The organism is Kitasatospora sp. NPDC091335, from assembly GCF_044757205.1.
Classification (GTDB): Bacteria; Actinomycetota; Actinomycetes; order Streptomycetales; family Streptomycetaceae; genus Kitasatospora.
Window position 1 is genome coordinate 1 of the sequence record NZ_JBIVUM010000006.1, and the last position, 55,640, is coordinate 55,640.

Annotated in this window: 51 protein-coding genes and 1 pseudogene (1 of these 52 running past the window's edge); 22 read left to right on the forward strand and 30 right to left on the reverse strand. The window is 73.3% G+C overall.

What is annotated here, in order from left to right; translation table 11 throughout:
- Window positions 1–334: 334 nt before the first annotated feature.
- Window positions 335–1,132, forward strand: a complete 798-nt coding sequence (locus ACIQOW_RS15660; protein WP_401085270.1) for an inositol monophosphatase family protein — start codon at window positions 335–337, stop codon at window positions 1,130–1,132.
- Window positions 1,133–1,186: 54 nt separating this feature from the next.
- Here ACIQOW_RS15660 and ACIQOW_RS15665 read toward each other — a convergent pair whose 3' ends face one another.
- The 4 genes from ACIQOW_RS15665 to ACIQOW_RS15680 all read right to left on the reverse strand — a co-directional run bounded on the left by ACIQOW_RS15665 (window position 1,187) and on the right by ACIQOW_RS15680 (window position 6,836).
- Complete coding sequence (locus ACIQOW_RS15665) at window positions 1,187–2,701, reverse strand: pyridoxal phosphate-dependent decarboxylase family protein (protein ID WP_401084543.1); 1,515 nt, start codon at window positions 2,699–2,701, stop codon at window positions 1,187–1,189.
- A complete protein-coding gene (locus ACIQOW_RS15670; RefSeq protein WP_401084546.1) occupies window positions 2,698–4,122 on the reverse strand; it encodes a diaminobutyrate--2-oxoglutarate transaminase in 1,425 nt (474 codons plus the stop codon). Before ACIQOW_RS15670 ends, ACIQOW_RS15665 begins: the two co-directional genes overlap by 4 nt.
- 186 nt (window positions 4,123–4,308) lie before the next feature.
- Complete coding sequence (locus ACIQOW_RS15675; protein ID WP_401084548.1) at window positions 4,309–5,052, reverse strand: response regulator; 744 nt, start codon at window positions 5,050–5,052, stop codon at window positions 4,309–4,311.
- On the reverse strand, window positions 5,049–6,836 hold the full coding sequence (locus ACIQOW_RS15680; protein WP_401084551.1) for an ATP-binding protein: 1,788 nt from the start codon (window positions 6,834–6,836) through the stop codon (window positions 5,049–5,051). Before ACIQOW_RS15680 ends, ACIQOW_RS15675 begins: the two co-directional genes overlap by 4 nt.
- Window positions 6,837–7,033: 197 nt before the next feature.
- Between ACIQOW_RS15680 and ACIQOW_RS15685 the strand changes: the two genes are divergently transcribed.
- On the forward strand, window positions 7,034–8,446 hold the full coding sequence (locus tag ACIQOW_RS15685; protein WP_401084553.1) for a cation:dicarboxylate symporter family transporter: 1,413 nt from the start codon (window positions 7,034–7,036) through the stop codon (window positions 8,444–8,446).
- 180 nt (window positions 8,447–8,626) lie between these two features.
- Here ACIQOW_RS15685 and ACIQOW_RS15690 read toward each other — a convergent pair whose 3' ends face one another.
- The gene (locus tag ACIQOW_RS15690; RefSeq protein WP_401084556.1) at window positions 8,627–9,667 is read right to left on the reverse strand and encodes a hypothetical protein; all 1,041 of its coding nucleotides are present in this window, start codon (window positions 9,665–9,667) and stop codon (window positions 8,627–8,629) included.
- Between the two features lie 45 nt (window positions 9,668–9,712).
- Window positions 9,713–10,432, reverse strand: coding sequence for an RNA polymerase sigma factor (locus ACIQOW_RS15695; RefSeq protein WP_401084559.1), 720 nt, complete (start codon window positions 10,430–10,432; stop codon window positions 9,713–9,715).
- 236 nt (window positions 10,433–10,668) lie between these two features.
- Here ACIQOW_RS15695 and ACIQOW_RS15700 point away from each other — a divergent pair, with 236 nt between their 5' ends.
- On the forward strand, window positions 10,669–11,040 hold the full coding sequence (locus tag ACIQOW_RS15700) for a hypothetical protein (protein ID WP_401084562.1): 372 nt from the start codon (window positions 10,669–10,671) through the stop codon (window positions 11,038–11,040).
- Between the two features lie 262 nt (window positions 11,041–11,302).
- Here the strand turns inward: ACIQOW_RS15700 and ACIQOW_RS15705 are convergent, their stop codons facing one another.
- The 7 genes and pseudogenes from ACIQOW_RS15705 to ACIQOW_RS15735 form a co-directional block, all read right to left on the reverse strand.
- A complete protein-coding gene (locus ACIQOW_RS15705; protein ID WP_401085273.1) occupies window positions 11,303–11,875 on the reverse strand; it encodes a GTP-binding protein in 573 nt (190 codons plus the stop codon).
- A 133-nt stretch (window positions 11,876–12,008) separates the two neighbouring features.
- On the reverse strand, window positions 12,009–12,350 hold the full coding sequence (locus tag ACIQOW_RS15710) for a DUF742 domain-containing protein (RefSeq protein ID WP_401085276.1): 342 nt from the start codon (window positions 12,348–12,350) through the stop codon (window positions 12,009–12,011).
- Window positions 12,351–12,493: 143 nt separating this feature from the next.
- A complete protein-coding gene (locus ACIQOW_RS15715) occupies window positions 12,494–12,904 on the reverse strand; it encodes a roadblock/LC7 domain-containing protein (protein WP_188300661.1) in 411 nt (136 codons plus the stop codon).
- Window positions 12,901–15,846, reverse strand: a complete 2,946-nt coding sequence (locus ACIQOW_RS15720; protein WP_401084565.1) for a nitrate- and nitrite sensing domain-containing protein — start codon at window positions 15,844–15,846, stop codon at window positions 12,901–12,903. Before ACIQOW_RS15720 ends, ACIQOW_RS15715 begins: the two co-directional genes overlap by 4 nt.
- A 126-nt stretch (window positions 15,847–15,972) precedes the next feature.
- On the reverse strand, window positions 15,973–16,872 hold the full coding sequence (locus tag ACIQOW_RS15725) for an MHYT domain-containing protein (RefSeq protein WP_401084568.1): 900 nt from the start codon (window positions 16,870–16,872) through the stop codon (window positions 15,973–15,975).
- Window positions 16,873–17,243: 371 nt separating this feature from the next.
- Complete coding sequence (locus tag ACIQOW_RS15730) at window positions 17,244–18,656, reverse strand: cytochrome P450 (RefSeq protein WP_401084570.1); 1,413 nt, start codon at window positions 18,654–18,656, stop codon at window positions 17,244–17,246.
- A gap of 119 nt (window positions 18,657–18,775) precedes the next feature.
- Window positions 18,776–18,928: pseudogene (locus ACIQOW_RS15735) on the reverse strand (RNA ligase (ATP)); the annotation flags it as partial.
- Between the two features lie 311 nt (window positions 18,929–19,239).
- On the opposite strand from ACIQOW_RS15735, the gene modA reads away from it, so the two are divergent.
- The 3 genes from modA (at window position 19,240) to ACIQOW_RS15750 (ending at window position 22,173) form a co-directional block, all read left to right on the forward strand.
- Window positions 19,240–20,091, forward strand: a complete 852-nt coding sequence (gene modA, locus ACIQOW_RS15740) for a molybdate ABC transporter substrate-binding protein (protein WP_401084573.1) — start codon at window positions 19,240–19,242, stop codon at window positions 20,089–20,091.
- Window positions 20,092–20,183: 92 nt separating this feature from the next.
- Window positions 20,184–21,005 (forward strand): ABC transporter permease, encoded by an 822-nt coding sequence (locus ACIQOW_RS15745; RefSeq protein ID WP_401085278.1) that lies wholly within the window; start codon window positions 20,184–20,186, stop codon window positions 21,003–21,005.
- 91 nt (window positions 21,006–21,096) lie between these two features.
- Window positions 21,097–22,173: an ABC transporter ATP-binding protein gene (locus ACIQOW_RS15750; RefSeq protein ID WP_401084575.1), complete on the forward strand. Its 1,077-nt coding sequence runs from the start codon at window positions 21,097–21,099 to the stop codon at window positions 22,171–22,173.
- 163 nt (window positions 22,174–22,336) lie between these two features.
- Here the strand turns inward: ACIQOW_RS15750 and ACIQOW_RS15755 are convergent, their stop codons facing one another.
- Both ACIQOW_RS15755 and ACIQOW_RS15760 read right to left on the reverse strand, forming a co-directional pair.
- A complete protein-coding gene (locus ACIQOW_RS15755; RefSeq protein WP_188300735.1) occupies window positions 22,337–22,996 on the reverse strand; it encodes a response regulator transcription factor in 660 nt (219 codons plus the stop codon).
- Between the two features lie 44 nt (window positions 22,997–23,040).
- Entirely contained in the window at window positions 23,041–24,324 is a 1,284-nt protein-coding gene (locus ACIQOW_RS15760) for a sensor histidine kinase (RefSeq protein ID WP_401084578.1), read from the reverse strand.
- A gap of 200 nt (window positions 24,325–24,524) precedes the next feature.
- On the opposite strand from ACIQOW_RS15760, the gene ACIQOW_RS15765 reads away from it, so the two are divergent.
- The 3 genes from ACIQOW_RS15765 to ACIQOW_RS15775 are packed head-to-tail and all read left to right on the forward strand — an operon-like array spanning window position 24,525 to window position 26,982.
- Window positions 24,525–25,442, forward strand: a complete 918-nt coding sequence (locus ACIQOW_RS15765; protein WP_401084580.1) for an ATP-binding cassette domain-containing protein — start codon at window positions 24,525–24,527, stop codon at window positions 25,440–25,442.
- Complete coding sequence (locus tag ACIQOW_RS15770) at window positions 25,439–26,209, forward strand: hypothetical protein (protein WP_401084583.1); 771 nt, start codon at window positions 25,439–25,441, stop codon at window positions 26,207–26,209. Before ACIQOW_RS15765 ends, ACIQOW_RS15770 begins: the two co-directional genes overlap by 4 nt.
- Window positions 26,210–26,238: 29 nt before the next feature.
- The gene (locus ACIQOW_RS15775; protein ID WP_401084586.1) at window positions 26,239–26,982 is read left to right on the forward strand and encodes a hypothetical protein; all 744 of its coding nucleotides are present in this window, start codon (window positions 26,239–26,241) and stop codon (window positions 26,980–26,982) included.
- Between the two features lie 178 nt (window positions 26,983–27,160).
- Here ACIQOW_RS15775 and ACIQOW_RS15780 read toward each other — a convergent pair whose 3' ends face one another.
- Both ACIQOW_RS15780 and ACIQOW_RS15785 read right to left on the reverse strand, forming a co-directional pair.
- The gene (locus ACIQOW_RS15780) at window positions 27,161–27,874 is read right to left on the reverse strand and encodes a peptidyl-tRNA hydrolase (protein ID WP_401084588.1); all 714 of its coding nucleotides are present in this window, start codon (window positions 27,872–27,874) and stop codon (window positions 27,161–27,163) included.
- Window positions 27,875–28,137: 263 nt separating this feature from the next.
- Window positions 28,138–29,067 carry a hypothetical protein gene (locus ACIQOW_RS15785; protein WP_401084590.1) on the reverse strand — a complete coding sequence of 310 codons (930 nt, stop codon included), beginning with the start codon at window positions 29,065–29,067 and terminating at the stop codon, window positions 28,138–28,140.
- Between the two features lie 125 nt (window positions 29,068–29,192).
- Between ACIQOW_RS15785 and ACIQOW_RS15790 the strand changes: the two genes are divergently transcribed.
- Window positions 29,193–29,564 (forward strand): YbjQ family protein, encoded by a 372-nt coding sequence (locus ACIQOW_RS15790; protein WP_188300673.1) that lies wholly within the window; start codon window positions 29,193–29,195, stop codon window positions 29,562–29,564.
- Between the two features lie 175 nt (window positions 29,565–29,739).
- Window positions 29,740–30,909, forward strand: a complete 1,170-nt coding sequence (locus ACIQOW_RS15795) for an NAD(P)-binding domain-containing protein (protein ID WP_401084593.1) — start codon at window positions 29,740–29,742, stop codon at window positions 30,907–30,909.
- Window positions 30,910–30,912: 3 nt separating this feature from the next.
- Here the strand turns inward: ACIQOW_RS15795 and paaE are convergent, their stop codons facing one another.
- From paaE to ACIQOW_RS15835, 8 genes are all read right to left on the reverse strand, one after another.
- Entirely contained in the window at window positions 30,913–32,046 is a 1,134-nt protein-coding gene (gene paaE / locus ACIQOW_RS15800) for a 1,2-phenylacetyl-CoA epoxidase subunit PaaE (RefSeq protein WP_401084596.1), read from the reverse strand.
- Window positions 32,047–32,643 carry a 1,2-phenylacetyl-CoA epoxidase subunit PaaD gene (gene paaD, locus ACIQOW_RS15805; protein WP_401084599.1) on the reverse strand — a complete coding sequence of 199 codons (597 nt, stop codon included), beginning with the start codon at window positions 32,641–32,643 and terminating at the stop codon, window positions 32,047–32,049.
- Between the two features lie 50 nt (window positions 32,644–32,693).
- Window positions 32,694–33,650, reverse strand: coding sequence for a 1,2-phenylacetyl-CoA epoxidase subunit PaaC (gene paaC, locus ACIQOW_RS15810; protein ID WP_401084602.1), 957 nt, complete (start codon window positions 33,648–33,650; stop codon window positions 32,694–32,696).
- A gap of 13 nt (window positions 33,651–33,663) precedes the next feature.
- Entirely contained in the window at window positions 33,664–33,957 is a 294-nt protein-coding gene (paaB, locus tag ACIQOW_RS15815; RefSeq protein WP_030056311.1) for a 1,2-phenylacetyl-CoA epoxidase subunit PaaB, read from the reverse strand.
- Entirely contained in the window at window positions 33,954–35,018 is a 1,065-nt protein-coding gene (gene paaA / locus ACIQOW_RS15820; RefSeq protein WP_401084605.1) for a 1,2-phenylacetyl-CoA epoxidase subunit PaaA, read from the reverse strand. Before paaA ends, paaB begins: the two co-directional genes overlap by 4 nt.
- A 268-nt stretch (window positions 35,019–35,286) precedes the next feature.
- Window positions 35,287–36,555, reverse strand: coding sequence for a M20 family metallopeptidase (locus tag ACIQOW_RS15825; protein ID WP_401084608.1), 1,269 nt, complete (start codon window positions 36,553–36,555; stop codon window positions 35,287–35,289).
- Between the two features lie 1,131 nt (window positions 36,556–37,686).
- Window positions 37,687–38,346, reverse strand: a complete 660-nt coding sequence (locus ACIQOW_RS15830) for a response regulator (RefSeq protein ID WP_401084610.1) — start codon at window positions 38,344–38,346, stop codon at window positions 37,687–37,689.
- Window positions 38,318–39,802 (reverse strand): histidine kinase, encoded by a 1,485-nt coding sequence (locus ACIQOW_RS15835; RefSeq protein ID WP_401084613.1) that lies wholly within the window; start codon window positions 39,800–39,802, stop codon window positions 38,318–38,320. Before ACIQOW_RS15835 ends, ACIQOW_RS15830 begins: the two co-directional genes overlap by 29 nt.
- A gap of 235 nt (window positions 39,803–40,037) precedes the next feature.
- Between ACIQOW_RS15835 and ACIQOW_RS15840 the strand changes: the two genes are divergently transcribed.
- The 4 genes from ACIQOW_RS15840 (at window position 40,038) to ACIQOW_RS15855 (ending at window position 43,258) form a co-directional block, all read left to right on the forward strand.
- Window positions 40,038–40,991 carry a class I SAM-dependent methyltransferase gene (locus tag ACIQOW_RS15840; RefSeq protein ID WP_401084616.1) on the forward strand — a complete coding sequence of 318 codons (954 nt, stop codon included), beginning with the start codon at window positions 40,038–40,040 and terminating at the stop codon, window positions 40,989–40,991.
- A 50-nt stretch (window positions 40,992–41,041) separates the two neighbouring features.
- Complete coding sequence (locus ACIQOW_RS15845; RefSeq protein WP_401084619.1) at window positions 41,042–41,344, forward strand: GNAT family N-acetyltransferase; 303 nt, start codon at window positions 41,042–41,044, stop codon at window positions 41,342–41,344.
- 313 nt (window positions 41,345–41,657) lie between these two features.
- Window positions 41,658–42,245, forward strand: coding sequence for a TetR family transcriptional regulator (locus ACIQOW_RS15850; protein ID WP_401084622.1), 588 nt, complete (start codon window positions 41,658–41,660; stop codon window positions 42,243–42,245).
- A 104-nt stretch (window positions 42,246–42,349) separates the two neighbouring features.
- On the forward strand, window positions 42,350–43,258 hold the full coding sequence (locus tag ACIQOW_RS15855; RefSeq protein ID WP_401084624.1) for an ADP-ribosylglycohydrolase family protein: 909 nt from the start codon (window positions 42,350–42,352) through the stop codon (window positions 43,256–43,258).
- Window positions 43,259–43,325: 67 nt separating this feature from the next.
- On the opposite strand, the gene ACIQOW_RS15860 is transcribed toward ACIQOW_RS15855, so the two are convergent.
- Window positions 43,326–43,589, reverse strand: coding sequence for a GlsB/YeaQ/YmgE family stress response membrane protein (locus ACIQOW_RS15860; RefSeq protein ID WP_188300684.1), 264 nt, complete (start codon window positions 43,587–43,589; stop codon window positions 43,326–43,328).
- Window positions 43,590–43,795: 206 nt separating this feature from the next.
- Window positions 43,796–44,062, reverse strand: coding sequence for a GlsB/YeaQ/YmgE family stress response membrane protein (locus ACIQOW_RS15865; RefSeq protein ID WP_188300685.1), 267 nt, complete (start codon window positions 44,060–44,062; stop codon window positions 43,796–43,798).
- Window positions 44,063–44,244: 182 nt separating this feature from the next.
- On the opposite strand from ACIQOW_RS15865, the gene ACIQOW_RS15870 reads away from it, so the two are divergent.
- From ACIQOW_RS15870 to ACIQOW_RS15880, 3 genes are all read left to right on the forward strand, one after another.
- Window positions 44,245–45,489 carry a glycosyltransferase gene (locus ACIQOW_RS15870; RefSeq protein WP_401084628.1) on the forward strand — a complete coding sequence of 415 codons (1,245 nt, stop codon included), beginning with the start codon at window positions 44,245–44,247 and terminating at the stop codon, window positions 45,487–45,489.
- Between the two features lie 184 nt (window positions 45,490–45,673).
- Window positions 45,674–47,683, forward strand: coding sequence for an AAA family ATPase (locus ACIQOW_RS15875; RefSeq protein ID WP_401084631.1), 2,010 nt, complete (start codon window positions 45,674–45,676; stop codon window positions 47,681–47,683).
- Complete coding sequence (locus ACIQOW_RS15880) at window positions 47,671–49,320, forward strand: UvrD-helicase domain-containing protein (protein WP_401084633.1); 1,650 nt, start codon at window positions 47,671–47,673, stop codon at window positions 49,318–49,320. Before ACIQOW_RS15875 ends, ACIQOW_RS15880 begins: the two co-directional genes overlap by 13 nt.
- A gap of 281 nt (window positions 49,321–49,601) precedes the next feature.
- On the opposite strand, the gene ACIQOW_RS15885 is transcribed toward ACIQOW_RS15880, so the two are convergent.
- The 3 genes from ACIQOW_RS15885 to ACIQOW_RS15895 all read right to left on the reverse strand — a co-directional run bounded on the left by ACIQOW_RS15885 (window position 49,602) and on the right by ACIQOW_RS15895 (window position 53,014).
- On the reverse strand, window positions 49,602–50,615 hold the full coding sequence (locus ACIQOW_RS15885; protein WP_401084635.1) for a TIGR03842 family LLM class F420-dependent oxidoreductase: 1,014 nt from the start codon (window positions 50,613–50,615) through the stop codon (window positions 49,602–49,604).
- Window positions 50,616–50,729: 114 nt separating this feature from the next.
- Complete coding sequence (gene hydA, locus ACIQOW_RS15890; protein WP_401084638.1) at window positions 50,730–52,160, reverse strand: dihydropyrimidinase; 1,431 nt, start codon at window positions 52,158–52,160, stop codon at window positions 50,730–50,732.
- Window positions 52,161–52,171: 11 nt separating this feature from the next.
- Window positions 52,172–53,014, reverse strand: coding sequence for a nitrilase-related carbon-nitrogen hydrolase (locus ACIQOW_RS15895; protein ID WP_188300692.1), 843 nt, complete (start codon window positions 53,012–53,014; stop codon window positions 52,172–52,174).
- A 398-nt stretch (window positions 53,015–53,412) separates the two neighbouring features.
- Between ACIQOW_RS15895 and ACIQOW_RS15900 the strand changes: the two genes are divergently transcribed.
- From ACIQOW_RS15900 to ACIQOW_RS15915, 4 genes are all read left to right on the forward strand, one after another.
- Entirely contained in the window at window positions 53,413–53,490 is a 78-nt protein-coding gene (locus ACIQOW_RS15900; RefSeq protein WP_107086570.1) for a putative leader peptide, read from the forward strand.
- Window positions 53,491–53,688: 198 nt separating this feature from the next.
- A complete protein-coding gene (locus ACIQOW_RS15905; RefSeq protein WP_401084641.1) occupies window positions 53,689–54,321 on the forward strand; it encodes a cysteine dioxygenase in 633 nt (210 codons plus the stop codon).
- Entirely contained in the window at window positions 54,315–54,701 is a 387-nt protein-coding gene (locus ACIQOW_RS15910) for a rhodanese-like domain-containing protein (RefSeq protein WP_401084644.1), read from the forward strand. Before ACIQOW_RS15905 ends, ACIQOW_RS15910 begins: the two co-directional genes overlap by 7 nt.
- Before the next feature lie 209 nt (window positions 54,702–54,910).
- Window positions 54,911–55,640, forward strand: partial view of an ABC transporter ATP-binding protein gene (locus ACIQOW_RS15915; protein ID WP_401084647.1) — the 5' portion only. Its footprint extends 485 nt past the window's final position; the window shows 730 of its 1,215 coding nt (coding positions 1–730); it begins with the start codon at window positions 54,911–54,913; the stop codon falls past the right edge of the window.

The following is a 55,640-nucleotide window of genomic DNA, read 5'->3' on the forward strand; positions in this document are numbered from 1 at the left end:
TCTCCACCCTCGAACGCGGAATCCGCCGAGACGACGACCTCGCCAACGCCTACCGCGACTGGCTCACCGCCGCTTGACAGCCCATAGGAGCATCACTCCCGTGATCGATTCTGCATGATCGATTAAGGTGAGGCTCACCTTACAACGCCTCGTATCACCCGGCGACCACACACGACCACACACCGCCCCGCCGGTCCGCCGGTTGCCGGTCGCCACCCACCGTCGACCACCCGCCGCCGCCCGTACACCCACCGTCCACCACCCCCGGCCGCCGCCGCCCCCTTCCCCCGCTCGTGGGAGAGTGGTAGGCAGCGAAGGGAGCGCGAACGTGCTGATGGACAAGGTGGCGGAGATACTCGCCGAGGCGTCGGCCCAGGCGGTGGAGCCGCGCTTCCGGGCGCTGGCCGCGGGCGAGGTGATGGAGAAGGCGCCCGGCGAGGTCGTGACAGTCGCCGACCGCGAGGCCGAGGCGATCATCGCCCGCCGGCTGCACGAGCTGCTGCCCGTACCGGTGGTCGGCGAGGAGGCGGTCTCCGCCGACCCGTCGCTCGCCCTGGCCCTCCACAACGAGCCCGCCGCCTGGCTGGTCGACCCGGTCGACGGCACCGCCAACTTCGTGGCCGGCCGTCCCGAGTACGCCGTGATGTGCTCCCTGGTCCGCTCCGGCCGGACCGTCGCCGCCTGGATCTGGCAGCCCGCCACCGCCACCACCTACTGCGCCGAACTGGGCTCGGGCGCCTGGCGCGACGGCGTGCGCCTGACCCGCCCGCCCGCGCCCAGGGACCTCGCGAAGCTGCGCGGCTCGGTGAAGAGCCGCTACCTCGACGCCGAGCACCGCCGCCGGCTCCAGGACAACATCGCGGCCTTCGGCGAGATCTCCCCCGGCCGGCACGCCGCCGGGATCGAGTACCCGGACGTCGTCGAGGGCCGCTCCGACTTCATCCTCTACTGGCGCACCCTGCCCTGGGACCATGCCCCCGGCTCCCTCCTGGTCACCGAGTCCGGCGGCGTCTCCGCCCGCCCGGACGGCACCCCCTACCGCCCGGAGGCCCCCGGCTGCGAGGACGGTCTGCTGGTCGCCGCCGACCCCGACACCTGGGAGCTCACCCGGTCGCTCCTCCTGAGCGACTGACCCGGCCCCGGCGCCGCCGCGCCGCCCGTCACCCCTTCGCCGCTCCGCCCACTGCTACCCCGCCCGCTCACCCGCCACCTTGCGACCGGCGCCCACCACCTCCCGCAGCAGCGCGCCGACCTCCCCCGCGGTCGTGTGCGGGTTCAGCAGCGTGAGCTTCAGCCGGACCCGGCCGGGGCCGTCACCCGGGAGTTCGGTGCGGCCGACCACCACCCGCCCGGTGCGCAGCAGCAGCCGGCGCAGCCGGCCGTTCAGCTCGTCCAGCGCCGCCTCGTCCGTCACACCCGCCGGCCGGTAGCGGAAGAGGACGGCGGTGAGCACGGGCTCGGTGTGGAGTTCGAGTGCCGGATCGGCGCGGACGGCGTCGGCGGCCGCCCGGGCGAGGTCGTGGCAGCTGTCGACCAGCCGGCCGAGCCCGTCCCGGCCGAGGGTGCGCAGGGTGACGGCGAGCTTGAAGGCGTCGGCACGCCGGGTGGTGCGCAGCGAGCGGCCCAGGAGGCTGGGGTAGCCGGCCTGCTCGTCGTCGACCGGGTTGAGGTACTCGGCGCGGCGGGCGAGCGAGACGTACGTCTCGGCGCGGCGCACCAGGAAGATCCCTGCGGCGGCCGGCTGCCAGCCGAGCTTGTGCCAGTCCAGGGAGACCGAGTCGGCGCGGGCGATGCCGTCGAGCAACGGGGCGAGCCGGTCGGAGAGCAGCGCCCCGCCGCCGTACGCGGCGTCCACGTGCAGCCAGGCGCCGTAGCGTCCGGCCAGGTCGGCGGCGGCGGTCAGCGGGTCGATGGCTCCGGTGTCGGTGGTGCCGGCGGTGGCGACCACCGCGATCGGGGTCCTTCCGGCCCAGCAGGCCTCGGCCATCGCCCGCTCCAGCTCGTCCTCCCGCATCCGCAGCCCGCGGTCGACCGGGACGGGGATGACGGCCCGCTCGCCGAGGCCGAGCAGGGCCGCGGAGCGCTGGACGGAGAAGTGCGCGGCCTCGGAGGCGATGATGCACGGCCGGACACCGGCCGGGATGCCGTCCAACTCCACGATGCCGTCGAGCTTCTGGTCGCGCGCCAGCATGAGCCCCATCAGGTTGGACTCGGTGCCGCCGGAGGTGAGGACGCCCGCTGAGCGCTCCGGGTCGTAGCCGACCAGTCCGGCGATCTCGGCGAGCAGCGCGCTCTCCAGGGCGGTGGCGGCGGGGGCCTGGTCCCAGGAGTCCTGGGAGGGGTTGAGGGCGCTGACCGCGAGGTCGGCCGCGGCGGCGACGGCGAGTGGCGGGCAGTGCAGGTGTGCGGCGCAGGCCGGGTCGGCGGGGTCGGCGGCACCGTAGGCGAGGAGTTCGGTGAGTCTGCCGAGTGCGCCGGGGCCCTCGCTGGTGGCGAGCGCTTCGTCGACCAGGGCGGCGATCTCGGCCGGGCTGCCCGCGGGCAGCGGTCCCGACCGCATGGCGGTGCCCGTCTCCAGGGCGTCGAGGACGGTGGCCAGCAGCGGTGCGAGCGCACCGGGCCCGGCGGCGCCGCCCGCCAGGGCGTCCGTCGCGACGCCGTCCCCGGGGAGCCCGACGGGGCCGGAGCCGGGCCCGCTCACCGGTGCCTCCGCCCCGCCGGCGCACCCACCGAAGCCGCACCCCCAGGGGGGATCGCCGAGGCCGCCGCGATCGCCTCCGCCAGGCGCTCCAGCACCGCGGCCACCTGCTCGTCCGTGATGGTGAGCGGCGGGAGCAGCCGGAGCACCGCGTCGTGGCGGCCGCCGAGTTCGACGATCAGCCCCCGCGCCAGGCACGCCTCCCGGACCCGTACCGCGAACGCCGGGTCCGCAGGCCGGGCGCCGCACGCGTCGGGTTCGGCCGCCGGGTCGACCAGTTCGACCCCGAGCATCAGCCCGCGCCCGCGCACGTCGCCGATCGCGGGCAGCTCGGCCGCGAGGTCGCGCAGCCTGGCCGCCATCCGCTCGCCGACCACGGCGGCGCGCTCGACCAGTCCGTTCGCCGCGACGTGGCGCAGCGTCGCGGCTCCGGCGGCCATCGCGAGGGTGTTGCCGCGGAAGGTGCCGGTGTGGGCGCCGGGCCGCCAGCCGTCGTAGTCCTCGCGGTAGACGACGACCGCCAGCGGCAGGCTGCCGCCGATGGCCTTGGAGAGGACCATCGCGTCCGGGACGATGCCGCTGTGCTCGACGGCCCACATCGCGCCGGTGCGGCCGACTCCGGTCTGCACCTCGTCCACGATCAGCGGGATGCCGCGCTCGGCGGTGATCCGGCGCATCGCGCGCAGCCAGTCGTCGGGGGCGGGGACGACGCCGCCCTCGCCCTGGACGGCCTCCAGGATCATCGCGGCGGGCGCCACCACGCCGCCCGAGGGGTCGTCCAGCAGCCGCTCCACGTAGGTCGCGGCGAGGTCGGCGCCCGCCGCGCCGCCGACTCCGAACGGGCAGCGGTAGCCGTACGGGTAGGGCAGCCGGACGACTTCGCCGCCGCTCGGCAGCGGCTCCTTGACGGCGACGTTGCCGGTGAGGGCGAGGGCGCCGGCGGTCATGCCGTGGTAGGCGCCGGTGAAGGCGAGCGCGCCGGAGCGGCCGGTGGCGGTCTGCATCAGCTTGAGCGCGGCCTCGACGGCGTCCGTCCCGGCCGGTCCGCAGAAGTGCACCCGGGCGCGGGCGGCGAACTCCGCGGGCAGGCTCTCGAACAGCGCGCTGGTGAAGTCGTCCTTCTCCGCGGTGGCGAGGTCGAGCAGGTGCAGCGGGGCGCCGCTGTCGAGGGTGCGGCGGATCGCCTCCAGCACCACCGGGTGGTTGTGGCCGAGGGCGAGCGTGCCGGCTCCGGAGAGGCAGTCCAGGTAGCGCCGCCCGTCGGCGCCCTCGACGGTCATGCCGTGGGCGCGGACCGGGACGATCGGGAAGGAACGGGCGTACGTCCTGGCGGCGGACTCGCGGACGCGCTGACGGCGCAGGATGGCCTCGCCGGCGGCCGGGGCTCCGGAGGCGGCCTGGACGGGTACGGCAGCGGGTGACACGAGAAACCCCCAGGGGAAGTTAGGTTAGCCTAACTTTACTGCTCATGACCTGCCGGAATGCCTGCGGGGCACTCAGAACCACCCGAGCGAGTGAACCTCCCCCCGTTCCTCCAACGAGCGCCGCGGGGAAAGGTCACGGCTCGGGACCCGGAACGGTCGGGCCCCGACGGCCGCCGCCCTCCGCCCTCAGGCCCTGCCCCTCCACCGGTAGCAGAGCTCCGGCCGCCCGACGTTCCCGTACTGCGGCTCCCGCACCGCGCACCCGGTCTCCACCAGGTGCTCCAGGTAGCGCCGCGCGGTGATCCGCGAGACCCCGGCGGCGGTGCCCGCGGCCGCCGCCGACAGCCCGCCGGCCGCCTCCCGCAGCACCGAGGCGACGGTGTCCAGGGTGGGCGCGCACAGCCCCTTGGGCAGCGTGGTGCGCTCCGGCGTGCGGAGCAGGGCGAACGCCTGGTCGACCTCGTCCTGCCCGGTCGCCTCGCCGGTGCGCCCGAGGCTGTCGCGGTAGCGGGCGTAGCGCTCCAGGCGGTCGTGCAGGGCGGCCGCGCTGAACGGTTTCAGCAGGTACTGCACGACGCCGGCCGAGACCGCCTGCCGGACCATGGCGAGGTCGCGGGCCGAGGTCACCGCGATGACGTCGGTGCTGTGGCCGGCCGCGCGCAGCGTCCGGCAGAGCTGGAGCCCGTGGCCGTCCGGCAGGTAGAGGTCGAGCAGGGTGAGGTCGACGGGCGTCCCGGCGGCGCGGGCCCGGTCCAGGAAGCGCAGCGCGTCGGCGCAGCTGTGGACCGTCCCCGCGGCGCGGAAGCCGGGCTCGCGCCGGACGTAGAGGGTGTGCGCGGCGGCGGCCACCGGGTCGTCCTCGACCACCAGGACGGAGATCTCCGCGCCGGCCCCGGCGGCCCTGTCGGCAGTGGCGGCGGCGTCGTTCACGCGAGGGCCCCTTCCCGATCCCGGCCGGTGGACCCGTCCGGCCGCCCGGCGGGATCCCCCGGGCTGCCGGCGGGCCCGGACGGACGGACGGCCAGCGGCAGCCGCACCGTGAGCACCGCCCCGCGCTCCCGCCCGACCGTGACGGTGCCACCGTTGCGCCGGGCGGTCTGGGCGACCAGCGCCAGCCCGAGCCCGTGCCCCCGGCCGTCCTGCTTGGTGCTCCAGCCGCGCCGGAACACGTCCTCGACCGCGCCGGGGGCGATCCCCGCACCGGTGTCGGCGACCCGCAGCAGCAGGCAGTCCCCCGCCGTGCCCGCCGCGTCGCCACCGCACTCCCGGCCACGGGCGATCCGCGCCGTGACGGTGACCTCCGGCGGATCGGGGCTCTCCGCCGCCCCCGCGATGGCGGCGTCCACGGCGTTGTCGATCAGGTTGCCCAGCACGGTGATCAGGTCCCGTGCGGAGAGCCCCGGCGGCAGCACCCCGTCATCGATCCGGCTGTCCTCGGTGAGGGCCAACTCCACGCCCCGTTCGGCGGCTTGGGCCGCCTTGCCGAGCAGCAGCGCGGCGAGCACCGGCTCGGACACCGCCGCGACCACCCGGTCGGTGAGCTGCTGGGCGAGCTCCAGCTCCGCGGTGGCGAACTCCACCGCCTCTTCGTGGCGGCCGAGTTCGATCAGCGAGACCACCGCGTGCAACCGGTTCGCGGCCTCGTGCGCCTGCGCGCCGAGCGCCTCGGTGAAGCCGCGCACCGAATCCAACTCTCCGCTCAGGGCCTGGAGTTCGGTGTGGTCCCGGAGGGTGACCACCCGGCCGAGACCGGCGCCGGTGCCGGTGCCGATCGGGGAGGTGTTGAGCACCACGACCCGTTCGACGGTGAGGTGCACCTCGTCCCGGACCGGCTCCTCCCTCAGGACGGCCGCCACCAGCGCCTCCGGCAGACCCAGCTCCGCCACCGACCGGCCGTCCAGGTCGCCTGCCAGGCCGAGCAGTTCACGGGCGGCGTCGTTGCACAGCACCACCCGGTGCGCGCGGTCCAGCAGGACCAGCCCCTCGCGCACCGCGTGCAGGGTGGCCTGGTGATACTCGTAGAGGTGGCTCAGCTCGTCCGGCCCCATCCCGTGGGTGTGCCGCCGCAGCCGGGAGTTGGCGAGGTAGGTGCCGACGCCGCCGACCGCGAGCGCGGCCACCGCCACCCCGACCAGAGCCAGCAGCGGACCGCTCAGCTGCGCGGATATCGACTCCACCGTGAGGCCCGCGCTGACCAGCGCGACCACCCGGTGCCGGTCGTCCCACACCGGGGTGACCACCCGCACGGACGGGCCCAGCGTGCCCGTGTACGTCTCCGCGTGGGTCTGCCCGGCGAGCGCCCGGTCGATGTGCCCGAGGTAGGCCCTGCCGATCTGGTCGGGCAGCGGGTGGGTCCAGCGCACGCCGCCGGTGTCCATGACCGTGATGAAGGAGACCCCGGTGTCGGCCCGCACCTGCTCGACGTACGGCTGGAGCAGCGCGGTCGGATCCGGACCGGTGACGGCGGTCCGCACGGACGGCGAGTCCGCGACGGCGTGGGCGACCGCGGTGACCTGGCGGCGGGCCGCGTCCTCGGTACGGTCGGCGGCGAACAGGTACGCGAGCACCGCGCCGCCCGCGACGACCGCGGCGACGATCACCACCTGGACGACGAACAACTGCCCGGCCAGGCTGCGGACCGGCCGCCGGGGCCCACGGCCCTTCGGCCGGTACGAGCCGCGGCGCGGGTCGGTGGGGGCGGTGCGCTCGGACATGCCTGCCAGTCTGCACCACGGCCCCGGTTGTCCCCGGGGCCAGTCCGACCCACACCGTTCGCGGGCCCGCCGCCCGGGCCACCCGTGCCGTTCATGAACTCTATGAACGCAAACGTGACCTCCGTCACCCGGGGAGCCCATAGTCGGAGCGGCCCATCCCCCGGGGCCGCCAGGACTGCACGGCAAGGGAGCCGCAGATGTCGATCGACGGAGCCGCCACGGCGGCGGGACCCAGACGCAAGGACCGCACCCACTACCTCTACCTCGCCGTGATCGCAGCGGTGGTCGCGGGTGTGGTGGTCGGTCTGGCCGCCCCCGGTTTCGCCGTGGAGCTGAAGCCGGTCGGCACGGGCTTCGTCAACCTGATCAAGATGATGATCAGCCCGGTGATCTTCTGCACCATCGTCCTGGGCATCGGTTCGGTGACCAAGGCCGCGAAGGTCGGCAAGGTCGGCGGCCTCGCCATCGGCTACTTCCTCGTCATGTCGACCGTCGCACTGGCCATCGGCATGGTGGTCGGCAACCTGCTGGAGCCCGGCGGCGGCCTGCACCTGACCGCCGCGCTCGCCAAGTCCGGTCACGCCCAGGCGGCGGCCGGCGGCGCCCAGTCGACCACCGACTTCCTGCTCGGGATGATCCCCGAGACCCTGTTCTCCGCCCTCACCCAGGGCAAGGTGCTCCAGACCCTGCTGGTCGCCCTGTTCACCGGTTTCGCGCTCCAGGCGATGGGCCGGGCCGGCGCGCCCGTGCTGCGCGGGATCGAGCACGTGCAGCGGCTGGTCTTCCGGATCATGTCGATGATCATGTGGGTCGCACCGGTCGGCGCCTTCGGGGCGATGGCCGCCGTGGTCGGGGCCACCGGCACCGCCGCGCTGAAGAGCCTGGCCGTCATCATGGTCGGCTTCTACGTGACCTGCGCGCTGTTCGTGGTCCTGGTGCTGGGCACGCTGCTGCGCCTGGTCGCCGGGGTCAACGTGTTCGCGCTGCTGAAGTACCTCGGCCGCGAGTTCCTGCTGATCCTCTCCACCTCCTCCTCCGAGAGCGCGCTGCCCCGCCTGATCGCCAAGATGGAGCACCTGGGCGTCAGCCGCCCGGTCGTCGGCATCACCGTGCCGACCGGCTACAGCTTCAACCTGGACGGCACCGCGATCTACCTGACCATGTCCTCGATCTTCATCTCCGAGGCGATGGACAAGCCGATGTCGGTCGGCGAGCAGCTCTCCCTGCTGGTCTTCATGGTGATCGCGAGCAAGGGCGCGGCCGGGGTCACCGGCGCCGGGCTGGCCACCCTCGCGGGCGGTCTCCAGTCGCACAAGCCCGCGCTGGTGGACGGGGTCGGCCTGATCGTCGGCATCGACCGCTTCATGTCGGAGGCCCGCGCGCTCACCAACTTCGCGGGCAACGCCGTCGCGACCGTACTGATCGGGCACTGGACCGGCGAGCTCGACGCCGAACGTGCCCGGCAGGTGCTGGCCGGCGGACTGCCCTTCGACGAGCGGACGCTGGTCGGCACCCACGGCACGCCCACCGGCCCCGCCGCGCCGGACGCCCCCTCTGCCGACTCCCCTGGGACCGTTCCCGCCCAGGGCGCCGCCCCCGCCGGAGTCTGAGCCCGGCAGCGACCCCCGAACTCCCCCGATCCGGCGCCTCCCAACCAACCCCCGGTAACGGCGCCGGATCGGGGGTCCTTGCTTTTCCCGCTCGGCTTCCTTCGGCCCCCGGCCGGTCAACCCCCGGTCGGCCCTCGTTTGGCCGGCCCTCGGTCGGCCGGCCCGCGCGGCCGAGGCCCGTCACAGCTCCTGCGAGCCGCTGACCGCCCAGGCCACCCCGCCGACCGGGTCCTCCAGTGCGACGTGCAGATGGTGCAGCCCGGCCGACGGCTCCTGCCAGGTGAAACAGCGCATCCGGGCGACGAGGGCGTTCACCTCGCCCCGGTCGGCCGTGTCCACCGCGTCCGCCTCGCCCTGACCGCCCGGTGCGCCCCGGCCGTCCACTCCGTGCGACCCGGCCGCGCCGGCCATCGCGGCCAGTGCCCGCCACAGGCCCAGCCTCCCGTGCGCACAGCCCTGCGCCCGTCCCACCGCGGCGGCGCGCACCAGCGCCGGATAGGCGAGCGCGAACGGCAGGTACCCGCCGACCACCCTGCGGTCGCGGGCCAGCAGGGCCGCGGCCGCCGGAGCCCGGCCCCGGACACACACCGTCTGCGCCCACGGCGCCAGCGCGCCCAGTCCGGCCAGCGCCCGGGCGACCCGCGGCCCGTCCGGCCTGTCTCCCGGCTGCCCCGCCAAGGGCGGCAGCTCCACCTCGCCCAGACCCTCCCGGCTGGCCGGCAGGGTCAGCAGCGCGCTCCGCGCACCCCCGCCGGGCAGGTACTCACGCACCCTGGCCGCCTCGTCCCAGCCGGCCGCCTCCCACGGCTCCAGCCGCAGCGGCACTCCCTCCGGGTCGGGCTCGGCCCCGTACCCGAGGTCCTCGCCGAGCAGCGCCCTGGTGTGCGCGACCAGCCGTCGCACCGGAGCCGGGCCGAGCAGCGGGGCCAGCCGCAGCCAGGAGTGCCGGGTCGCCAGCACCTCCCAGAGCGGACCGGCGTCGTGGTCGGCCACCCCGGCGGCCGTCCCCGCGCCGCCGTCCCGGTCGAACAGCCGGACGGCAAGCTCGGGCGGCGCCGCGTAGGCGATCAGATGCCCGAGCGGCGCGGTCAGGGCGGCGGCGGCCTCCTCCCCCGCCTCCGCCACGGCTGCCGCCCGGCCCTGCCGGTAGGCGGCGAGCAGTTCGGGCCAGCGGCCGTCCTCGGCCAGGGCACGCAGGCGGCCGTCCTCGTACGTGATCACGATTCGCAGCGTACGGGCCCGGGCGGCGCATCAGCTGACTTGCCGTCAGCTCGGTGCGTCGGAGCGGCGGTCGCACCCGATGCCGCGCCCGGGGCTCCGCCGCCGAGCCCGGTCGCCCCGCTCGCACCCCCGTTCGTGGCCGTGCTCCCCCTCGCGTCCGCGCTCGCGTTCGCAGTCGCGCTCGCGTTCCCGCTGGAGGACGGCGCGCAGCCGGCCGTGGGCGCGGCGCCGGGTGACGGCCAGCGTGCTGCGGTGCAGCCCGAGCAGTTCGGCCGCCTCGTCGACGCTGTAGCCGTCGAGGTCGACCAGCACCACCACGCGGGCCTGCTTGTCGGTCAGGAAACCCAGCAGCCGCAGCACCTCCCAGCGCGCCTGCAACTCGACCATCCCGCCGGTCGGGGGGTCGAACGCCCCCCGGTCCCGCGCGGCGGCGTCGGCCACTTCCGGAATCTCCGGCATCGGCACCCGGCGCCGCTCCCTGCGCCACTGGTCGCGCAGGATGTTCACCATCGTGGTGAACGCGTAGGCGTACGGCTGCGGATGGCCGAGGAAGCGCTCCGGCCGACGGGCGATCCGGAGGTACGCGTCATGGACGACGTCCCCGGCGGCGAGCGGACTGCCGGCCAGTGAGGCCGCCGCCTGCTGAAGCCTGGGCAGCAGATCCGTGAACACCCGGTTGAATTCGGCCTCCTGGTCGCCGTTCCCGCTCGGACCGAAGTCCTTTCCCCGTCCGCCGCCCGCACTCCGACCACTGCAATCCGCCATGCCGCTCTCCCCGGAAATCGGCACCCCGAACGCCCGGTCTGGCCTGGCCGCAAGGGATGTGACCTGACCGGACGAGTTGTGACACAGGTCACATCATAGTTCGTCGTCTCACCGTGCGCAGTCAATCGTACGCAACACGTCACCAGCGGTACGGGAGGCCGGACTTCACCTCCGCGCGGACGCCCCGGCGGCCCGGACGCGCCGCTCGACGAGAACCCTCGGCAAGGAGAACCACCATGCGAGGTTGCATCGCCAGGAAGATCACCACGTTCGGACTGGCCGCCGCGGCCGCCCTCGGCGTGCTCGGGGCCACCGCCCTGCCGGCCGCCGCGGCGACGGTCCGGCACCGGACCGTCACGCCCGGGTCCATCGAACCCTCGAACACCATCACGGCCGACGCCTACCGCTGCGTCATCACCGGCAACTACGGCTGGCGCTGGGAGGGATACTGCAACGTCTACTCCGGCCGCCTGCGCACCGTCACCTACTGTGCCGACGGCTCGCACACCACCGGCCTGTGGATCGGCGCACGACCGGAGGCCTGGGCGGTCTGGGGCAAGTGCCCCGGGTCCAGCTGGACGAAGATCGTCTTCCAGTGGCACAGCTGAGCCATCGATCCCTCGGCCGAAGCCCGACCGGACCCAGCCGGACCGGACCGGCCCCCGACCGAAGCCCGACCGAAGCCCGACCGAAGCCTCGGGCAGGCCGGACCGGCGGGTGACGGGCGGCTGGTGACGGGCGAACGGCCGACAGATAACAGATGACAGATTTCGAAATCTGTCATCTGTTATCTGTCATCTGAAACCTGTCGGCTGAACTCCGTCCGCCACCTCCGCCTGCCGCCTCCGCCTGCCGCCTCCGCCCGCCGACTCAGCCCACCGACGAGACCTCCGCAAGCAGCCGGGCGGCGTGCACCCGGCCCGCGTGCTCGACCAGCTTGATCAGCACCTCCTTGCCCGAGGCCCGCCGACGCGCGTCGCACAGGAGCACGGGAGTGCCGGCGTCCAGGTCCAGCGCGCGGGCGACCTCCTCCGGGCCGAAGTCCCTCGTTCCGGCGAACCGGTTCACCGCGACCACGAACGGAATGCCCCGGTGCTCGAAGAAGTCGACGGCCGGAAAGCAGTCGGTCAGCCGGCGGGTGTCCGCGAGCACCACCGCACCGAGCGCCCCCTGGGCCAGCTCGTCCCAGAGGAACCAGAACCGGTCCTGCCCCGGGGTGCCGAACAGGTAGACCGCCAGGCCGTCTCGGATGGTGATCCGGCCGAAGTCCATCGCCACCGTGGTGGTGGACTTGCGCTCCACTTCGTCCAGGTCGTCCACCCCGCGCCCGGCCTCGGTCAGCCGCTCCTCGGTGCGCAGCGGGCGGATCTCGCTGACCGCGCCCACCAGCGTCGTCTTGCCGACTCCGAAGCCGCCCGCCACCAGGATCTTGAGCGCGAGCACGGTGCCGTCGGGGTCCTCGGGCCCCGCGAGGTCGAACGGATCCGGCCGGCGGCGCGGATCGGACGGACCGGACGGGCCGAACCGGTCGGTCGGATCGAACCGCTCGGACGAGTCGGACGAGTCGGACGGGTGGTCAGAGTGCACGGAGTCCACGGATGACCTCCTGGAGGATGCGCTCGTCGGGGAGCAGGGCGGGCGGAACGGGACGGCGGACCCGGATGAGCCCGGCCGTCAGCAGGTCACCGAGCAGCACCCGCACGACGCCCACCGGAAGGTCGAGGTCGGCGGCCAGCTCGGCCACGGACAACGGAGTGGCCCGGCACAGCGCGAGGATCCGCGCCTGCTCCGGGCCGACCGGCGGCTCGGGCGCTGCCGGACCGAACGCCGGACCGAACGCCGGGTCGGGCGGCTCGGTGATCACCAGAGCGATCAGGTCGAACTGCTGCTCCCCGGTGCCGGTACGCCCCCGGGTCATCGCGTACGGACGGACCAGCGGCCCGGCCTCCTCGTCGTACCAGCGGGCCCGGTGGGCCGCGGCCAGCGGGTTGCGGGGGTGACCGTCGGGTTCGGCCCTCGGATGCTCCGGATGTCGCCCCCGGTGCGGGTGGGGCACCGGACTCACCGGCCGCCCACCGCCCGCGGCGGGGCGCTCAGGTGCTCCCCGACCCGGCGGACCAGTCTGGCCATCTCGTAGGCGACCAGACCGAGGTCGGCCCGGGCGGTGGCGAACACGGCGAGGCAGGTGCCCTCCCCGGCCGCCGCGACCAGCAGGTAGCCGCCCTCCAACTCGACCATGGTCTGGCGGACTTCGCCCGCACCGAAGTGCCGACCGGCGCCCTTGGCGAGGCTGTGGAAGCCGGAGGCGATGGCGGCCAGGTGCTCGCCGTCCTCGCGCGCCAGGCCCGCCGAGGTGCCCATGGCCAGGCCGTCGGCGGAGAGCATGACGGCGAAGCGGAGTTCGGGGGCGCGCTGGACCAGCTCGTCGAGGAGCCAGTTCAGCTCCCCCGCGCGGTGGGTGGTGGCGATCACGGACGGTCTCCTTCGGGTCGGGACGAGGGTCGGGGGTGGCGCGACCGCGGCGACTGCGGAGGGTCGGCGGGCTGCCCGTCCCGCCGACCCTCCGGGGACAGGCCGCGCGCCCACCCGTTCTGGAAGGCCGCCATCGCCGCCCGGGCCGCCTCGGGACTGCGGCCCGCGGGCCCGCAGCCGTCGCGGTAGCCGTCACCGGAGCCGGACTCGGCGGCGACATCGGAGGCGGAGGGCGCGGCGGAGGCGGCGGCCGTGCGACGGCCGTACGGGGCCGGGCGGGTCGGAGCCTCGCGCAGCTGCGGCGCGAGGCTCGCCTGGCGGGTCCGGCGCGGCAACTCCTCGGGGCCCTGGTCGACCCGGTGACCGCCCGAGGGCGGTCCGGATTCCGGCTCAGGGCACGGTCCCGTACGGCTCGGCTCCGCACCGTACGGATGCGGCGGCCCGGCCTGCGGACGGGTTTCCGCACCCGCACCCTCGTCCGCACCCTCGTCCGCAGCCGGACCGGCCACCCGGGGCCCTGAGGCCCGGAAGGGGGTGCGGCGCAACGGTCCGGGGTCGGCGCCCCGGACGCCGAACGCCAGCAGCGCCCCGCCCTCCGACGGCGGCCCACCCGCTGCCGGAAGCCCGTCGTTCCCCCCGCCCCGCGGGGGCTCCCGGTGCCACGGGCCGCCGACCGGGACACCCGTCGGATCGCCGGTCGGATCGCCGCTCCGGTCGTCCCTCGCACCGCCCGTCGGGTCGTCCACCCGGCCGGGCTCCGGCGCGAACTCCCGTTCCGGAGCGCCCTGCTGAGCCCACCCGCCGACCACCGGATCCACCGGCCCCGCCCCGACCGCCGATCCCGACCCGAGCGCCCTGCCGCCCGAAGTCGCCACTGGCCCCACCGGTTCGAAGCCGTACCGCTCGTCCTCCGTCCCCACCTCCGCCATCTCCTCGGCCAGCAGCGTGGTGGGCAGCAGGACGACGGCGGTGGTGCCTCCGTACGCGGAGGTCACCAGGGAGACCTTGACGTCCTGCCGCCGGGCGAGCCGGCTGACCACGAACAGGCCGAGCCGGTCGCTGTCGAAGAGGTCGCTCTGCTCGGCGGCGGCGATCCGGCGGTTGGCCGAGGCCAGGACCTCAGGGCCCATGCCGAGGCCACGGTCCTCGATCTCCAACGCGAAGCCGTTGCCGACCCGCTCACCCCGGATGTGCACCCGGGTGTGCGGCGGGGAGAAGCCGGTGGCGTTCTCGACCAGTTCGGCCACCAGGTGGGTGAGGTCCGCGACGGCGTGGCCGGCCACGGCGGCGCGCGGCAGCGGATGCACCTCGACCCGGGCGTACTCCTCGACCTCCGAGACGGCCGCGCGCACCACGTCCACCAGCGGGACGGGCCGGCGCCAGCCCCGGCCGGGGGCGGCCCCGGAGAGGATGATCAGGCCCTCGGCGTGGCGGCGCATCCGGGTGGTGAGGTGGTCGAGGCGGAACAGGTCCGCCAGCTCGGACGGGTCCTCGGTGCGGCGTTCCATCGCGTCCAGCAGGGTGAGCTGGCGGTGCACCAGGACCTGGCTGCGGCGCGCGAGGTTGACGAACACCCCGGAGACCCCGGAGAGCACCTCGGCCCGTTCGACCGCCGCCGTGACGGCCGCCCGCTGGACAGTGCCGAGCGCCCGGTGCACCTGGCCGATCTCGTCGCCCCGCTCCACCGGCCGGGGCACCTCGACCTCGATGTCCACCTCCTCCCCCGCGCGCAACTTCCGCATGGTCGCCGGGAGTTTGCGCCCGGCCAGCTCAAGTGCCGAGTTCCGCAGGCCGATCAGCTCGGTGACCAGACCGCGCCCGATCTGCACCGAGATCACCAGCGAGGCGATCACCCCGGCCAGCCCCAGCAGCACGGCCATCCCGGACGGGGTGAACAGGCCCAGGGGGTAAGGGTCCTGGCGCTCGGCGGCGATTCGTCCAGCCTGGTCCTCGACGGCCCTCAGGGCACCGGCCACGTTGCCCGCGACCATCGCCCAGCGGTCCGCCGGCACCGCCGCGACGGCGGCCCGGCCGTCGGCGGCCGCCCGGACCCTGTCCTCGTACCCGGCCAGCTCGCGGTGGTCCTGGCCACCGGTGACGGCGAGCAGCGCCTCCCGCTCGGCGGGGCGCAGGTCGGCGGCGGAGCCCAGCTCGAACGCGCGCCGGGCGAAGGCCGCGCCGGAGAACTCCCGCAGCTGGTCGTCACCGAGCGCACCGGACAGCTGGGCGGAGCGCAGCAGCGCGTCCTCACGGGCGAGCAGTTCCCTGGACCGGGCCGGCTCCAGCAGCACCCGCGCGTCGGCGGCCATCTGCCGCTCCTGGAACGGTGCCACGGCGCCGGCGGCGGCGAGCGCCCGGTCCACCGCCTCGCCGTACGCGGCGTACGCCTCGGGCCAGCCGACGCTCCTGGCCAGGACCCGGCTCCGCAGCACGGGCAGGGCGGCGAGCGAGCTGCCGAGGGCGTCCAGCCGGGTGGCCGCGTCACCGCCCAGGCCCTGGGCGTCCGCACGGTTGTAACCCTGGCCGGGGTGGCGGGCGTCCGGGAACAGCGGGGTGAACGCCCGGTCGGTGGCCGTCGCCGCCTCGCGCAGGGTGCTCTCCCGGGCGGCGGTGGGGGCGGCCGCCGGGGCGGCCAGCAGCTGACCGGCGGCGGTGCGTTCGGCTTGCAGCCCGGCGACCGTCTCCGCGACCGGCGTGAGCACCGTGCGCTGGGCGTCGCGCTGGCGCAGCAGGTCCCAGACGCCCTGGGCGGTGGTGACGGTGGCGAACCCCCACAGGGCGATGACGGAGACGACCGGGACCATCAGCAGGGCGATGATCCGGGCGCGGACGGTCCGGGGGCGCAGCCCGCGCAGCCACGGTCCTGGGCGCGGCGGACGGGCAGGCGGCCCGGCATGGGCACCCCGGCGGGCACCGGGGGCGGTGCCGCGGTCTTCTCGCATGAGCTGAGGAGCCTTTCGAGCGGGAGGGCGTCGACGGAAACGCGGGGGTGAGGACGCGGGGCGGGGGAGGAACGCGGGGACGGGAACGCGGTTGCGGGCGCGGGAGCGTGCGCCGGGAGGCGGTGCTCAAGCCGCGCGGTCGCGCCGCCCGGTGTCCTGGCGCCCGACCCCGCGGTGCCCGGCCTCGCGGTGCCCGGCCTCGGCCTCGGTCGGGGTGCGCTCGGGGCGGGCCGGATCGGCGCCCGGGGCCTCGGCGGAGAACTCCTCGACGACCGGCTCGCCCGCCTCCCGGTAGCCGGCCCGCTCCTGGGCGGTCGGCGAGAGCGCCACGAAGGCCGAGGCGAGGAAGAGGAACGAGCCGAGGCCGACGGCGAGCGGGAAGACGAACTCCATCGGGCTGGCCCCGTCGAGCCCCGCCCTGGTCGGGTCCAGCCGGACGTGCACGGCGGCCATGCCGGTGTAGTGCATGCAGCTGACGGCGAGGCCCATGGCCATCGCGGCGGCCGCGGCCGCGTACACGTTGCGGATGGTGACGGCGGCCCAGAGCGCGGCGGTGGCGGCACCGACCGCGACCAGCACGGACAGCGCGACCGTCCCTGCGTCGTAGTGCAGGCCCCCGTGCATCCGTACGGCGGCCATCCCCAGGTAGTGCATCGCGGCCACGCCGAGGCCGGTGGTGACTCCGCCGGACAGCAGGGAGAGGCCGCGGTGCCGGCCGTGGCAGACCACGGTCAGGCCGAGTCCGGTGACCAGGACGGCGACCGCGAGGCTGAGGACGGTCAGCGGGACGGTGTAGCGCAGCTCGGTGCCGTCGACGGTGAAGCCGAACATGGCCACGAAGTGCATGGTCCAGATGCCGGAGCCGATCGCGGCGGCGGCCGTGATCAGCCAGTTCCGCCGGGCCGGGCCGCTCGCGGCCATGGCGCGCAGCGTGCAGCGCAGCCCGAGGGCGGCTCCGGCGCAGGCCATCAGGTACGAGAGGACGGGGGTCAGCCAGCCCAGGCTGAGATGGTTGAGGGTGCCCATGGGACCTCCGGTCGACCGGTCGGGCCCGGGGCGGTACGCGATGCGCCCGGGCTCCCCTCACCGGGCGGACTGCATACGAAGGGCATATGCCAACCGCATGTGCGCTTCCGGCCTGGGGTGCGTGGGACGCTACCGAGGGGCCGGAATCGGCCAAAGAAAGATCTGAAAAGCTGCCCGCAGAGCGAGGGCGTTGTGTTCGAATGTCCCGGTCCTGTGCCCAGTGGGCGATGGACGGCGGCGCACCGGCGAACAAATGACAGCCGACAGATAACAGCGGACAGATAACAGAATCTGAAATCTGTCATCCGTCCGCTGAACTCTGTCCGCTCTCAGCAGTCAGCAGTCCGCCGTCAGCCGTCAGCCGCCGACTGTCAGCCGCCCGCCGTCACCCGGATCCGCATCGGGCTCGCCGCCCGCAGCGTGATCCCCTGGGCGAGCGCCACCCGCTGGTCGACCGCCTCGATCTCGAAGTCCCGCAGCAGCACCCCCAGCGCCAGCACCGCCTCCAGCATCGAGAAGTGCTGCCCGATGCAGGCCCGCGGCCCGCCGCCGAACGGGAACCAGGCGTAGCGGTGCCTGGCCTTCTCCGCCTCCGGCAGGAAGCGGTCGGGGTCGAAGCGCTCCGGGTCCGCCCAGTGGTCCGGGTGCCGGTGGGTGACCAGCGGCGCGACCACGACCTGCGCCCCCGCCGGGATCACGTACCCGCCGATGACGGTCTCCGCGACCGCCCGCCGCCCGCCCAGCGCCGCCGCCGGGTAGAGCCGCATCGCCTCCTTCAGCACCCGGGTGATGTACGGCAGCGCGTCCAGGTCCGCCGCCGTGGGCACCCGCCCGGCCAGGACGGTCCGCGCCTCCTCCCTGGCGAGCCTCCGCTGCTCGGGGTGCTTGGCCAGCAGGTGCAGCGCGAAGGCCAGCGCGGTGGCCGTGGTCTCGTGTCCCGCGAGCAGGAACACCAGGACCTGGTCGCGGAGTTCGTCCGGGTCCAGCCGGTCGCCGTGCTCGTCGCGGGCCCGCCCGAGCAGGGTCAGCAGGTCGTCCGCGGCCTCGTCGCCACCGTCACGTGCGGCCCGTTCGGCGATGATCCGGTCGCAGACCTCGTACAGCGCCCGCCGGGCCTCCGCACCGCGCCGGTTGGACGGGGTCGGCCAGGTGCGCGGGAGCCGTATCGGCGCGTAGCCACGCTCCTTCACGTACTCGCCGAGCACCGGGAAGCTTCGGTGCACCACCGCCACCGCCTCCTCCACGTCGGTGCCGAAGAGGACGCGCGCGACCGTCCGCAGCGCGAACCTGGACGTCTCCTCCGCCGCGTCCACCACCCCGCCGGGCACCGCCCGCCAGCGCTCGGCGAGCGACTGCGCCTCCCGGGCGATCGCGTCCGCGTAGCCGTCCACCCTGCGCCGGGTGAACAGCGGCTGGACCAGCCGGCGCTGGCGCTGGTATTCCGCGTCCTGGCTGGTCAGCAGGCCGTTGCCGACGTTGGTCCGCAGCTCGTCGTAGAAGGCGTCCTCCTTGCGGAAGTTGGCCGCCTCGCCGGCCAGCACCTGGTGGACACCCTCCGGCGAGAACACCCCGTAGAAGTCGGCCCGCAGCCCGGGCAGCCCGGCCTGGAAGTGCACCACGTCGCCGTGGTCGCGGCGGGCCGCGAGGTAGCTGCGCAGCGGGCGGCGGGTGAGGTCGAACAGCGATCCGAGCAGCGGGATCCCGGCCGGGACGGGTATGGCGGAGGTGGGTGCGGGCACCGGGACGCCCGCGGGAACGGGAACGGGGACTGCTTCGGTGGCCATCGGCACTCCTTGCGCGGGGATGTGCCCGTCGACGCCGCCGACGGGCAGTCGGCACCGGACGGAGCCGAGCCCGGACCCGCCCGGCCGAACCGACCCGCCCGGCCGGCTCCGGCCCCGCCTCACTCGTATTCGGTGCCCCCCTTGCGGGTCGGGTAAGCGTCGCCGACCACCTCGGCGATCGCACGCCCCCCGAGCGCGGGGCTCCAGCGCTCGGCGAGCGGCCGCACCACCACGCCTTCGCGCAGGCGCGGTTCACGTCCGGAGAAGGCCTCCTCGCTCCGGGCGAACCCCGGGACGATCCTCGAACCGAACCGAACCGAACGGCACGCGCCGCCCGGGCGGCCCGCCGCCATCGCCCCACGGGCCCGCCCCGCCACGTCCACCAAGGCCGCCACGACCACCAGGCCCGCTTGAGCTGCCTGAGCCGTCCCGCAGCGGCACGGAGGCCGGCGTCGGTCCCCGCCCATGCGAACCGACAGGGGATGTATCGCTCGTATTTGCGGCACTATGATCGCCGTCATGGCCGCACCTGCGACCAGTCCCTCGCGCCTCATCCGGCGCGTACCCGGGAGGGGAAGCCCCGATGAGCACCCGTACGACCACCACCCGCAGGCTCACCGTCGCCGTCGCGGCGGTCCTCGCTCTCGGCCTCGGGGTCACCGCCTGCGGCAGCGACGGCGGCAAGTCCTCCGGTGCCACGGCCTCCTCGGACGGCTCCGCCGCCTCCTCCGCGGCCGGCAGCGGCGGCGTCCCCAAGGCCTCGGGGACCGTCACCGTCTTCGCCGCCGCCTCCCTCAAGGAGACCTTCACCGACCTCGGCAAGAAGTTCGAGGCCGCCAACCCGGGCTCCAAGGTCACCTTCAACTTCGGCGGCAGCTCCGGCCTCGCCACCAGCATCAACTCCGGTGCCCCGGCGGACGTTTTCGCCGCCGCCAGCCCCGCCACCATGAAGACCGTGACGGACGCGGGCGGCGCCGCCGGGCAGCCGACGACCTTCGTCAGGAACGCGCTCACCATCGCCGTCCCCAAGGGCAACCCCAAGCACATCTCCGGCCTCAAGGACCTCACCGCCTCCGGCGTCAAGGTCGCCCTGTGCGCGAAGGAGGTGCCGTGCGGCGCCGCCGCCCAGACCGCGCTCAAGGCCGCCGGCGTCGACCTCACCCCGGTCACCCTGGAGCAGGACGTCAAGGGCGCGCTCACCAAGGTCGAACTGGGCGAGGTCGACGCCTCACTGGTGTACCGGACCGACGTGCGGGCCGATGCTGCGAAGATCGACGGTGTGGACTTCCCCGAGGCCGACAAGGCCGTGAACGACTACCCGATCGCCGCGCTCGCCAAGGCACCCAACAAGGACGGCGCCGCCGCCTTCGTCTCGTACGTCCAGTCGCCCGAAGCCAAGCAGGTGCTGACCGCGGCGGGCTTCCAGGCGCCGTGAGCGACCGCAGCACCGGCCCCGGAGAGAACCGCCCCGGCCGGGACCTCAGGACCGGCGCCGCCGAGGGCGGCGGGACAGGACCCGCGAAGTCCCTGCCGCGCCACCGCCCGGGCATCCGCCCGCGCGGCCGCCGCCCGCACCGCGTCCCGGTCACGCTGCTGCTCCCGGCGCTGCTCGGACTGGCGTTCCTGGTCCTGCCCCTGGTCGGTCTGCTGATCCGGGCGCCCTGGAGCAGCCTGTCCGAGCAACTCACCAGCACCGCCGTCTGGGACGCGCTGCGTCTGTCGCTGATCAGCGCGACCGCGGCGACCGCGGTCGCGCTGGTCCTCGGCGTCCCGCTGGCCTGGCTGCTCGCCCGCACCGAGCTGCCCGGCCGGCGGGTGATCCGGGCGCTGGTCACCCTGCCGCTGGTGCTGCCACCGGTGGTCGGCGGTGTGGCGCTTCTGCTGGTGCTCGGGCGGCGCGGCATCGTCGGCTCCTGGCTGGACTCGGCCTTCGGCATCACCCTGCCGTTCACCACCACCGGGGTCGTGATCGCCGAGGCGTTCGTGGCGATGCCCTTCCTGGTGATCAGCGTCGAGGGGGCGCTGCGGGCCGCCGATCCCCGCTACGAGGAGGCCGCCGCGACCCTGGGCGCCTCCCGGCTGACCGCGTTCCGGCGGGTCACCCTGCCGCTGATCGCCCCGGGGATCGCCGCCGGAGCCGTCCTGGCCTGGGCCAGGGCGCTCGGCGAGTTCGGCGCGACGATCACCTTCGCGGGCAACTTCCCCGGCCGCACCCAGACCATGCCGCTGGCCGTCTACCTGGCCATGGAGTCCGACCCGCAGGCGGCGATCGCGCTGTCACTGGTGCTGCTGGTGGTCTCCGTCGCCGTCCTGGCCGGCCTGCGCGACCGCTGGCTGTCGACGCCGTGACCGCGCCCGCACCCGCCGCCTCGGCCTCCACCTCTGAGACCGCCGCTGACACCGCCTCGGACACACCCCCGGACACCTGGACGCCGCCCCGATGAGCACCGAACGCCTCCCCGGCCCCGCCCTGGACGCCCGCCTGCGGGTCGAACGCGCCGCGTTCGCCCTGGACCTCGCCCTCACCGCCGCCCCCGGCGAGGTGGTCGCACTGCTCGGCCCCAATGGCGCCGGCAAGTCCACTGCCCTGCGCGCCCTCGCCGGACTGCTCCAGCTCACCGGCGGCCACCTGCGCCTGGACGGCCGCCTCCTGGAGGACCCGGCACGGCGCGTGCACACCCCCGCCGAGGAGCGGCCGGTCGGCGTGGTGTTCCAGGACTACCTGCTGTTCCCGCACCTCAGCGCGCTCGACAACGTCGCCTTCGGCCCGCGCTGCCAGGGCCGTCCCAAGCGCGAGGCACGGGCCGAGGCGGCCGGCTGGCTGGAACTGATGGGCCTGGCCGACCACGCGACGGTCCGTCCCGGCCGGCTCTCCGGCGGTCAGGCCCAGCGGGTGGCACTCGCCCGCGCCCTCGCCGTACGCCCCCGGCTGCTCCTGCTGGACGAGCCGCTGGCCGCCCTGGACGCCCGCACCCGGCTCGACGTACGGGCCCAACTTCGGCGCCACCTCGCCGAGTTCGAGGCGGTGGCGGTGCTGGTGACGCACGACCCGCTGGACGCGATGGTGCTGGCCGACCGGCTGGTGGTGATCGAGGACGGGCAGGAGGTGCAGTCCGGCAGCCCGGCGGAGGTCGCCCGGCGCCCGCGCACCGACTACATCGCCCGGCTGGTCGGGCTGAACCTCTACCAGGGGCGGGCCGACGGCAGCCGGGTCACGCTCCCGGACGGCACGATCCTCGCCACCACCGAGGAACTGGACGGTCCGGCCTTCGTCGCCTTCCCGCCCTCCGCTGTGACGCTGTACCGGGAGCGCCCGCTGACCAGCGCGCGCAACCTGTGGCAGGCCGAGGTCACCGGGCTGGACCTGCACGGCGACCAGGTCCGCGCCGAACTCGCCGGCGAGCTGCCGATGGCCGCCGACCTCACCCCGGCCGCCGTCGCGGAGCTGGAGCTGGCTCCGGGCGTCCCGGTCTGGGCCTCGGTCAAGGCCGCCCAGACCCACGCCTACCCGGCCTGACGGCCCCGCCCGTCCCTGACCCGGCCGGCCGTCCCCTGACCCGCCTGCCCCTTGACCCGGCCGTCCGCTGATCCGGCCACCACTTGACCCGCCCGTCCCCTGACCTGGCCTCCCCACGACAAGGGCACCCCGGAAGGCCTCCCGGTGCCCGGCCGGGCGCCGGTCACTCCGCCGGCTCGACGAACCCCGACTCGTACGCCGCGATCACCGCCTGGGTGCGGTCCCGTGCGCCCAGCTTCGCCAACACGCTGCTGACGTGCGTCTTCACCGTCTGCACGCCGACGAACAGCTGCTCGGCGATCTCCCCGTTGCTGAGGCCGCGCGCGACCAGCCGCAGCACCTCCGCCTCGCGCTCGGTCAGTGCCGCCCGCTCCATCGCCGCCCGGGCACCCGGGTTGCCGTGCCCGGCGGCCAGCCGGCGGATCGCGGCCGGGAACAGCAGCGACTCACCCGCCGCCACCAGCCGTACCGCCTGCGCGATCTCGGCCGGACGGGTGCGCTTGAGCAGGAAGCCGTCGGCGCCCGCGCGCAGCGCCTGGTACACGTAGTCGTCGTTCTCGAAGGTGGTCACGACCAGGATCCGCGGCGGGCGCTCCCCCGGTGCGCCGGGGCGCAGCAGTTCGCGGGTGGCCGCCAGGCCGTCCAGCACCGGCATCCGGACGTCCATCAGCACCACCTGCGGACGCAGCGCGCGGGCCAGGGCGACCGCTTCCGCGCCGTCGGCCGCCTCGCCGACCACCCGCAGGTCCCCCTGCGCCTCCAGAACGGCTCGCAGACCGGCCCGGATCAGCTCCTCGTCGTCGGCGAGGAGGATGTCCGTCATCCCGGCGGTGGCTGCGGCCGGACCTTCCCTCACAAGATCGTTCGTCACGTGCCCAAGCGTAGGGGCAGCCGGACGGTCAGGACCCACTGCCCGCTCCCGTCCTCCGACGTCCCCGCCGTCGCCTCCCCACCGAGCAGGGTGGCGCGCTCGCGGATGCCGCGCAATCCCTTGCCGCCCTTGCGCGTTGCGCCTCTGCCCGCCCCACCGACGGAGGCCCGCGCCGTCCCGTCCGCCGAACGTCCCACGCCGGGCAGCCGGTTGGCGCAGCTCAGCTCCAACAGACCGTCGCGGACGGCGATCCGGATGTCGACCGGTTCGCCGGGGGCGTACTTGAGCGCGTTGGTGACGCCCTCCTGGACGATCCGGTACGACTCCCGGGAGAGCACCCCCGGCAGTGTGCCGGGCGGCACCTCGACCCGCGCGTCCACCGGACTGCCGGCCGCCCGGGCGGTGTCGAACAGTGCGGGCAGCTGGTCGATCCCGGGCTGCTCGGTGGCCACCCCGTTCGCCCCGGCCGGGGTCTCGCGCAGCAGGACGAGGGTGCGTTCGAGGTCGTCCATGGCCCGCCGGCCGGTCTCCTCGATGACTTCGAGCGCCTTGGCGACGAAGGCCGGATCCCCGACCTCCCGCGCGGCTCCCGCTTGGAGGACCGTCACCGTCAGGGCGTGGCCGATCGAGTCGTGCAGCTCGCGGGCCAGCCGGTTGCGCTCCAGCAGGCGTTCGGCCCGCAGCTCCGCCTCGGCCAGCCGCTCGGCCGGGGACGGCCCCAGCAGCCTTACGGCCATGGCGAGTTGGAGGCGGCCCGCGTACACCAGGAACCAGCCGGAGCCGAGCGCCATCAGCGGGGAGAGCGGGAGGTACCAGAGCGCCCGCGGACCGGTCAGCCCCTGGTAGCCGGCGGTGAGCGCGAAGACCAGCGCGAAGCCGACCGCCGAACCGAGCGCGACCCGGCCGATCACCCAGCCGGCCGTGCGCCTCCGGTCGGCCCAGGTGCGGGAGGGCTCGGTGGCGATGTCCTCCTCACGGTCGGGCACCAGCAGCAGACGGGCCTGCACGCCTTCGGCTCGCCGTGCCGCCGGGATGAGCGCGGCGAGTGCGAGCAGCACGGTGTCCAGCGCGATGCTCTTCATCAGGATCTCGCCGAGGCCCTTGTCCCCCGTCCCCGGATAGACCATCAGCACGATGCCCGCGAAGATCCATCCGACCAGCAGGTGCAGCAGTCGTGCGTAGGTGGCGCCGGCCGTCAACGGCGCGACGATCCCGGGAGCCCTGCTTCCCGGCGCGGCGGTTCCGGACACCGCGCTCTTCAGCGCTGCGATCGTGGGCATCGGGCCATCCTGCCAGGCCGCCCCCGTCTTCCGGCTCCCGCGCCGGTCCGCCCACGGCCTCCCTCCCAGGAGGGAGAGGGCTCCCCGCGCCGGCGGGATCCGCCGCACCGGCCCGCTCCGGTCGAATGGAGCCACCGCCGGGGCCCACCACAGCCGGCACCGGCGGAGACCAACGACGACGGGAACGAAGGGAGCGGGCCGTGATCGAGATCCGGGGCCTGACCAAGGAGTACGACGGCCGGCGCGTCGTCGACGACCTGACGTTCGGGGTCCGGCCCGGCGTGGTGACCGGCTTCCTCGGCCCGAACGGCGCCGGCAAGAGCACCACCATGCGCCTTGCCCTCGGCCTCGACCGGCCGACCGCCGGACACGCCCTGATCGGTGGCCGACCGTACGTCGAACTCCCCGATCCGCTGCGGACGGTCGGAGCACTGCTGGACGCCCAGGCCCTGCACGGCGGCCGGACCGCGCACGGCCACCTGCGCTGGCTCGCCGCGAGCAACGGGCTGCCGGCCCGCCGGGTCGACGAAGTGCTCGGCCAGGTCGGTCTGGCCGACGCCGCCGGGCGGCGGGTCCGGGGCTTCTCCCTCGGCATGCGCCAGCGCCTGGGAGTCGCCGCCGCACTGCTCGGCGACCCGCCGGTGCTGCTGCTCGACGAACCGGTGAACGGTCTGGACCCGGAAGGCATCCGCTGGATCCGCACCCTGCTGCGCGACCTGGCCGCGGAGGGCAGGGCGGTGCTGGTCTCCTCTCACCTGATGACCGAAATGGCCCTCACCGCCGACCACTTGGTGGTGATCGGGCGCGGAAGGCTGCTCGCCGACGCCACCACCTCCGAGTTCATCGACCGTCACGGCCGCACCAGGATCAGGGTCCGCGCCGTCGCCCCGGCCAAGCTCGCCGCCCTGCTCGGCGACACCGGCCACGGCCTCGACGCCACCGAAGTCGGCGACGGCGCCTGGGAGGTGAGCGGCGCCGAACCCGAGCGGATCGCCGCGCTCGCCGCCGCCAACGGCGTGGTGCTGTACGAGATCGCCGTGCAACAGGACTCCCTGGAGGAGGCGTTCATGCGGATGACCGCCGACAGCGTCGAGTACCGGGCGGAGGCCGCCCCGTGAACGCGCCGCCCACTGCCGCGCCGCTCTCCCCGAGCCCGGCCCGCAACGCCCTGCGCGCCGAGGGGATCAAGCTCACCACGCTCCGCTCGCTCTGGATCACCCCGCTGCTCGCCCTGGCGCTCACCGCCGGCGCCACCACCGCCATCGGTGCCTCCCTCGGCGGCAAGGACCACAGCATCACCGACGACCCCGGTGCCGGGATCTTCTACGGACTCAACTTCGGCCAGGCGGCGCTGATCTGCTTCGGCATCCTGCTGATCGGCCAGGAGCTCAACACCCGCATGCTGGACATTTCGCTCACCGCCGTCCCGCGACGCGGCCGGCTCTACGGCGCCAAGCTGACGCTCGGCGCGCTGGTCGGGCTGGCGGTCGGCACCGTCGGCACGGCGGGCGCCTTCGCCGGGTACGCCGCCACCGTCCCCGCCGACTGGGACGGGCCCGCCTTCGTCCGCGCGGCCGTCGCCGGAGTGCTCTACCAGACGCTGCTGGTGGTGTTCTGCCTCGGGACAACCGCCCTGCTGGGCAACCTCACCGCCGCCATGGGCCTGCTGGTCCCGTCCCTCTTCCTGCTCTCCCCGCTGCTCGGCGGCGTGCCCGGGGTGCACCGGGTGGTCCAGTTCCTGCCCGACCGGGCCGGACAGTACGCGCTGCGGTACACGGACGACCCGCAGGTGGCCTACGGCCACTGGACCGGGCTGCTGATCATGGCGCTCTGGACCACCCTGGCGGTCTTGGGCGGCCTGCGCGCCCTGCGACGTACCAAGTGACCACGGGTGAAAGGAAGTCGAGGACGGACATGAGCACGATGGCCGACGCCCTGCGCGCCGAACGGGTCAAGTTCACCACCCTGCCGTCACAGTGGGCGGCCCCGCTGGTCGCCCTGGCGCTGACCGTCGGCATCACGGCGGCCGTCAGCGTCGCCTACGGGGCGAAGGACCACACCCCCGGCGAGGACCCGGCCGGCGGGATCTTCTACGGGCTGCTGTTCGGTCACGTCGCGGTGGCCTGCCTCGGCATCCTGCTGATGGGGCAGGAGTTCAACACCCGCATGATCGGCACCTCCCTCACCGCCGTGCCACGGCGCGGCCGGCTGTACGGTGCCAAGCTCGCGCTGGGCGCCGGGCTGGGGCTGCTGCTCGGGCTGGCCTCGACGGCGGGTTCGTTCCTGGCCGTCGGCACGACCGTGGGCCTGGACCTCTCCACTCCTGGCCTGGCCCGCGGCTTCCTGGCCGGTGTGCTGTACCACCCGATGATGGTGCTGCTCTGCCTCGGACTGACCGCGGTGCTGGGCAGCTTCAGCGCCGCGCTCGGCCTGCTGACACCGATGGTGTTCCTGGGGACCACCTGGCTGGCCGCCATCCCGGGCGTCCGCGAACTCGGCCAGTTCCTGCCCGACCGGGCCGGCCTGTACGCGACACGGACCCAGACGGAAGCGGGCATCCACTACGGCCACTGGACCGGGCTGCTGATCATGGCGGCCTGGACCACCCTGGCGGTCCTGGGCGGCCTGCGGGCGATCCGGCGGTACGAGCACAGCTGACGGCCGACGGGGTGCGGCCGACGGGTGTCAGCGAACAGATGACAGATTTCGAAATCTGTCATCTGTTCGCTGACATCTGTCCGCTGTTACCTGTTCGCTGTTACCTGTTCGCTGTTACCTGTTCGCTGTCATCCGTTCTCCGTCACCCGTTGCCCGTCGGCCACCCGTCAGCCGGCCGTCACCGCAGCGCCGGGTGCTCCGCGATCACCGTGCAACTGCCGGGCGCGATCTCGGTGAAGCCCGCGTCCTGGACCACCGGCAGCCCGCTGCGGACGAGCTCCTCCCACGCCTCCGGGGCGGCCGTCCGGACCGCGAGCGCGAAGCCGGCCTCGGCCCACTCCTTGCGCTGCGCCTCGTCCAGCCGCCACCAGGCGAGCTGGGCGGCGTGCCCGGTCTGCGCCATCGTCTTGCCCGCGCTCATCTCCAGCTCCGGGTTGAGCCACAACACCGGCAGCCCCGGCTCGGGCGCGTCGACCTCGGCCGTCTCCTCCAGGTCCGTCCCGGACACCTGGAGCTTGGCGAGGTCCTTCGGCCAGCCGTCCAGCGGGATCGGCGGGAACACCCGCACCTCCGCCTCCCGTCCGCGCACCGTGACGCCCGGCAGCTCGCCCGCCCGGCGCCACTCCCCGCCCCTGGCCCGGCGGACCACCTTGCGGATCCGGGCGTCCTCCCAGGCCGCGACCCGCTCCGTCCACTCGCCGTCCGCCTCGGTCACCCTCGGGTCGGCCAGCAGGGTGAGCACCGCGCGGGCCGAAGTCTCCAGCGCGTCCGTCCGGCCCGGCGGAGTGGCCCGCTCCAGCCGGACGACCAGCGGCAGCACGTACTGCGGCAGGGCGTCGCGACCCTCGGGCTCCGAGGCGTCGCCGGGGTCGGCCACAGCGGCGGGGGTCACGGAAGCGGAGGTCGGCGTAGCGGAGGTCGGCGTAGCGGAGGTCGGGGCAGCGGAAGGAGAAGTCACCCGTCCAGCATGCCAGCCCCGTCCCGGCCGACTCGGCCCGCCCCGTTCACCTCGGCGGGCACACCGGCGTTCCGCCCGAGGCCCCGCCCCGGCGTTCACCGCGGCAGCTGCCGGGCCGCCCGCCGCCCGGCCCGGACGACAACCGCGAAGCCGGGCCGGTGCGGCTGCCGCAGCCGGTCAACGGCCGCCGCAACGGGTCAGCGCCGGTAGCCGCGCTGCGGGTCCCGTTCCTCCGCGTCCTCGTACATCAGGAACCAGCCCTCCGGGTGGGTCGCCGCCAGCAGCACCTCCGTACGCTGCTCCGCCGCCAGCTCCGGATCCCCGTCGTCCGGCCCGTAGACCCCGAACAGCTCGTCGTGGCAGCCGTCCCAGTCGTAGTCGTAGAGGTCGGCCGGGAGGTCGCCCATCATGTCCGCCACCGACTCGGGCTGCGCACCGAGCAGTGCCCGGGCGTCCACCAGGGCCATCCGCAGCGCGATCTCCTCGGCCAGGCAGCGCGGCAGCGGCCACTCGCCGAGCGCGAGGTCGTCGGCGAGGTCGTCGAAGGCCCTGGCCATCGCGCGGCGCCAGTTCCGGTGCATCCGCCAGGTGCGCTCGGGCAGCCGGGCGAAGACCGTCCAGTCCGTGTCGTCGCCGTCGGCGACCGCCTCGTCCCCGTGCTCGTCGAAGTCGTCGTAGGCGGCGTCGGCCAGGCCGATCAGCTGGGTGTGGAGCAGGCAGGCGGTGCGCGGGGTGAGCGTCCAGTCCGCGCCCGCACCGCCTTCCTCCTCGTCGCCCTCCAGCGGGAACAGTTCGGCGAAGTCCGGTGAGAAGTCCTCGGTGACGCTGATCTCCAGCGTTCCGCCGACCGCCTCGACGCCGGGGATGGCGGCCAGCAGCCGGTCCGGATGCAGCAGCGCGCCGAGCGCCGCGTTCGCGTCCTCGGCGACCTCGCGCAGCAGTTCACGGCGTTGGCCGGCCGTGTCGATGCCGTGGAAGTCCAGTTCCTCGACGACCCTGATCGCGGCCGCGCGCAGGGCCGGCCAGTCGGTGATCCGCAGGCCCAGCACCACCGTCGCCTCGATCTCCTGCGCACCGGATTCCTCCGCCGCGCCCGGCCCCTGTGGATGATCGCTTCGCTCGCCCATGGGGCTAACGGTACGGCTTTTCGGTCCCCCGATCACCGGTCCGGACCAGCTTCCGGAAGCCTTCTCGGCCACTGCCCGGCCCTGCCTCGGTCACTCGGACGCAGGAACTTGGCAGGATGGGCCCCATGGCTGACATCAACGAGTACGGCGGCGGGCAGGGCCCGAACGCCGACGTCCTGGTCGTGACCACCAACGACATCCCCGGTTTCCGGGTCGACCACGTGATCGGCGAGGTCTTCGGGCTGACCGTCCGCAGCCGCCACATCGGCAGCCAGATCGGTGCCGGTCTGAAGTCGCTGATCGGCGGCGAGCTGCGCGGTCTGACGAAGACCCTGGTCGAGAGCCGCAACGAGGCGATGCAGCGGCTGGTCGAGCAGGCCAAGGCGCGCGGTGGCAACGCTGTCCTGATGATGCGGTTCGACGTCACGGAGGCGGCCGACGTCGGCACCGAGGTCTGCGCCTACGGCACCGCCGCGGTGATCTCCCCGCTGACCTGACGCACCCCCGTTCACGGCCCCGGTCTCACGCGTCCCGTTCACGCCCACCGGCGGGGCACACCGACGGGTCGCACCGGCGGACATGCCGACCGGACACCGGCGGGAACAGCCGCCGAACCCCCGATGTTTCACGGGCGTGACTGTTTACGGTGCAACGAACAGCGTTCCCCAGCGCGTGGACGTCCTGGTGGTGGGCGCCGGACAGGCAGGTCTGTCCGCTGCCTATCACCTGCGCCGCCGCGGCTTCGCCCCTCACCGGGCGGGGGCCGACGGCGGCTTCGTCGTCCTCGACGCCGACGCCGCACCCGGCGGCGCCTGGGCGCACCGCTCACCGTCCCTGCGGATGGCCACCGTGCACGGCGTCCACGACCTCCCGGACGCCGAATTCCCGCCGCCGGCCCCCGAGGCCCCCGCGCGCGAGGTGGTTCCGAGGTACTTCGCGGCGTACGAGGCCCAGCACGCGCTCCCGGTCGTACGCCCGGTCACAGTGCGCGCCGTACGCGCCGAGAACGAGCGCCCGGACTCCCGGCTGCTGGTCGAGACCGACCGCGGCACCTGGTCCACCCGCGCGCTGATCAACGCCACCGGCACCTGGACCCGCCCTTTCCTCCCGCACTACCCGGGCCGCTTCGCCGGCCGGCAGCTGCACTACGCCGAGTACCGCGGCCCCGAGGAGTTCACGGGCAAGCGGGTGCTGGTGGTGGGCGGCGGCGCCTCGGCGATCCAGGTGCTCTCGGAGGTGGCGGCGGTCGGCGAGACGGTCTGGGTCACCCGCTCCGCACCCGTCTACCACGACGGCCCGTTCACCCCCGAGTACGGGCGTGCGGTGGTCGCGAAGGTCGAGGAGCGGGTCCGGCAGGGGCTGCCGGTGCGCAGCGTGGTGAGCGTGACCGGGCTCGGCCCTTCCGTCGCCTACCGGCGCGCCGAGGAGCTGGGCGCGCTGCACCGCCGGCCGATGTTCGACCGCCTGACCGAGCACGGGGTCGCCTGGGGCGAGGAGGAACTGGCGGTGGACGCGATCGTCTGGGCGACCGGCTTCCGGCCCGAGGTCGGGCACCTCGCCCCGCTCGGGCTGCGCTCCCCCGGCGGCGGCATCGCGCTCACCGGCACCCGGGCCACCGCCGACCCGCGCGTCCACCTGGTCGGCTACGGCCCGTCGGCCAGCACCGTCGGCGCCAACCGGGCCGGGCGCGCGGCCGTCAACGACCTGGTCAGGCTGCTCGGAGATCCTGTGCTCGGGAAGCCGGCGCCCGGGAAACCGGAACTCAGCGAGCCGACGCTCGGTGAGCAGGCCCCCGGTGAGCCGGAACTCGGTGAGCCGGCGATGGCGCCCGCCGCCGTCTGAGGCTCAGCGGTCGTAGTCGACGGTCACCCGGTCGGTGAGCGGGCGGGCCTGGCAGGTGAGGACGTAGCCGGCGGCCAGCTCCTTCTCCTCCAGCGCGAAGTTCCGGCGCATCTCCACCTCGCCCTCGGTGACCAGGGCGCGGCAGGTGCCGCAGACCCCGCCCTTGCAGGCGAACGGCAGATCGGGGCGGGAGCGCTGGGCGCCGTCCAGGATCGAGCGGTCGCGCGGGAGGCACAGGGTGCTGCCGCGGCCGTCGAGGACGACGGTGACCTCGCTCCGCGCGCCCGGCGCGCCGTCGGACGAGGTGTCCGTCCGGTCCCAGTCCTCGTCGCGCTCCGGGAGCGGCTCGTCCTCGGCGTGGAACAGCTCCTGGTGCACCCGCTCGCCGGGCACGCCCAGCTCGGTGAGCAGTTCCTTCGCCCCGACGACCATCCCGAACGGGCCGCACAGCCACCAGTGCCCGACGCTCCCGACGTCCACGAGTGCCGCCAGCAGCGCCCGCACCCGTTCGGGGTCGAGGCGGCCGCTGAGCAGTTCGGCGTCCCTGGTCTCCCGGGAGAGCACGTGGACCAGTTGGAAGCGGCCGAGGTAGCGGTCCTTCAGGTCGGCCAGCTCGTCCGCGAACATCACCGTGTCGCTGCGCCGGTTGCCGTAGAGCAGGGTGACGGTGGAGCTGCGGTCGGCGGCCAGCACGGAGGCGGCGATCGACAGCATCGGGGTGATGCCGGAGCCGGCCGCGAGCAGCACGTGGTCGGCCGGAACGCCGAGTTCGGGGGTGAACAGCCCGGACGGCGTCAGCACCTCCACCTCGTCGCCGGGCCGCGCCTCGCGCACCAGCCGGCGCGAGAACAGCCCGCCGGGCACCTCCCTGACGGCGATCCGCAGCGGTCCGCCGACCGGGGCGCAGATCGAGTAGGAGCGACGCTCGTCAGCGCCGTCCACCAGCTCGCGCAGGGTCAGGGTCTGCCCCGGGCGGAAGGCGTACTCCTCCGCCAGCCCGTCCGGCACCGCGAAGGTCACCGCGACGGCGTCCTCGCAGAGCCGCTCGACCCGGTCGATCCGCAGCCGGTGGAAGGCCGGGCGGCGGGCGGGGCGGATGCCGGGCGGCTGGGTGTCGGCGGCGGAAGCGGCGGGCATTCAGATCTCCTTGACGCGTTCGAAGGGCTCGCGGCAGGTCCGGCAGCGACAGAGCGCCTTGCAGGCGGTGGAACCGAAGCGGGACAGCTCCTCCGTGTCGGTGCCGCCGCAGTGCGGGCACGGTACGGGGGGCGCGACCGCGGTCGTGGCCGTGGCCGTGGCCGTGGCCGCCCTGCCGGGCGAAGTACCGGTCCCGGCTCCGGGCACCGCTCCGGGCACGGTTCCGGTGCGGGTCGGGCCGAGGAGGAGCGCGACCGGTCCGGTCACGGCGGCGGTCGCGCGCGGCGGGGCGATGCCCGCCGCGGCGAGCTTGCGGCGGCCCTCGGCGGTGATCAGGTCGGTGGACCACGGCGGGTCCAGCCGCAGCCGTACCCGGACGTCCGGGTATCCGGCCGCGCGCAGCCGGCGGTCCACGTCGGCGGCCATCTCGGCGACGGCGGGGCAGCCCGAGTAGGTCGGGGTCAGCCAGGCGGTCACCGTGCCGTGGGCGCCGTCCGCCTCCACCTCGGCCAGGACGCCCAGGTCGGCCAGCGTGAGCATGGGCAACTCCGGATCCGGGACGGCCGCGGCGACGGCCCAGGCCGACTCGCGGGTCATCCGGTCCACCGTGCCCGTTGCGCCCGCTGAGTCCATGGCGCGGTCGCCCGTCACCAGGTCGCTCCCGGGTGGGCGCGGGCCACCACCTGGAGCTCGGCGAGCAGCGGGCCGAGCGCCTCGGTGTGCACGCCGTCCCGGCCGGCCAGGCCGAGGACGGTGGCCAGCGGCGGCACGTCCGGCACCGTCAGCCCGGCCTCGGTGAGGACGGCCGTGAGCGAGCGCAGCACCGGTTCACGCACGGTCCCCGGGTCGACGCCCGCCCGCAGCTCCACCGGGTGCGCCGTGAACAGCTCCTCCAGCAGCGGCCAGACGGCGTCCAGCCCGGCCTGCATCCGCTCGGCGGAGTACGGCGTGCCGTCGCCGAGGCGCAGCGTCCAGGCGGTGGCGTACTCCCGGTGGTACGCCAGCTCCTTGACACCCCGGGCGGCGACCGCGGCCACGACCGGGTCGGGATGTGCGCTCAGCGCCTCGTACAGGGCGCCGCGCGCGGTGGCGAACAGCAGCAGCCGGGCGATCGAGCAGGCGAAGTCGCCGTTCGGCGTCTCGACCAGGCGGACGTTGCGGAAGTCCTGCTCCTCGCGCCAGTACGCCAGGTCGTCCTCGGTGCGGCCGGTGCCGTCCGCCTGGCCGGCCCGGGTGAGCAGCAGGCGGGCCTGGCCGAGCAGGTCGAGGCCCAGGTTGGCGAGCGCGACCTCCTCCTCCAGCTCGGGCGCGCGGGTGCACCACTCGATCAGCCGCTGGGCGAGGATCAGGGCGTCGTCGCCCAGCATCCGGCAGTAGGCGGCGAGGTCGGCACCGTCCAGACCGGCGGGCAGGGCGGTGTCCACGCCGAGCAGCGGGTCGGCGAAGCCCGTCCCGTACGCCCAGCGGCCCTCGCCCTCGGGGCCGGGGGTCGCCCCGGCGAGGCTGAGGTAGACGTGGTCGTCCCGGTCGGCGCCGGTGCCTGCGGTGCTGGTGCCCGCGGTGCCGGTGGACGTGGCGCTGGTGGACGTGGTGTGGTCGTGCACGGTGGCTCCCCCGTCAGATGTGCGGGACATCCTCGGGGATGTCGTAGAACGTCGGGTGGCGGTAGACCTTGTCGCCGCTGGGTTCGAAGAACGGGTCACGCTCGTCCGGGGTGGAGGCGGTGATCGCGTCCGAGCGGACCACCCAGAGGCTGACGCCCTCGTTGCGACGGGTGTACAGGTCACGGGCGGCGAGCAGGGCCATCCGGTCGTCGGCGGCGTGCAGCGATCCGACGTGGACGTGGTTCAGTCCGCGCCGGGGGCGCACGAACACCTCGTAGAGCGGCCAGCCGGCCTTGGACTCGGTCACTTTCCGTTCTCCTGTTCGGTGGCGGGCCGGGTGGCGGGCCGGGGATCGTGCCGGGCGTCCTGCCGTGCTTCCTGTTCGGCGGTGCGCTTGGCCGCGTAGGCGACGGCCGCCTCGCGCACCCAGGCACCGTCCTCGTGGGCGGCGCGGCGGCGTTCGATCCGCTGGGCGTTGCAGGGGCCCTGGCCCTGGATGACCCTGGTCAGCTCGGACCAGTCCGGATCGCCGAAGTCCCAGCCGGCGCGCTCCTCGTTCCAGTGCAGCTCGGGGTCCGGGAGGGTGACGCCCAGGTGCTCGGCCTGCGGGACGGTCATGTCGACGAAGCGCTGCCGCAGCTCGTCGTTGGTGTGCCGCTTGATCCGCCAGGCCATCGAGCGCGCGGTGTTCGGCGAGGCCGCGTCCGAGGGGCCGAACATCATCAGCGACGGCCACCACCAGCGGTCCACCGCGTCCTGGACCATCCGGCGCTGGCCCTCGGTACCGCGCATCAGCGTCATCAGGAGCTCGTAGCCCTGGCGCTGGTGGAAGGACTCCTCCTTGCAGATCCGCACCATCGCCCGGGCGTACGGGCCGTAGCTGCAACGGCAGAGCGGGACCTGGTTGCAGATCGCGGCACCGTCCACCAGCCAGCCGATCACGCCGACGTCGGCGAAGGTGAGGGTCGGGTAGTTGAAGATCGAGGAGTACTTCTGGCGGCCCGAGATCAGCTTCTCGGTCAGTTCGGCGCGGTCCACGCCGAGGGTCTCGGCCGCGGCGTAGAGGTAGAGGCCGTGACCGGCCTCGTCCTGGGCCTTGGCGAGCAGGATCGCCTTGCGGCGCAGGGACGGGGCCCGGGTCAGCCAGTTGCCCTCGGGTTGCATGCCGATGATCTCGGAGTGGGCGTGCTGCGCGATCTGGCGGATCAGGGTGGCCCGGTAGGCGTCGGGCATCCAGTCCCTGGGCTCGATCCGCTGCTCGGCGGCGACGACCGCCTCGAACCGTTCCTCCGGCGTCTGCACGGGGAGCGCCTCGGCCACCTCTGCTGTCACCACGGTCCCCTCTCGTGTCCTGCCCGGCGGTCGCATGGGCGCCGACCAACCGACTGACCGTTCGGTCGGTACCATTCTGCGCGGCGGGGTGGAGGGATGGCAAGGTGCGAAACAGATAACAGCTGACAGATTTCAGAATCTGTCAGCTGTTATCTGTCGGCTGCTATCTGTCGGCTGTCATCCGTTCGCTGTCATCTGTTCGCTGCCGCCGCCTGCGGTCGCCTGACTGCTGCTGCCTGTCAGCTGTCGCCCGCCGGCTGATTCCCGTCAGCCGTCAGCGGCTCCCCGCCTGCTCCCCGTCGGCTCACCCCTCCGCGCGGTCGCGCAGTCGCGGCAACGGCACCGCGAGCAGTGCCGCCAGCAGGGCGATCCGGGGAGCGATCTGGTCGAGCCGGATGTACTCATGCCGGGCGTGGGCCCCGGCACCCACCGCACCGAAGCCGTCCAGGGTCGGGAGTCCGCGCGAGCCCGGCAGGTTGGTGTCCCCCGCCCCGCCCGCCGGGGCACCGTCCAGTTGCTGCCCGAGCACCGCGGCGAGTGAGCGCACGTGCCGCAGCAGCGGGTTGCCGGTCCGCTCGGGCCAGGCCGGACGGCTGGACAGCACCTCCGTACGGACCCTGGCGCCCGGACGCAGCGCGGTGAGCCGGGCGAGGTTGTCGAGCGTACGGCGCTGTGCCTCGACGGTGGCGAACCGCAGGCCCAGCTCGGCCTCGGCCCGACCGGCGATCACGTTGGCACGCGAACCACCGCTGATCCGACCGGCGTTGAGTTCGGTGCCGGGCTGTCCGGCGAGGTCGCGCACCAGCACCAGCTGATCCACCAGCTCGTCGACCGCGGACACCCCGTCCTGGGCGTCATTGCCCGCGTGCGCCTCGCGGCCGGTCACGGTGAGCCGCACCCGGGTGCTGCCGCGCCGCGCCGTTTTCAACCGGCCGTCGGGGTGCGGCGGTTCGAGCCCGAGCACCGCTGCCGCGCCCCGCAGTTGGCGCTCGACCAGGAGCCGCCCGTCCGGGCTGCCCACCTCCTCGTCGGAGACCACGACCAGGCGGACGGTCCGGTGCGGACGCTCGCCCAGGTCCGCGAGCAGCGCCAACGCGCCCTCCAGGATGGCCAGTCCGCCCTTCATGTCGACCACGCCGGGGCCGGTGAGCCGACCGTCCTGCTCCGTCACCGGCCAGTCCGCGAGGGTGCCGACCGGCCAGACCGTGTCGTGATGCCCGACGATCAGCAGGTGCGGCAGGGACTCGTCCCGCCCTTCCCACTCCAGCACGAGGTGGTCCCCGGCCGGTCCGGGTTCGCGACGGGCGGTGGCGCCGGTGGCGCGGAAGCCGGCGGCCAACTCCTCGGCCAGGGCGTCGAGTCTGGGAGCGTCCCCGCTGGGCGACTCGATCCGCGCCAGGTCGGCACAACGGCGCCGGACCGCTCCGGCGAGGGTACGGGCGCGGGCACTGAGCGCCTGTGGCACACCGGGCAGCGCCGTGGTGACGGTGGCGGCCACCCCCGCGACGGTGGCCGCCGGGTCTGCCGCGGGCTTCGCGACAACGGCCTTCGCGACCGGCGTCTTCGCGGCCACGACTGTGGTGAGGGCGGGATTCGTGAGGGCGGACGTGAGAGCCGAGGTGGCGGCTGCGGTCCTGGCTCCAGCCGTTTTGGCTCCAGCCGCTTTGGTTGCGGTTGCCTTGGTTCCGGCAGCCGTGACTCCGGCGGCCTTGGTCCCGAGGGCCTTCGCGGCACCGGACTTGGCCGCGTTCACCTGAGCCGACGGACCCGGAGCCGCAGCGGCGGCTGCCGTGCCGCCGCCGGCGGTTGTGGTGGCCGTGGTGCCTGTGGCGGTTTTGGCGGTTGTGGTGGCCGGGGCGGCTTTGGCGGCTGCGGCGAGGGCTTCGCCGTCGGTGGCGGCCGGAACGGTGACCGGCGTCGGGGCGGGTTCCGTGGCGGCGCCCGGCACGGCGGGCGACCCGACGATCTGGGGACTCAACGCTCGCCTCCGCGGCCGCCGCCGGTATTCAGCGGCCGTACCGGCCGCCCGCTCCCGCCCGGGTACCAGGCCCGACCGGACCGCACCGGACGGCCGGGATGCCGGGCGGCCCACCGGATCGGCCTGTCTGGCCCAAGTACGGTGGAACGGTTGGGCGGCGTGCTTGGCATGTGCGTCCTCCTCGCTCGATCCGGGGCCCCGGTCCGCCCGGAGCCCCGTTGGACGGCGGTTTCCTGACGGCGGGCGCAGTGGCCGGACCGCCGCAGGGAAAGCCGAGATGTGAGCCTAGAAGAACCGTTCGGTTTCCTGCGAGGTGGCCCTGCTCCCAGCGTGCCGGTGCCGGGCCCCGCTGCGGGCACCCGCCCCCGCGATCGACGCGGGCGCTCGGCGCGCGGGCCTGGATCGGCGCGCGGGCGCGGTCGCCGGATCGCGCCCATCTCCACCATGGACCCGCCGCCCGAGTTCGGCAGCGCAAACGGCCAAGCCGCTGCATTTCCACGCCGGATGGGTGACAGCGACTCAGCACGCGGTACGAACCGGGGGCACGCGGCGGCTCAGGGAAGCCCGCTTCGGCACCCGCCATGACCCCACGGGAACGTCCAGGGAACGCCCGTGTGAACACCGGCCGATGCCGTGCCCTGATGTGCCCCGCCGAGCCCCGGCGTGCTTCGGCTGCCGCCCTCGGGCACGAACCCCCGTCCTCCGCCCGCCCTCAGCCGTCCCTCCTCAGCCGCCGTCGCCCACCAGCCCGGCGTCGCGCGCGAGCAGCGCCGCCTGCACCCGGTTGCCGACGCCGAGCCCGGTCAGGATCCGGCTGACGTGCGCCTTGACGGTGCCTTCGCGCATCCCGAGCGTTCCCGCGATCTCGGCGTTGGAGAGGCCGTCGGCGAGTTCACGCAGCACGTCGGTCTCCCTCGGGGTGAGCCCGGCGACCCGGTTGCGGGCGGCCACCGACCGGGGTGCCCCGACCCGGTGGTAGCGGTCGATCAGCCGCCGCGCGGCCGCCGGGTGCAGCATGCCCTGGCCGCCCGCGACGACGTGGACGGCCCGGGCGATCTCCGCCGGCGGGGTGTCCTTGAGCAGGAAGCCGTCCGCCCCGGCCGCGAGCGCCTGGTACACGTACTCGTCCAGGTCGAAGGTGGTGAGCGCGATGACCCGTGGGCCGTCCGGGAGTTCACGCAGCCGCCGGGTCGCGGCGATGCCGTCGAGCCGGGGCATCCGGATGTCCATCAGCGCGACGTCGATCCGGCGGCTCTCGGCGAGCTCAACGGCTTGCAGGCCGTCGGCGGCCTCCGCGACCACGGTGAGCGCCGGGTCCTGGGCCAGGAGATCGACGAGGCCGAGGCGCACCAGCGCGTCATCGTCGACCACCATCGTTCGGATCATGCGGCGTCCTCCGGGTGCTGCTTGGCTCCTGCTTCGGTTCCTGCTGTGATGCCCGCGGTGATGCCCGCTGCGGCTGCTTCGGCGGCTCCCGCTGCTCGCTCCGCTTCGGCCGCTCCGTCTGTCGCACCCCTTGCGCCCCTCGCACCCCTTCCTGCGACTGCCGTGCTCCTCGCTTCCCTTGCTCAGGCTTCCGCATGACCCGCCCCGGCCGCTGGGCCGGGCCGTCGCCACGGGCCGGGTCCGAGTCCGGCACCGCCGGCGGCGGACGGTCCGGCGTGGGCAACCGGGCGGAAAGTCGGAAACCGCCGCCGCCGTCCGGACCCGCGTCGAGGTGGCCGCCGAGGGCCTCGACCCGTTCGGCCAGCCCCACCAGTCCGTACCCGCCGCCGGTGCCCGGGTCGTCCGGCAGCGCCTGGCCCGGACCGTTTCCGACCTCGACCGTCGTCGCCGGCGCCCCGTAGCCGACCCGGACCGTGACGGGCGCGGCATGGGCGTACTTGCGCGCGTTGGTCAGCGCCTCCTGGACCAGCCGGTGCACGGCCAGCCGGTGAGTGGTCGGTACGGCCTCCGGGTCTCCGGAGAGGACGAGTTCGACCTGCTGCCCGGCCTGGGTGGCCTCGCCGACGAGTTCGGTGAGGTCACGCAGGGCGGGCGCCGGGACGAGGGCGTCCCCGGCGGGTACGGACGGCTCGTCCCCCGTGGCCGGCCGGACCGGCGGGTCGGCCCGCAGGGCCCCCAGGACGTCGCGCAGGTCGTCGAGCGAGCGGGCGGCGGTGGTGCGCAGCAGTTCGAGGCGATGGGTGAGCCGGGCCTGGTCGGCGGCGACGGTACCGGCCCTGGCCTGGTCACGCAGCACCCCGGCGTGCAGCACCAGGAGGCTGAGTCGGTGGGCCAGGACGTCGTGCATCTCCCTTGCGATCCGGGCCCGTTCGGCGGATCGTGCCTGTTCGGCGCGCAGCTCGCGCTCGCGGCGCAGCGCGTCGACCTGCTCGTGCAGGGTGCGGATCAGCACGCGTCTGCCGTGTAGCCACAGACCGACCGCCAGAATGGCGGCCTGGAGCAGGAGTTGGGACCCGGTGGTACCGGCCCAGCCGACCAGCGAGTCCGAGCCCGTCGCCCTGGCCACCGCGATGACCGCGCCGCCCGCCATCGCCGGGCCGGTCCGGCCGAGGTAGGCGAGGTAGAACACGCTGAACAGGCCGGGGAACGCCCGGTTGAAGAGCCCGCCGGTCAGCACCGGCAGCACGGCCGCGGCCACCGGGTGGCGGCGCACGAAGAACAGCGAGAGCGAGGCGAGGGCGGCCACGACCGTACGCGGCAGGCGCAGCGGACCGTCGGTGGTCATCCACTGGGCGAGCGCCTCCTCGGTGGTGAGGGCGAGCAGGCCCAGCAGCAGCAAGGTGTCCGTCCGGGCCCGGTGGTCCGGCCCGTACCAGCCGAGCAGACTCCTGCGCATGGCACTCCTCCTCTCCGCGTTCCGAAAGCCTTCCGGCCATGCCGGGCGTTCCGTGCGTGCCGGGCCGTCCGAGCCGTCCGGACGCCCGTCGTTCATTCCTTCGGGCTCGATGCTAGGGGCGTTCGGCCGCCGGACGCCTCTGTCTTCCGGGTAACCGCACCCTCGACTTTCGTCGGGGGTCAGCGTCGCTGACCGGCCGATTCGCGGCGGATCCGCCCTGCCTAGCGTCGACGATATGACGAACGGACAGCTCGACGACCACCCCGACCACCCCGACTACCCTGCACCCCGGAACAGTTCGCCCGCCGGTGGGGACCACCTGCTGTTCCTCGCCGAGGCCCTGCGCACGTTCCACGACACCGGCGCGCTGGCCCCGAGCGGCCCGGAGCTGGTGAACGCGCTGGTGGTGCCGGTCACCAGCCGCCCGAACCGTCCGATCTCGGTGCTGGAGGTCGGCGCCGGAACGGGCGTGGTGACCCGCCGGCTGGCCCAGGTGCTGCGTCCGGGCGACCGGTTGCACGTCGTCGAGGCGAACGCGCGGTTCGCCGACCGCCTTCGGGAGGACCCGGTGCTCGCCGCCCGCCGGCCGGGGATCGGGCTGCGGCTGTCGGCCTGCCGGATCGAGGAGCTGCCGGAGTGCCGCCCGTCGGCGCCGGAGGGGGCCCGGCCGGAAGGCCGCGCGGAGCGCTACGACGTGATCGTGTCCGGGTTGCCGTTCACCAACTTCGAACCCGCGCAGGTCCGCGACATCCTCGACCGCTATCTGCGACTGCTGATGCCCGGCGGCGAGCTGACGTACTTCGGGTACCTCGGTACGACGACGGCGCGCACCCTCTTCTCGGGCCCCCGTCGGGGCGCCCGCCACCGCGCGGTGGTGCGGCTGCTGCGGCGGTTCGAGACGACGTACGGCCTGGGCGAGCGCACGGTGTGGCGCAACCTGCCGCCCGCCCGCGCCTACTTGCTGCGCGCGCCGGGCGGGCGCGAGGACTGGGCGCCGGGTGGCGGCCCGGCCGTCGAGCCGACGGGCGCGACGGACACGAAGGCCACGACGGCCACGACGGCCACGACGAGGGCGCCGGACACCACGGAGACGGGCAAGACGCCCGAGACCAGCGAGACGAGCGAGGCGACGGACACGAAGGCCACGACGGCCGGACCTGCGGGCGGGGCGCTCCCGGCCGCCCGATGATGGACCGGGGCCGGGCCCGGCTCCGACATCTCCGGCAGCGAGGAGCCGCGATGACCCTCTCGGTACGTGACGTGGAAGCCCGGAACCGCTTCGAGGCCTGGGAGGACGGCGAACCGGCGGGCTTCGCCGAGTACCTCCGCAGCGACCGACTGGTGGTCTACCCGCACACCGTGGTCGAGCCCGCCTTCGAAGGCCGGGGCATCGGCAGCGCGCTGGCCCGCGCCGCGCTGGACGACGCCCGTGCCCGAGGCCTGTCCGTACTGGCCACCTGCCCCTTCATCAAGGGCTGGATGCTCCGCCACCCCGAGTACACCGACCTCGCGTACGAGAACCGCAGCCGCGTCGCCGACTGACGGCCCGGCGCCGGGAGCCGAGCCCCGACAGGAGAGGAGTTCGTCCGAACAAGTGACAAATAACAATCGACAGATTTCAACTTTCAGATAACAGACGACAGCGAACAGATTTTGAAATCTGTTCGCTGTCGTGCCATAGTGAGACCCGGGCCACCCTCACCTCGCCTCAGGCACCGCACCTGCCAACCGCCGTACCCGCGGGCGCCACCGCCGGTGACCGGTGCGCTGCCGCACCAACGGCCCACCTCGACGGCGAGCACCGACCCGGCGCCGCCACACGACCCGCCCGCACGGCCCCAGGAACGGATCTCCCGTGACCACGGACAGCACACTCACCGCCGAGCAGATCCTGATCGCGGCGGAGGACGTCCTCCGGCGGTTCGGCCCGGCCAAGGCCACCGTCGTGGACGTCGCCCGCACCCTCGGCGTCAGCCACAGCAGCGTCTACCGCCACTTCCCGAGCAAGGCCGCACTGCGCGAGGCGGTCACCCAGCGCTGGCTCGACCAGGCGCACCACGAGCTGGCGACCATCTCCAACGAGGGCGGGCCGGCCTCCGGGCGGCTGCACCGCTGGCTGACCACGCTGTTCACGGCGAAGCGGAAGAAGGCACTGGACGACCCAGAGCTGTTCGCCACCTACATGGTGCTGGTCGAGGAGAACAGCGGCCTGGTGGACGCCCACGTCGACACCCTGGTCGGCCAGATCGCGCAGATCTTCGAGGAGGGCACGGAGGAGGGGGAGTTCAAGCTCGCCCACATCCGGAACACCGCCCGCGCCGTCTTCGACGCCACCGGCCCCTTCCACGACCCGGCCTACGCGTCCACCTGGTCCGCCCCCGGCGTCGACGACCGATTCGAGGCCGTCTGGAAGCTCGTCCTCGGCGGCCTGAGGGCGAAGTGACGGACCGTCGGCGAGCGGAGCGTCGACGAGCGGGAAACCCACTCGCCGACGCCTCGCCCGTCCGGCAGACTGCCGCGCACAGTCGATCTCACCTGGAGGATGACATGCGTGCGGCCGGACCGGTCCTGGACAGTCTGGAGGGGCTCGCCCTCGGCGATGCCTTCGGCGACCGGTGGTTCTCGGTCCCGGTGGACGAGGCGCCCGCCGCGCTGGCCGCCCGCCTGGTCCGGCCCGCGCCCTGGCACTGGACCGACGACACCGCGATGGCACTCGTGCTGGTCCGCCACCTGATCGATGCGGGCGAGGTCCGACCGGACGTGCTCGCCGGGGAGTTCGCCGCCGAGTACACCCGCGAGTACGGGCGCAAGTACGGCCCTTCGATGCACCGGGTGCTGCGCGGGATCGGCGCCGGCGGGGACTGGCGCGCCATCACCGCGGGCCAGTTCGAGGGCCAGGGTTCGTACGGGAACGGCGCCGCGATGCGGGTGGCCCCGCTGGGGGCCTGGTTCGCCGATGACCTCGACGCGGTGGCCCGGCAGGCCGAACTCCAGGCGCTCACCACGCACTTCCACCCGGAGGCGGTCGCCGGCGCGGTGGCGGTCGCGCTCGCGGCGGCGCTGGCCGTCCGGAGCCGGGGCGGGGACCCGCCCGGCCGGGCCGAGTTGCTGGCCGAGGTCGCCGGACGGCTGCCGGACAGCGATGTCCGCTCCGGACTGCGGATCGCCGCCCGACTGCCCGGCCACACCAGTGACCGGCAGGCCGCCAACGTGCTCGGTTCGGGGGCGCTGATCTCCGCCCCGGACACCGTGCCGTTCGCTCTCTGGTCCGCGGCCGGTCACCTGCACTCGCTGCCCGAAGCCATCTGGCACACCCTGGAGGGCTGGGGCGACATGGACACCACCTGCGCCATCGCCGCAGGCGTGGTCGCCGCCCGGACCGGGCTCGCCCGGGTACCGCCCGAGTGGATCGCCGCGCGCGAGGAACTCCCGGACCGGGTCGCCGAGGTGTCGTAGGCCACCAGCTGCCGGCGCCGGTGGCGGTGCCGGCGGCCGCCCGGGGCCGTCCCGGTGAGCCGGGCGGTCAGCGCCGGAAGACGAAGCGGAGCACCCGGTAGGCGAACACCAGGACCAGCGCGCCGCCGATGGCCGACACCCAGGTCGTGACGTCGAGGAAGCTCACCTTCACCGTCCCGTGCATCCAGTGCGAGACGATCCAGGTGCCGATGTAGGAGCCGGTGATGCCGATCAGTGTGCTGCTGATCAGACCGCGCTCACCCCTCGACATCGCCATCCTGGCCAGGGTGCCCGACACCAGGCCCAGCACGATCCACGCCATCCAGCTCATCTGCCGCCCCTTGCGTCATGGGTGTGACGACCCCGTCCGGCCCCCAGGTCCGACCGGAAGGACGTACGAGGACCTCGCATCGTTCCGATGCCCGGAAGGAGCGGCGCCAACCGGCCAACCGGCCCCGCCGCTCCGGGCGGCGGAGACCCGTCGGCGGACGCGGGCGAACGCGGGCGTCCCCGGACGAGCGCAGACGGACGTGGCGGTCAGCGGCGCGAGTTGCCGAACAGCAACCGGTAGACGATCAGCAGCACCAGGGCGCCGCCGATCGCCGACACCCAGGTCGCCAGGTCGAAGAAGTGCCCGGTGACCGAGCGGTGCATGAAGTGCGACGCGATCCAGCCGCCGACGAAGGACCCGGCGATACCGATCAACGTGGTCACGATCAGGCCGCCCGGGTCCTTCCCCGGCAGCAGCAGCTTGGCCAGCGCACCCGACAGCAGGCCCAGCACGATCCAAGCGACGATGCCCATCCGTCATCCCCTCCAGTCCACGGCACGACGGGCCCCGTCCCGTCCGCTCCGCCCACAAGGACGCCACCCCGGGCGAACCCGGTTCCGTCACCCGCGCAACGGCGTTCGAATCCGGACGCCGCGACAGCCCGCCCACGCGTGGTGTCCTTCCCACGGACCGTACGCGCCGAAATACTGCGGCCATGCGCATCCTGATCGCCACCGCCGGCTCCCGGGGCGACGTGGCCCCCTTCACCGGGCTCGGCCTCCGTCTGCGGGCGGCCGGTCATCAGGTGGCCGTCGCCACCCACGACACCTTCGCGGAACCGGTGCGGGCCGCCGGACTGGAGTTCCGCCCCCTGCCGGTCGACCCGCGCGCCGAACTCGCCTCCGCCGAGGGGCGACGCCTGCTGCGGGCCGGCGCCGGACCGGGCGCCGTCCTGCAACTCCTCCGCCTCGGCCGGCGGTTCATGCCCGCGCTCGGCGACGGCATCGCCGACGCCACCGCGCTCGGCGCCGACCTGCTGCTGACCACCAGCACCACCAGCGCGCTCGGTCAGGTCGCCGCCGAGGCGGCGGGCATCCCCAGCATCGGGCTCTACCTCCAACCGCTCGCGCCCACCCGGGAGTTCGCGCCGGCCGTCACCGGCACCCGGTCGCTCGGCCGGTCCGGCAACCTGCTGGCGGGGCACGCCGTCCAGGCCGCGACCGACCGGCTGTTCGTCCCGGCGGTCCGCGGGCTGCGCCGCCGGCTCGGCCTGCCGCCGCACGGCATCGCCGCGGCCAGGCGCAACCACCCCGTCCTGCACGGCTTCTCACCGCTGGTGGTGCCCCGCCCCGCCGACTGGCACCCCCGACTGGACGTCGCGGGCTACTGGTGGCCGGCCGGACCACCGCACTGGCAGCCCCCGGCCCGGCTGCTCGACTTCCTCGCCGCCGGGCCGCCACCGGTCTTCGTCGGCTTCGGCAGCCTGGTCGTCCCGGAGCCCGAGCGGCTCACCGCGGCCGTCCTCGCCGCCGCCCGTGCCGCCCGGGTGCGCCTCCTCCTCCAGTCGGGCTGGAGCGGACTGGCCGCCGAGGACTCGGACTCCGTCCTGACCATCGGCGACACCCCGCACGACTGGCTCTTCCCCCGCACGGCCGCCGTGGTCCACCACGCGGGCGCCGGCACCACGGCCGCCGTCCTCCGCTCGGGAACCCCCACCGTCCCCGTACCGGCGCAGCTCGACGCACCGTTCTGGGCCGCCCGCCTGACCATGCTCGGCGTCTCCCCCGGCCCCGTCCAGCTGCGCGCCCTCACCCCCTCCCGCCTCGCCGCCGCCCTCCGCCTCACCCTCGACGACCCGCGCCACCGCACCCGCGCCCAGGCCGTCGCCGCCGCCCTGGCCACCGAGGACGGCACGGCCAAGGTCCTCACCGCCATCGACCGGGTTTCAGCGAACAGCTGACCGACGACCGCCAACTGTTGCGACTGTGCGGGCCGGAAGGGCCACTCGTCGCGCACTGTCATCATCTATTCTGCACAAACACGACTCGGGCGCCTCACAAGGACCCGATACTGCGACATGCCCCGTTCGTCACACTTGGCGCATGACGTCTGCGTGGCGGGGCGCAGGCATCTCAGGAGGCACAGTGCGGCTGACGCAGGTCCAGGTGACCAACTTCCGAGCGCTGAAGCACATCACCGTTCGGGTCGAGGACCATGCCACCCTCATCGTGGGCAGGAACAACAGCGGCAAGACCTCCTTCGCCAGCCTCTTCGACAGGTTCTACGGGACCGACGAGACCCGCTTCGTACCAGAGGACCTGCACACGAGCCGGATCGCACAGATCCGGAAGGCCTTCGGCCGCTACGTCGAAGCTCAGAAGACACCAGCCGAGGATCCCGAACTCCGCGAACGACTCCTTGACGAAGCGCGCGGGCTCTTGCCGGAAATCCGCCTCCTGGCGAGGATCTCCTACACCGTCGAAGACGACCTCGCGCTCCTGTCCGAGATCATCCTCGACCTCGACGAGCGCTGTTTCGACGCCAACCTCGAGGCCGTCCACGCCGTGAAGCGACCGGACGAGTTCCTCGCGCACATCAAGGAGACGAGGGCGAGGCAGAAGCAGGCCTTCTCCTGGCAGAAGTATCTGCGCAAGAACTTCTCCTCCTTCTTCGGCACCACCTACTGGGCCGTCTCCGCGAACGCCCCCTCCGTAAGGCGGGAGATCAGCAGCACGACTGCCCGTCGCATCATCACCGTGCGGACCATCCAGGCGCAGACGAAGTTCGACGACACCCCGGCCGACAAGACGCGGACCCTCTCGAAGACCTTCGAGGCCTTCTATAAGGCCAACAGCGGAGAGGACCAACGCGACCAGAACATCGAGAGCATCGACACCGCGCTCTCCGTCGCTTCGGAGTCCATCGACAAGGCCTACGGAGATCTCTTCACGCCCTTCCTCGGCACCTTGCAGGTATTCGGCGTCGGCTCCATCGATCCGCTCCAGGTACCGCGCATCGTCACCCAGATCGAGCCCGGAGCGATCCTGCGCGGCAGCACCCGGATCCAGTACCCGTCGCCGGACGGCACCCACCACCTGCCGGAAGGTCACAACGGCCTCGGATACAGCAGGCTGATCTTCACTCTCATGCAGGTCACGGACTTCATCCTGACCTGCCAGCGCAGCAAACCACGACCCGCGCTGCCCCTGCTCTTCATCGAGGAGCCTGAAGCCCATCTGCACCCTCAGATGCAGGAGGTCTTCATCAACAGCATCAAGCGCTTCCTGGAGGCCGGGAACTCGTCGGTCCAGTCGTTCATCACCACCCACTCGTCCCACATTGTGGCCAGCAGTGGCTTCAGCGCCGTACGCTACTTCGACTCCAACGGCCCGGACATCGTGGTCAAGGACCTGTCCACGTTCCAGGCGAACACGAAGAAGACCGGCTCCCAGGGTGCCATGACCATGCGGTTCCTGACGCAGTACATGCAGTTGCATCGCTGCGACATGTTCTTCGCCGACAAGGTCATCCTCATCGAGGGCACCGTCGAGCGGCTCCTGCTGCGTCCCATGATCAGTAAATGCGCACCGAAGCTGGAGAGCCAGTACATCTCCATCATCGAAGTCGGCGGAGCCTTCGCTCACCGCTTCAAAGAACTCCTGGAGTTCATCAACGTCCCAACCCTCATCATCACCGACCTCGACTCGGTGGACCCGACAGCGAAAAACGGGCGCTGTTCCCCGGACACCGGGAACGCCGTCACGTCCAACCACACACTGAAGTCTTGGCTCCCTCGGAAAAAGGAGATCAAGACCCTTCTCGACCTGCCTGAAGAGGACAAGAGCACAGGCCGTGTGCGGGTTGCGTACGAGGTACCCGAACACGACGCCGTGCCCTGCGGTCGCAGCTTCGAGGATGCGTTCATCGTCGCCAACGCCGAACTGTTCGCACGGAACCTCGACATGCTGGTCCTCAAGGGCGCCTTCACCGCCGTCGCGGGACCGGCACCTTCTTCCGATGACATCACGTCCAACGCCTACGAGATCGCCGAACGGCTCTCCGACACCAAAACCGACTTTGCCTTCGACATCCTGCTCATGGACGGCTGGACCGTCCCGCGCTACATCCGCGAGGGGCTCGAATGGCTGAGCTGACAGTTCTCACTCGAATTCAGCAGGTTCTGGACGCCCGGCGCGACTTCCTCGTTGAGGCCGGCGCGGGGGCCGGGAAGACCACGGCACTGGTCCATTCCCTGCTCTACCTGCTCCGCACCCGCCGGGACGAGCTCGAACGCGCGGGGAAGCGCATCGCCTGCATCACGTACACCAACGTGGCCAAGGAAGAAATCCGCGAGCGCATCGGGGACGACCCCCTCGTGTACGTCGGCACCATCCACGAGTTCCTGTGGATGGCCATCCAGGACCACCAGTCCGAACTCCTGGACGCACTGATCGCCCACAACCAGACGCTGGCTCGTCCACAGGACATGGCCGAGATCAAGGCGAACCTCGTCGTAGAGTACAGCGATCGCCGACGCCGCTATGCCGACGGGCTGATATCTCATGACGAAGTACTCGCCTTGGCCTACACGTTGATCACCACCCGGCCCAAACTCGTGCGAATCACAGCAGACCGGTTTCCGGTCATCTTCGTCGATGAATACCAGGACACCTTCCCCAGGACGATCGAGGTGCTGCTCGACCACTTCGCTGGTTCGGGGACTTCGGTGTGCACCATTGGTCTGTTCGGCGATTCGATGCAGAAGATCTACAACACCGGAGTCGGCAAGGTCACCCATGAACGTCTGGTCAGCTTCACCATGCACGGCAACCACCGCTGTGCCGAGCCGATCGTCGATGTCCTGAACCGAATCCGCCCGGAGTTGCGGCAAGTTCACGATGCTGGCAACACGGACGGCCAGGTGCACCTCTTCCTCACGAGAAAACCGCTCGGTGGGGACACCGACCCGCGTGACGTACTCACACCAGTGCTCGATTCCTACGGTTGGGCACCCGAGAGAACCAAGTATCTCGTCCTCACTCATCGCCGCATCGCAGGAGCACTCGGCTACCAGGACCTGCTCGCGCTCTATACCAAGCGCTACGCCACCGGCCGCGACGACCTCCTGGAGGGCACCGAACCCTACGCACAGCTACTGAAGTCCGTCGAGGAACTCAGCAGTGCCTTCGAGTCCCGGAACTACGCCCAGTTGACCGCACTGCTCGACGGCGAGCACCTCGCCATCACCAGGCACTCCGACAAGGTCCGTACCACCCGAACGCTTCAGGGCCTCATCGACGTCCGAGGCACGGGAACCGTCGGCGACGTGCTCGACTACGTCATCAGCAGCCGGTTGCTGACTCCCTCCGGGAGAGTCAGGGCAATCGAGCGAACACTTCAGGCCACCGACCTCGACGAACGCGCGCAGAAGGACGCCGACTTCGTAAACGCCCTTCGCGCCCTCCCTTACCATCAGGTCGTCAACCTCACCCGGTTTCGCGATGAACTCACCCCCTTCTCAACCCAACACGGCGTCAAGGGTGCCGAGTTCGAGAACGTCGTCGTCATCATCGACGATCAGGCATGGAATCAGTTCAACGTCGACCGCATGCTCTCGGGCGACGACCACATCAGAGCGCGGGAGACTCGCACCCGCAATCTCTTCTACGTCTGCTGCTCACGCGCCAGGAAACGTCTCGCCGTGGTATTCACCACACCCCTGGGACAGGAGGCCGAGGCGATGGCGAGAGCGTGGTTCGGTAGTGCACACGTACACGAGGGGATGTTCTGACCGCGCCGAAACGAAGTGCCGCGACCCCTCAGACCGATGCCCGGCACCGGCCGCAGGTCGTCGCTGGTGAAGCCGTTGGGAGGCAACTCCACGTCTGCCGGGTCGAGTTCGACCCGGCCGTCGGGGTGCTGCCGCTGTCTGCCACCGCTGGTCTCGGTGTCGGGCACGGGCAACTCCCGTCCGCCGCGGGCGAGGCCACGGCTGGGTTCAGGTGGGGGTCACGGGCAGGCTCACGGGCAGGTTCTCAAGACGGTTCCGAAGCGTGGGTCGCGGGCGGGACGTCACAGGTGCGGGATGACGTCCGTCCCGTAGGCGTCGATGGTGGCCTCGATGGCGTCGTGCATGGCGTAGACGGCGAACTGGTCGACGCCGAGCGAGCGGAGTTCCGCCAGCCGGGCCCGCTGCACATCAGCCGAGCCGATCAGGCAGAAGCGGTCCACGATCCCGTCCGGGACGAAGGCGGTGTCCGGGTTCCCGGCCCGCCCGTGGTGGCTGTAGTCGTACCCCTGGCGGTCCTTGATGTAGTCGGTGAGTTCCTCCGGCACCAGGTCGGAGTGCTCACCGTAGTGGCTGACCAGGTCGGCCACGTGGTTGCCGACCATTCCGCCGAACCAGCGGCAATGCTCCCGGGCGTGGGCGAGGGCCTCGGGCGAGTCGTCGGCGGTGACGTAGGCGGGGGCGGCGACGCAGATGGTGAGCGAGTCCGGGTCCCGGCCGGCCTCGACGGCGGCGGCCCGCACCGCCTTGACCATGAACTCGGTCAGATAGGGATCGGCCAACTGGAGAATGAATCCGTCAGCCTGACGACCAGTCAGGTTCAGCGCCTTCGGCCCGTACGCGCCCATCCAGATCGGCAGCGACGCGCCGGGACGGACCCACGGCAGGTGCATCTCGGCACCGTCCACCTCGGCGGTGCGCCCCTCGGCCAACTCCTTGATGGCGTGCATGGCTTCGGAGAGCCGGGCGAGGGTGGCGGGGCTCCGCCCGGCCACCCTCATGGCGGAGTCGCCGCGGCCGATGCCGCAGACGGTCCGGTTGCCGTACATGTCGTTGAGCGTGGCGAACAGGGAGGCGGTCACCTCCCAGGTACGGGTGGAGGGGTTGGTGACCATCGGGCCGACGGTGATCCGCTCGGTCTCGGCGAGGATCCGGCTGTAGATGACGAAGGGCTCCTGCCACAGCACGCAGGAGTCGAAGGTCCAGCCGTGGCTGAACCCGGCCTGTTCGGCCCGGACCATCCGGTCGATGAGCAGCCGGGCGGGCGGGTCGGTCTGAAGGACGAGGCCGATGTCCATGAGGGGCTCCAGATGAGGGGTTCGGCCGCCCGCCCGACCGCCGGTGGGGCGGCCGGGCGGGCGGCCACGGGTGGACCTGCACGGGCGGAGGGACGGAAAGCGGGAGAGGAGGGCTCAGACCAGGTACTGGCAGGTGTCCCGGCGCAGGAAGGCCCCGTGCCCGGCCCGGCCGAGCCACTCCCCGCCGTCCAGCACGACGGTGCCGCGCGACATCACCGTCCGCGCCCGGCCGGTGAGCCGGCGGCCCTCGTAGGCCGAGTAGTCCACGTTCATGTGGTGGGTCGCGGCGGAGACGGTCTGCACGGCGGCGGGATCGTAGACCACCAGGTCGGCGTCGGCGCCCGGCGTGATGGTGCCCTTGCGCGGGTGCAGGCCGAACATCCGGGCCGGGGTGGTGCAGGCGATCTCGACCCAGCGGCGCCGGCTGATGTGCCCGTCCACCACGGCCTGGTGGAGCAGGTCCATCCGGTTCTCCACACCCGGCAGGCCGTTGGGGATCTTCGAGAAGTCGCCGCGGCCCAGTTCCTTCTGGCCCGCGAAGCAGAACGGGCAGTGGTCGGTGGAGACCACCTGGAGGTCGTTGGTGCGCAGCCCGCGCCAGAGGGCCTCCTGGTGCTCGCGCGGCCGCAGCGGCGTGCTGCACACGTACTTGGCGCCCTCGAAGCCGTCGGCACCCTCCTCGGCGAGGTTGTCGGTGGAGAGGAAGAGGTACTGCGGGCAGGTCTCGCCGAAGACGTTGTGCCCGGCGTCCCTGGCCGTGGTGAGTTCGGCGAGCGCGGCGGCGGCGGAGACGTGCACGACGTAGAGCGGGCTGCCGGCCACCTGGGCGAGCTTGATCGCCCGGTGGGTGGCCTCGGCCTCCAGCAGTTCGCGGCGGACCTCGCCGTGGTACCGGGGGGCGGTCTTCCCTGCCGCGAGCGCCTGTTCGACCAGGACGTCGATGGCGATGCCGTTCTCCGCGTGCATCATGATCAGCCCGCCGTTGACGGCACCGCGCTGCATGGCGCGCAGGATGCGGCCGTCGTCGCTGTAGAAGACGCCGGGGTAGGCCATGAAGAGCTTGAACGAGGTGGACTCGCCGGAGTCCACGAGGGCGTCCATCTCCTTCAGCACACCGTCGTTGACGTCGGAGACGATGGTGTGGAAGGCGTAGTCGACGGCGCAGTTGCCCTCGGCCTTGGCGTGCCAGGTGTCCAGGCCCTCGCGCAGCGAGCCGCCGACCGACTGGACGGCGAAGTCGACGATGGTGGTGGTGCCGCCCCAGGCGGCGGCGCGGGTGCCGGTCTCGAAGGTGTCGGAGGCCGAGGTGCCGCCGAACGGCAGCTCCATGTGGGTGTGTGCGTCGACGCCGCCCGGGATGACGTAGTGGCCGGTGGCGTCGATGACGGTGTCGGCGGTCCAGGCCTCGGCGGCGGAACTGCCGGTGGTGGCGAGGGCGGCGATGCGTTCGCCCTCGATCAGGACGTCGGCGTGGAGTTCCTCGGTGGCTGTGATGACGAGGCCGCCGCGGACGACGGTGCACCGGCGCGGGTCACTGGTGGTCATCGCGCTGCTCCTCACGCCTCGGCGAGCGGTCCGTAGGCGTCGGGCCGGCGGTCGCGGTAGAACGCCCACTGCTGGCGGACCTGTTCGATCAGGCCGAGGTCGAGGTCCCGGACGACGAGTTCCTCCTCCTTGTCGGAGGCGACCTCGCCGACGAACCGACCGCGCGGGTCCACGAAGTAGGAGGTGCCGTAGAAGTCGTTGTCTCCGTACTCCTCGGTGCCGACGCGGTTGATCGCGGCGACGAAGTACTCGTTGGCGACGGCCGCGGCGGGCTGTTCGAGCTGCCAGAGGTAGGCGGACAGACCCCGGCTGGTGGCGGAGGGGTTGTAGACGATCTGCGCGCCGGCCAGGCCCAGGGCGCGCCAGCCCTCGGGGAAGTGGCGGTCGTAGCAGATGTAGACCCCGACCCTGCCGACGGCGGTGTCGAACACCGGCCAGCCGAGGTTGCCGGGCTTGAAGTAGTACTTCTCCCAGAAGCCCTTGACCTGCGGGATGTGGTGCTTGCGGTACTTGCCGAGGTAGCTCCCGTCGGCGTCGATGACGGCGGCGGTGTTGTAGTAGACGCCGGTCTGCTCCTCCTCGTAGACCGGGACGACCATCACCAGCCCGAGTTCGCGCGCGAGGTCCCGCATCCGGCGCACGGTCGGGCCGTCCGGGACCGCCTCGGCCCAGCGGTAGTGCTCGGCCTCCTGGACCTGACAGAAGTACGGGGAGTTGAAGACCTCCTGGAAGCCGATGATCTTCGCGCCCTGGGCGGCGGCCTCGCGGGCGTACCGCTCGTGGAGCGCGATCATGCTCTCCTGGTCACCGGTCCAGCGGGTCTGGACGAGCGCGGCACGGACGATCTGCGACATGGGTACCTCCGCAACTCCGCGGTCCGGCCGTGCGGTCGGGCCCGCGGTCTGAGGGTTGACGGGGCGGGTCTGCCCTGCGGGTCCACGCGGGAGCCACAGGGTCTACGTGCGTAGAAAGCGATCTGTAGACGGTAGGCCCGGCCTCGGTGGCCTGACAATACGTCGGCGTCAACGCGTCTGGAGCGACCTTGTGGCGCGGACACGCGGGCGTGCCCGGGGGCGATGGGAAGCTGATCTACCCCGGGAGTCGCCCTCTTACTCGTCCGGGTGAATCCGGGCACCCGGGGTGCGCGATCGACGGTGGCGGGGTAGGCCCCGGAGACGGACAGCCCCCGGGGCGACGGCGGGCCGTCGGCTCGGCTTGACTTCGTCCGGTTCGCTCGGGAAGGATCCGGCGCATGGACTCCGGCGCCACTCTGGTCTGCCGCCTGCACGTCGATCTGCGACGCCAGGCGAGTTCCATCTGTGCCTGTTGACCTTGTTCTCTCCCGCCGGTCCCGCCCTGTGACGTCTGCCAGGGCCCGCGCCGCGCACCCGCACCCGCAGTTCTGACTTCCCGCCCCGCTCCGGCGCACCCGTGCGTGCCGGGCCGCTCCGCCGGCCCGCGCCCGCCCGCTGCCGCCGGAGGCCGGGCGCCTCCCCCCGACGTTCCCGCCGCATCCGAGGACGCCCTCATGAGCCCGAGCCCGAGCATCAGCCCCGACACCCGGCCGACCGACAGCCCCGGCAGCGCCACCCCGCCCACGGACAGGGACACGGCCGCGAACACGACCACCACGGACACAGCCACGGACCCGACGCCCACCCCGGAGCCACCACCTACGCCGACCACCGGGCAGGCGCGGACCACCGCACCGCTCACCCCCAGCACCCTGCGGACCATCGTCCGCGAGCTGGCCGAGCGGCCCGAGGAGTGGATCCACCACGTCCGCCTCTCCACCGAGGAGCGCTGGTACCGCCGCCTGGCCGCCGACGAGGACCACGAGGTGTGGCTGATCAGCTGGCTGCCCGGCCAGTCCACCGGCTTCCACGACCACGGCGGCTCGCGCGGCGCGTTCACCGTCGCCCTCGGCGAGTTGGAGGAGCTGTCCCTCGGCGGGCCCGACCAGGGCCTGCTGATCCGCCGGGTCCCGGCCGGCACCGCCCGTGCCTTCGGCCCCGAGTACGTGCACGACGTGCGCAACACCGCCGTCGGCCCCGCCGTCACCCTGCACGCCTACTCGCCGCCGCTGAGTTCGATGGCGCACTACGACCTGCGGGCCGGCGGGCTCGTCCGCACCTCCGAGGAAGGACCGGAACAATGGTGACCACGATCGAGGACCTGGTGGAGCGGGCCCGGGAGGGCGTCCACCGCCCGCGTGCCCGCGATGCGTACCAGGCCCAGCTGGACGGCGCGCTGCTGGTGGACATCCGTCCGGCGGCGCAGCGGGCGGCCGAGGGGGAGATCCCCGGCTCGCTGATCATCGAGCGCAACGTGCTGGAGTGGCGGCTCGATCCGACGGGCAGTCACCGGATCCCCGAGGCCTCGGGCTACGACGTCGAGGTGATCGTGGTCTGCTCCGAGGGTTACGCCTCCAGCCTCGCCGCCGCCTCGCTGCGCGAACTGGGGCTGCACCGGGCGACCGACCTGGACGGCGGTTTCGTCGGCTGGGAGGCCGCCGGACTGCCGACCCGTCAGGGCGGCTGAGCCAGGGGCCGAACCGCGTGCCGGACGGTAAATCAGGGACAGGAGATGATGCAGGTCATAGTCTGATCAGAGTTTCCGCCGGTCCAAAGCTGGGCAGCCACGCGGGCGGAAGTACGCCCGGGCGCTTGAAACCGCCGCCACCGATCGACCCGACCGAACGACCGACCCAGGCGCCGCCTCCCCGGGGCGCCCTGACGAGGAAACTCCACGTGATCAGATTCGACGGCGCCGGAAAGCGCCACCCCGACGGCACCATCGCAGTCGAGGGCCTGGACCTGGAGGTCCCGACCGGTCGGATAACCGTCCTGGTCGGACCGTCCGGCTGCGGGAAGACCACCCTGCTGCGCATGGTCAACCGGATGGTCGAGCCCACCTCGGGCCGGGTCCTGCTGGACGACACGGACGTCGCGAAACTGGAACCGGCCAAGCTGCGCCGTGGCATCGGGTACGTGATCCAGCAGGCCGGGCTCTTCCCGCACCGCAAGGTGATCGACAACATCGCCACCGTCCCCTACCTGCTCGGCTGGGACCGCAGGAAGGCCCGTGCCCGCGCCGCCGAACTGCTCGAACTGGTCGGGCTCGCGCCGGAGACCGCCAAGCGGTACCCGTTCCAGCTGTCCGGCGGCCAGCAGCAGCGGGTCGGCGTGGCGCGGGCGCTGGCCGCCGACCCGCCGGTGCTGCTGATGGACGAACCGTTCAGCGCCGTCGACCCGGTGGTGCGGGCCGGGCTCCAGGAGGAGCTGCTGCGGCTCCAGTCCGAGCTGCACAAGACGGTGCTGTTCGTCACCCACGACATCGAGGAGGCCGTCCGGCTCGGCGACCAGGTGGTGGTGCTGCGCGAGCACGGCCGGATCGCCCAGCTGGCCGACCCGCACACCCTGCTCACCACCCCCGCCGACGAGGGCGTGGCCGCCTTCCTCGGTCGCGACCGGGGCCTGC

Bases quoted from the DNA above. Each gene is read 5' to 3' on its own strand.
- ACIQOW_RS15900 (WP_107086570.1), top strand. From the start codon at position 53,413: ATGGACTCCGGCGCCACTCTGGTCTGCCGCCTGCACGTCGATCTGCGA.
- ACIQOW_RS15730 (WP_401084570.1), bottom strand. From the start codon at position 18,656: ATGGCCACCGAAGCAGTCCCCGTTCCCGTTCCCGCGGGCGTCCCGGTG.
- ACIQOW_RS15775 (WP_401084586.1), top strand. From the start codon at position 26,239: ATGAGCACGATGGCCGACGCCCTGCGCGCCGAACGGGTCAAGTTCACC.
- paaE (WP_401084596.1), bottom strand. From the start codon at position 32,046: ATGCCCGCCGCTTCCGCCGCCGACACCCAGCCGCCCGGCATCCGCCCC.
- paaA (WP_401084605.1), bottom strand. From the start codon at position 35,018: ATGCGACCGCCGGGCAGGACACGAGAGGGGACCGTGGTGACAGCAGAG.
- modA (WP_401084573.1), top strand. From the start codon at position 19,240: ATGAGCACCCGTACGACCACCACCCGCAGGCTCACCGTCGCCGTCGCG.
- ACIQOW_RS15865 (WP_188300685.1), bottom strand. From the start codon at position 44,062: ATGGGCATCGTCGCTTGGATCGTGCTGGGCCTGCTGTCGGGTGCGCTG.
- ACIQOW_RS15910 (WP_401084644.1), top strand. From the start codon at position 54,315: ATGGTGACCACGATCGAGGACCTGGTGGAGCGGGCCCGGGAGGGCGTC.
- ACIQOW_RS15785 (WP_401084590.1), bottom strand. From the start codon at position 29,067: ATGGGCGAGCGAAGCGATCATCCACAGGGGCCGGGCGCGGCGGAGGAA.
- ACIQOW_RS15830 (WP_401084610.1), bottom strand. From the start codon at position 38,346: ATGATCCGAACGATGGTGGTCGACGATGACGCGCTGGTGCGCCTCGGC.
- ACIQOW_RS15680 (WP_401084551.1), bottom strand. From the start codon at position 6,836: ATGTCCGAGCGCACCGCCCCCACCGACCCGCGCCGCGGCTCGTACCGG.
- ACIQOW_RS15700 (WP_401084562.1), top strand. From the start codon at position 10,669: ATGCGAGGTTGCATCGCCAGGAAGATCACCACGTTCGGACTGGCCGCC.
- ACIQOW_RS15870 (WP_401084628.1), top strand. From the start codon at position 44,245: ATGCGCATCCTGATCGCCACCGCCGGCTCCCGGGGCGACGTGGCCCCC.
- ACIQOW_RS15835 (WP_401084613.1), bottom strand. From the start codon at position 39,802: ATGCGCAGGAGTCTGCTCGGCTGGTACGGGCCGGACCACCGGGCCCGG.
- ACIQOW_RS15725 (WP_401084568.1), bottom strand. From the start codon at position 16,872: ATGGGCACCCTCAACCATCTCAGCCTGGGCTGGCTGACCCCCGTCCTC.
- ACIQOW_RS15895 (WP_188300692.1), bottom strand. From the start codon at position 53,014: ATGTCGCAGATCGTCCGTGCCGCGCTCGTCCAGACCCGCTGGACCGGT.
- hydA (WP_401084638.1), bottom strand. From the start codon at position 52,160: ATGACCACCAGTGACCCGCGCCGGTGCACCGTCGTCCGCGGCGGCCTC.
- paaD (WP_401084599.1), bottom strand. From the start codon at position 32,643: ATGACCCGCGAGTCGGCCTGGGCCGTCGCCGCGGCCGTCCCGGATCCG.
- ACIQOW_RS15885 (WP_401084635.1), bottom strand. From the start codon at position 50,615: ATGGACATCGGCCTCGTCCTTCAGACCGACCCGCCCGCCCGGCTGCTC.
- ACIQOW_RS15685 (WP_401084553.1), top strand. From the start codon at position 7,034: ATGTCGATCGACGGAGCCGCCACGGCGGCGGGACCCAGACGCAAGGAC.
- ACIQOW_RS15660 (WP_401085270.1), top strand. From the start codon at position 335: ATGGACAAGGTGGCGGAGATACTCGCCGAGGCGTCGGCCCAGGCGGTG.
- ACIQOW_RS15750 (WP_401084575.1), top strand. From the start codon at position 21,097: ATGAGCACCGAACGCCTCCCCGGCCCCGCCCTGGACGCCCGCCTGCGG.
- ACIQOW_RS15720 (WP_401084565.1), bottom strand. From the start codon at position 15,846: ATGCGAGAAGACCGCGGCACCGCCCCCGGTGCCCGCCGGGGTGCCCAT.
- ACIQOW_RS15905 (WP_401084641.1), top strand. From the start codon at position 53,689: ATGAGCCCGAGCCCGAGCATCAGCCCCGACACCCGGCCGACCGACAGC.
- ACIQOW_RS15845 (WP_401084619.1), top strand. From the start codon at position 41,042: ATGACCCTCTCGGTACGTGACGTGGAAGCCCGGAACCGCTTCGAGGCC.
- ACIQOW_RS15855 (WP_401084624.1), top strand. From the start codon at position 42,350: ATGCGTGCGGCCGGACCGGTCCTGGACAGTCTGGAGGGGCTCGCCCTC.
- ACIQOW_RS15880 (WP_401084633.1), top strand. From the start codon at position 47,671: ATGGCTGAGCTGACAGTTCTCACTCGAATTCAGCAGGTTCTGGACGCC.
- ACIQOW_RS15840 (WP_401084616.1), top strand. From the start codon at position 40,038: ATGACGAACGGACAGCTCGACGACCACCCCGACCACCCCGACTACCCT.
- ACIQOW_RS15755 (WP_188300735.1), bottom strand. From the start codon at position 22,996: ATGACGGACATCCTCCTCGCCGACGACGAGGAGCTGATCCGGGCCGGT.
- ACIQOW_RS15790 (WP_188300673.1), top strand. From the start codon at position 29,193: ATGGCTGACATCAACGAGTACGGCGGCGGGCAGGGCCCGAACGCCGAC.
- ACIQOW_RS15760 (WP_401084578.1), bottom strand. From the start codon at position 24,324: ATGCCCACGATCGCAGCGCTGAAGAGCGCGGTGTCCGGAACCGCCGCG.
- ACIQOW_RS15860 (WP_188300684.1), bottom strand. From the start codon at position 43,589: ATGAGCTGGATGGCGTGGATCGTGCTGGGCCTGGTGTCGGGCACCCTG.
- ACIQOW_RS15710 (WP_401085276.1), bottom strand. From the start codon at position 12,350: ATGACCCGGGGGCGTACCGGCACCGGGGAGCAGCAGTTCGACCTGATC.
- ACIQOW_RS15695 (WP_401084559.1), bottom strand. From the start codon at position 10,432: ATGGCGGATTGCAGTGGTCGGAGTGCGGGCGGCGGACGGGGAAAGGAC.